Annotated in this window: 55 protein-coding genes and 1 pseudogene; 31 read left to right on the top strand and 25 right to left on the bottom strand. The window is 68.7% G+C overall.

Annotated elements, in window-relative coordinates:
* The 4 genes and pseudogenes from ACWGCN_RS30705 to ACWGCN_RS30720 all read right to left on the bottom strand — a co-directional run.
* Positions 1–158, bottom strand: a pseudogene (locus ACWGCN_RS30705) (NAD-dependent malic enzyme); the annotation flags it as partial.
* Between the two features lie 434 nt (positions 159–592).
* Positions 593–2149, bottom strand: coding sequence for an FAD-binding protein (locus ACWGCN_RS30710; protein ID WP_452459383.1), 1557 nt, complete (start codon positions 2147–2149; stop codon positions 593–595).
* 51 nt (positions 2150–2200) lie between these two features.
* Positions 2201–2467 carry a hypothetical protein gene (locus ACWGCN_RS30715; protein WP_452459384.1) on the bottom strand — a complete coding sequence of 89 codons (267 nt, stop codon included), beginning with the start codon at positions 2465–2467 and terminating at the stop codon, positions 2201–2203.
* On the bottom strand, positions 2464–3318 hold the full coding sequence (locus tag ACWGCN_RS30720; RefSeq protein ID WP_378638284.1) for a PHP domain-containing protein: 855 nt from the start codon (positions 3316–3318) through the stop codon (positions 2464–2466). The genes ACWGCN_RS30715 and ACWGCN_RS30720 overlap by 4 nt, the downstream gene beginning before the upstream one ends.
* A 67-nt stretch (positions 3319–3385) precedes the next feature.
* Between ACWGCN_RS30720 and ACWGCN_RS30725 the strand changes: the two genes are divergently transcribed.
* On the top strand, positions 3386–4474 hold the full coding sequence (locus ACWGCN_RS30725) for a magnesium and cobalt transport protein CorA (protein ID WP_378993566.1): 1089 nt from the start codon (positions 3386–3388) through the stop codon (positions 4472–4474).
* Here ACWGCN_RS30725 and ACWGCN_RS30730 read toward each other — a convergent pair.
* From ACWGCN_RS30730 to ACWGCN_RS30740, 3 genes are all read right to left on the bottom strand, one after another.
* On the bottom strand, positions 4471–5052 hold the full coding sequence (locus ACWGCN_RS30730; protein WP_378993390.1) for a suppressor of fused domain protein: 582 nt from the start codon (positions 5050–5052) through the stop codon (positions 4471–4473). The genes ACWGCN_RS30725 and ACWGCN_RS30730 overlap by 4 nt on opposite strands.
* Before the next feature lie 4 nt (positions 5053–5056).
* Positions 5057–5551: a general stress protein gene (locus ACWGCN_RS30735; protein ID WP_056813349.1), complete on the bottom strand. Its 495-nt coding sequence runs from the start codon at positions 5549–5551 to the stop codon at positions 5057–5059.
* Positions 5552–5617: 66 nt separating this feature from the next.
* The gene (locus tag ACWGCN_RS30740; protein WP_449963718.1) at positions 5618–6547 is read right to left on the bottom strand and encodes an HpcH/HpaI aldolase/citrate lyase family protein; all 930 of its coding nucleotides are present in this window, start codon (positions 6545–6547) and stop codon (positions 5618–5620) included.
* A 52-nt stretch (positions 6548–6599) separates the two neighbouring features.
* Here ACWGCN_RS30740 and ACWGCN_RS30745 point away from each other — a divergent pair, with 52 nt between their 5' ends.
* The 9 genes from ACWGCN_RS30745 to ACWGCN_RS30785 all read left to right on the top strand — a co-directional run bounded on the left by ACWGCN_RS30745 (position 6600) and on the right by ACWGCN_RS30785 (position 14219).
* Entirely contained in the window at positions 6600–7898 is a 1299-nt protein-coding gene (locus ACWGCN_RS30745) for a magnesium transporter MgtE N-terminal domain-containing protein (RefSeq protein WP_378993386.1), read from the top strand.
* On the top strand, positions 7895–8485 hold the full coding sequence (locus ACWGCN_RS30750; protein WP_378993385.1) for a DUF1003 domain-containing protein: 591 nt from the start codon (positions 7895–7897) through the stop codon (positions 8483–8485). The genes ACWGCN_RS30745 and ACWGCN_RS30750 overlap by 4 nt, the downstream gene beginning before the upstream one ends.
* Before the next feature lie 111 nt (positions 8486–8596).
* Positions 8597–9961, top strand: coding sequence for a lytic transglycosylase domain-containing protein (locus tag ACWGCN_RS30755; RefSeq protein WP_452459385.1), 1365 nt, complete (start codon positions 8597–8599; stop codon positions 9959–9961).
* 96 nt (positions 9962–10057) lie between these two features.
* Positions 10058–10921 carry a lytic transglycosylase domain-containing protein gene (locus ACWGCN_RS30760; RefSeq protein WP_378993381.1) on the top strand — a complete coding sequence of 288 codons (864 nt, stop codon included), beginning with the start codon at positions 10058–10060 and terminating at the stop codon, positions 10919–10921.
* A 73-nt stretch (positions 10922–10994) separates the two neighbouring features.
* Positions 10995–12131, top strand: a complete 1137-nt coding sequence (locus ACWGCN_RS30765) for an Mrp/NBP35 family ATP-binding protein (protein WP_378993380.1) — start codon at positions 10995–10997, stop codon at positions 12129–12131.
* A 37-nt stretch (positions 12132–12168) separates the two neighbouring features.
* A complete protein-coding gene (locus tag ACWGCN_RS30770; RefSeq protein ID WP_378638270.1) occupies positions 12169–12489 on the top strand; it encodes a DivIVA domain-containing protein in 321 nt (106 codons plus the stop codon).
* Positions 12486–13118: a DNA-3-methyladenine glycosylase I gene (locus ACWGCN_RS30775; RefSeq protein WP_378993379.1), complete on the top strand. Its 633-nt coding sequence runs from the start codon at positions 12486–12488 to the stop codon at positions 13116–13118. The genes ACWGCN_RS30770 and ACWGCN_RS30775 overlap by 4 nt, the downstream gene beginning before the upstream one ends.
* Before the next feature lie 106 nt (positions 13119–13224).
* Positions 13225–13392, top strand: coding sequence for a DUF3117 domain-containing protein (locus ACWGCN_RS30780; protein WP_011211259.1), 168 nt, complete (start codon positions 13225–13227; stop codon positions 13390–13392).
* Positions 13389–14219, top strand: coding sequence for a putative RNA methyltransferase (locus tag ACWGCN_RS30785; protein ID WP_452459391.1), 831 nt, complete (start codon positions 13389–13391; stop codon positions 14217–14219). Before ACWGCN_RS30780 ends, ACWGCN_RS30785 begins: the two co-directional genes overlap by 4 nt.
* Before the next feature lies 1 nt (position 14220).
* Here ACWGCN_RS30785 and glgA read toward each other — a convergent pair whose 3' ends face one another.
* Positions 14221–15387, bottom strand: coding sequence for a glycogen synthase (gene glgA / locus ACWGCN_RS30790; RefSeq protein ID WP_452459392.1), 1167 nt, complete (start codon positions 15385–15387; stop codon positions 14221–14223).
* 110 nt (positions 15388–15497) lie between these two features.
* Between glgA and glgC the strand changes: the two genes are divergently transcribed.
* Entirely contained in the window at positions 15498–16715 is a 1218-nt protein-coding gene (gene glgC / locus ACWGCN_RS30795) for a glucose-1-phosphate adenylyltransferase (protein WP_378993377.1), read from the top strand.
* Here the strand turns inward: glgC and ACWGCN_RS30800 are convergent.
* Positions 16712–17344: an O-methyltransferase gene (locus tag ACWGCN_RS30800; protein ID WP_378638264.1), complete on the bottom strand. Its 633-nt coding sequence runs from the start codon at positions 17342–17344 to the stop codon at positions 16712–16714. The genes glgC and ACWGCN_RS30800 overlap by 4 nt on opposite strands.
* A gap of 376 nt (positions 17345–17720) precedes the next feature.
* Here ACWGCN_RS30800 and sigE point away from each other — a divergent pair, with 376 nt between their 5' ends.
* From sigE to ACWGCN_RS30845, 9 genes are all read left to right on the top strand, one after another.
* Positions 17721–18383 (top strand): RNA polymerase sigma factor SigE, encoded by a 663-nt coding sequence (gene sigE / locus ACWGCN_RS30805; RefSeq protein ID WP_379312885.1) that lies wholly within the window; start codon positions 17721–17723, stop codon positions 18381–18383.
* Positions 18384–18442: 59 nt separating this feature from the next.
* Positions 18443–18811: a hypothetical protein gene (locus ACWGCN_RS30810; RefSeq protein WP_378993375.1), complete on the top strand. Its 369-nt coding sequence runs from the start codon at positions 18443–18445 to the stop codon at positions 18809–18811.
* 10 nt (positions 18812–18821) lie between these two features.
* A complete protein-coding gene (locus ACWGCN_RS30815; protein WP_452459386.1) occupies positions 18822–20384 on the top strand; it encodes a trypsin-like peptidase domain-containing protein in 1563 nt (520 codons plus the stop codon).
* Between the two features lie 33 nt (positions 20385–20417).
* Positions 20418–20837 carry a Sec-independent protein translocase protein TatB gene (gene tatB / locus ACWGCN_RS30820; protein WP_378993370.1) on the top strand — a complete coding sequence of 140 codons (420 nt, stop codon included), beginning with the start codon at positions 20418–20420 and terminating at the stop codon, positions 20835–20837.
* A gap of 191 nt (positions 20838–21028) precedes the next feature.
* Entirely contained in the window at positions 21029–21886 is an 858-nt protein-coding gene (locus tag ACWGCN_RS30825) for a hypothetical protein (protein ID WP_056813397.1), read from the top strand.
* Between the two features lie 116 nt (positions 21887–22002).
* Positions 22003–22569 (top strand): hypothetical protein, encoded by a 567-nt coding sequence (locus tag ACWGCN_RS30830; protein ID WP_378993368.1) that lies wholly within the window; start codon positions 22003–22005, stop codon positions 22567–22569.
* A gap of 100 nt (positions 22570–22669) precedes the next feature.
* Positions 22670–23749: an XdhC family protein gene (locus ACWGCN_RS30835; protein ID WP_452459387.1), complete on the top strand. Its 1080-nt coding sequence runs from the start codon at positions 22670–22672 to the stop codon at positions 23747–23749.
* Positions 23750–23851: 102 nt separating this feature from the next.
* Positions 23852–24445, top strand: coding sequence for a TetR/AcrR family transcriptional regulator (locus ACWGCN_RS30840; protein WP_452459388.1), 594 nt, complete (start codon positions 23852–23854; stop codon positions 24443–24445).
* Position 24446: 1 nt separating this feature from the next.
* On the top strand, positions 24447–24890 hold the full coding sequence (locus tag ACWGCN_RS30845; protein WP_452452640.1) for a DUF6640 family protein: 444 nt from the start codon (positions 24447–24449) through the stop codon (positions 24888–24890).
* A gap of 56 nt (positions 24891–24946) precedes the next feature.
* Here the strand turns inward: ACWGCN_RS30845 and ACWGCN_RS30850 are convergent, their stop codons facing one another.
* From ACWGCN_RS30850 to ACWGCN_RS30870, 5 genes are read right to left on the bottom strand one after another with little or no spacing between them, the layout of a single operon-like run.
* Entirely contained in the window at positions 24947–25885 is a 939-nt protein-coding gene (locus ACWGCN_RS30850) for a glucosyl-3-phosphoglycerate synthase (protein WP_378993362.1), read from the bottom strand.
* Positions 25882–26859: a dihydropteroate synthase gene (folP, locus tag ACWGCN_RS30855; protein WP_379312882.1), complete on the bottom strand. Its 978-nt coding sequence runs from the start codon at positions 26857–26859 to the stop codon at positions 25882–25884. The genes ACWGCN_RS30850 and folP overlap by 4 nt, the downstream gene beginning before the upstream one ends.
* Positions 26860–26880: 21 nt before the next feature.
* A complete protein-coding gene (locus ACWGCN_RS30860) occupies positions 26881–28647 on the bottom strand; it encodes a long-chain-acyl-CoA synthetase (RefSeq protein WP_452459389.1) in 1767 nt (588 codons plus the stop codon).
* A gap of 11 nt (positions 28648–28658) precedes the next feature.
* Positions 28659–29207, bottom strand: coding sequence for an LOG family protein (locus ACWGCN_RS30865; protein WP_378638240.1), 549 nt, complete (start codon positions 29205–29207; stop codon positions 28659–28661).
* Positions 29201–30001 (bottom strand): LOG family protein, encoded by an 801-nt coding sequence (locus ACWGCN_RS30870; protein WP_387447495.1) that lies wholly within the window; start codon positions 29999–30001, stop codon positions 29201–29203. The genes ACWGCN_RS30865 and ACWGCN_RS30870 overlap by 7 nt, the downstream gene beginning before the upstream one ends.
* A 101-nt stretch (positions 30002–30102) precedes the next feature.
* Between ACWGCN_RS30870 and ACWGCN_RS30875 the strand changes: the two genes are divergently transcribed.
* Positions 30103–30915: a hypothetical protein gene (locus tag ACWGCN_RS30875; protein WP_449963680.1), complete on the top strand. Its 813-nt coding sequence runs from the start codon at positions 30103–30105 to the stop codon at positions 30913–30915.
* A 4-nt stretch (positions 30916–30919) separates the two neighbouring features.
* On the opposite strand, the gene dapE is transcribed toward ACWGCN_RS30875, so the two are convergent.
* The gene (gene dapE / locus ACWGCN_RS30880) at positions 30920–32014 is read right to left on the bottom strand and encodes a succinyl-diaminopimelate desuccinylase (protein WP_378993354.1); all 1095 of its coding nucleotides are present in this window, start codon (positions 32012–32014) and stop codon (positions 30920–30922) included.
* 119 nt (positions 32015–32133) lie between these two features.
* Here dapE and dapD point away from each other — a divergent pair, with 119 nt between their 5' ends.
* The 4 genes from dapD to sigJ all read left to right on the top strand — a co-directional run bounded on the left by dapD (position 32134) and on the right by sigJ (position 35966).
* Entirely contained in the window at positions 32134–33084 is a 951-nt protein-coding gene (gene dapD, locus ACWGCN_RS30885; RefSeq protein ID WP_452459390.1) for a 2,3,4,5-tetrahydropyridine-2,6-dicarboxylate N-succinyltransferase, read from the top strand.
* Between the two features lie 309 nt (positions 33085–33393).
* On the top strand, positions 33394–33873 hold the full coding sequence (locus tag ACWGCN_RS30890) for a hypothetical protein (protein WP_378638229.1): 480 nt from the start codon (positions 33394–33396) through the stop codon (positions 33871–33873).
* A 138-nt stretch (positions 33874–34011) separates the two neighbouring features.
* Entirely contained in the window at positions 34012–35091 is a 1080-nt protein-coding gene (locus ACWGCN_RS30895; protein WP_387447493.1) for an NAD(P)/FAD-dependent oxidoreductase, read from the top strand.
* Positions 35088–35966 carry an RNA polymerase sigma factor SigJ gene (gene sigJ / locus ACWGCN_RS30900; protein ID WP_378993349.1) on the top strand — a complete coding sequence of 293 codons (879 nt, stop codon included), beginning with the start codon at positions 35088–35090 and terminating at the stop codon, positions 35964–35966. The genes ACWGCN_RS30895 and sigJ overlap by 4 nt, the downstream gene beginning before the upstream one ends.
* On the opposite strand, the gene ACWGCN_RS30905 is transcribed toward sigJ, so the two are convergent.
* Positions 35941–36330 carry a PPOX class F420-dependent oxidoreductase gene (locus ACWGCN_RS30905; RefSeq protein ID WP_378993348.1) on the bottom strand — a complete coding sequence of 130 codons (390 nt, stop codon included), beginning with the start codon at positions 36328–36330 and terminating at the stop codon, positions 35941–35943. The two genes, sigJ and ACWGCN_RS30905, sit on opposite strands and share 26 nt — an antisense overlap.
* 153 nt (positions 36331–36483) lie before the next feature.
* Between ACWGCN_RS30905 and ACWGCN_RS30910 the strand changes: the two genes are divergently transcribed.
* On the top strand, positions 36484–37155 hold the full coding sequence (locus tag ACWGCN_RS30910; protein ID WP_452459924.1) for a molybdopterin-dependent oxidoreductase: 672 nt from the start codon (positions 36484–36486) through the stop codon (positions 37153–37155).
* A gap of 19 nt (positions 37156–37174) precedes the next feature.
* Here ACWGCN_RS30910 and ACWGCN_RS30915 read toward each other — a convergent pair whose 3' ends face one another.
* Entirely contained in the window at positions 37175–38602 is a 1428-nt protein-coding gene (locus tag ACWGCN_RS30915) for an acyl-CoA synthetase (RefSeq protein ID WP_452459925.1), read from the bottom strand.
* A 122-nt stretch (positions 38603–38724) separates the two neighbouring features.
* Between ACWGCN_RS30915 and ACWGCN_RS30920 the strand changes: the two genes are divergently transcribed.
* On the top strand, positions 38725–39570 hold the full coding sequence (locus tag ACWGCN_RS30920) for an oxygenase MpaB family protein (protein WP_452459926.1): 846 nt from the start codon (positions 38725–38727) through the stop codon (positions 39568–39570).
* 92 nt (positions 39571–39662) lie between these two features.
* The gene (locus tag ACWGCN_RS30925; RefSeq protein WP_378993342.1) at positions 39663–40373 is read left to right on the top strand and encodes a serine hydrolase; all 711 of its coding nucleotides are present in this window, start codon (positions 39663–39665) and stop codon (positions 40371–40373) included.
* A gap of 32 nt (positions 40374–40405) precedes the next feature.
* Here the strand turns inward: ACWGCN_RS30925 and ACWGCN_RS30930 are convergent, their stop codons facing one another.
* The 4 genes from ACWGCN_RS30930 to ACWGCN_RS30945 form a co-directional block, all read right to left on the bottom strand.
* Positions 40406–42046: a serine/threonine-protein kinase gene (locus ACWGCN_RS30930; protein WP_452459927.1), complete on the bottom strand. Its 1641-nt coding sequence runs from the start codon at positions 42044–42046 to the stop codon at positions 40406–40408.
* Between the two features lie 124 nt (positions 42047–42170).
* Entirely contained in the window at positions 42171–43256 is a 1086-nt protein-coding gene (gene dapC / locus ACWGCN_RS30935; protein WP_378993563.1) for a succinyldiaminopimelate transaminase, read from the bottom strand.
* Between the two features lie 35 nt (positions 43257–43291).
* The gene (gene fdxA / locus ACWGCN_RS30940; RefSeq protein ID WP_056813450.1) at positions 43292–43615 is read right to left on the bottom strand and encodes a ferredoxin; all 324 of its coding nucleotides are present in this window, start codon (positions 43613–43615) and stop codon (positions 43292–43294) included.
* Between the two features lie 108 nt (positions 43616–43723).
* On the bottom strand, positions 43724–46324 hold the full coding sequence (locus ACWGCN_RS30945; RefSeq protein ID WP_378993339.1) for a bifunctional FO biosynthesis protein CofGH: 2601 nt from the start codon (positions 46322–46324) through the stop codon (positions 43724–43726).
* Between the two features lie 151 nt (positions 46325–46475).
* On the opposite strand from ACWGCN_RS30945, the gene ACWGCN_RS30950 reads away from it, so the two are divergent.
* The 3 genes from ACWGCN_RS30950 (at position 46476) to ACWGCN_RS30960 (ending at position 48978) form a co-directional block, all read left to right on the top strand.
* Positions 46476–46976: a PH domain-containing protein gene (locus ACWGCN_RS30950; protein ID WP_379314423.1), complete on the top strand. Its 501-nt coding sequence runs from the start codon at positions 46476–46478 to the stop codon at positions 46974–46976.
* Between the two features lie 35 nt (positions 46977–47011).
* A complete protein-coding gene (locus ACWGCN_RS30955; RefSeq protein ID WP_452459931.1) occupies positions 47012–48523 on the top strand; it encodes a PH domain-containing protein in 1512 nt (503 codons plus the stop codon).
* 101 nt (positions 48524–48624) lie between these two features.
* Positions 48625–48978 carry a DUF1622 domain-containing protein gene (locus ACWGCN_RS30960; RefSeq protein ID WP_378993335.1) on the top strand — a complete coding sequence of 118 codons (354 nt, stop codon included), beginning with the start codon at positions 48625–48627 and terminating at the stop codon, positions 48976–48978.
* Here ACWGCN_RS30960 and ACWGCN_RS30965 read toward each other — a convergent pair.
* The 4 genes from ACWGCN_RS30965 to ACWGCN_RS30980 form a co-directional block, all read right to left on the bottom strand.
* Positions 48968–49387 carry a hypothetical protein gene (locus tag ACWGCN_RS30965; RefSeq protein WP_452459928.1) on the bottom strand — a complete coding sequence of 140 codons (420 nt, stop codon included), beginning with the start codon at positions 49385–49387 and terminating at the stop codon, positions 48968–48970. The genes ACWGCN_RS30960 and ACWGCN_RS30965 overlap by 11 nt on opposite strands.
* Before the next feature lie 10 nt (positions 49388–49397).
* A complete protein-coding gene (locus tag ACWGCN_RS30970; protein WP_452459929.1) occupies positions 49398–50813 on the bottom strand; it encodes an amino acid permease in 1416 nt (471 codons plus the stop codon).
* Positions 50814–50911: 98 nt separating this feature from the next.
* Positions 50912–51793 carry an N-acetyl-1-D-myo-inositol-2-amino-2-deoxy-alpha-D-glucopyranoside deacetylase gene (gene mshB / locus ACWGCN_RS30975; RefSeq protein WP_452459930.1) on the bottom strand — a complete coding sequence of 294 codons (882 nt, stop codon included), beginning with the start codon at positions 51791–51793 and terminating at the stop codon, positions 50912–50914.
* The gene (locus ACWGCN_RS30980) at positions 51790–53523 is read right to left on the bottom strand and encodes an ABC transporter family substrate-binding protein (protein WP_378638427.1); all 1734 of its coding nucleotides are present in this window, start codon (positions 53521–53523) and stop codon (positions 51790–51792) included. Before ACWGCN_RS30980 ends, mshB begins: the two co-directional genes overlap by 4 nt.
* Positions 53524–53693: the final 170 nt, after the last annotated feature.

A 53693-nucleotide genomic window follows, 5' to 3' on the forward strand; every position in this document is an offset into this window, starting at 1 on the left:
GCGATGGACAGGTCGCGCTGGGTCTCGAGGGGGGCGCTGAGCTCGACAGACAGCTTTCCACCGAGGTGACCCGCGAAGATCTCCTCCTGGGTGATCGCAGCGAGGCTCGCTGCGTCATCGGCCTTGGGCGCCGCGGTGGCATTCGGTGCGTCAGTCACAGGTGACACGATTTCACTCCTGCTCGAGTCGGGCTCAACCGGGGGACGGTTACCGCCGGGTATATCGGAACTACGAATTTCTGGGACGCCGGATCGCTACGACGCTGATGCGCTACGACGCTCATCGGGTGCGCGTCCGCACGCGTTTCACGGTGGCAACCGGTACACGTGGCGCGGCACTGATCCGCCGAGCGGAACCGGACGGGTGTGTCCGGGCGAGCAAAACGGGTCGACCAACGCTGCGACGGTGCGTCGCACGGCGGAAGGTCACCGATGTTTCCCCGAACCCGGCGGTGGCAAGGGAAGGGAATCCGCAATATTCTGCCAGCACGATGCGTCGATTGCCAAACCGCGTCATGTGTCGAGCGTAGCCGTGTCGAATTGCCGTGGCGTAAGCGAAAACTCGCAGCGCAGCGGGAACATCCGGTGAACTTTCACACCGTGGCGGGGGTGGCCGCGGTGAGCTCGCCACCGAGTGGCTCCGGCCATTCCTCCCGGCGCACCCACACGTCGTCGAGCCCGCCGCAGCGCAGCCGGACCAGCCAGTCCGAGTGCGCGGCGGGGTGGTCGATGCGGCGGTGGATACCGCGGCTCTCGGTGCGCACGAGCGCGCTGTAGCCCGCCCACCGGGCGACGGCGAGCAGCGCAGCCGCCTGGCGAGCCCGCAGCTGCCCCACCCCGAGGCCACCCAGGTCGAACTGGGCGCCGGGCCACATCGCGTCCAGTTCGGCGATGCTGTCGCCGAGGCTGCCCGCGCTGCGCCGGTAACTGCGGCGCAGCGGCAGCGTGTGCTCCTGCACCAGGCCGATCACCGACCGCGGGTCGATGTGGGCGTGCGGCCCGAGGCCCGCGCCCGGCACCGGACTCGCACTGCTCGCCCTTTCGTTGGCGACCGCGAACGCGGCGGCGCCCTGCCCCGCCCAGGTGCCCGAGGCCAGCGCCCAGGCCCCGTTGAGGCCGCCGCGGGCGCCGGCCGCTCCGGTGACGATCTGCCGGCCGGTCACATCGCCGGCACCGAACAGGCCGCGGATCGTCGTCGAGCAATCGGTATCGGCGAGGGCCAGCCCGCCCGCGCCACGGATCGTTCCCGCCAGTACCGCCCGCACGGGCACCCGGCCCGCGGCGTCGACCGCGCCGTGCCTGCTCAGCCAGTGCCGGACGGTGTCGGGCACCTCGCTCAGCGCCGCGAAGACCCGCCGGCCGTCCGCGATGGCGGTGAGCGCCGCCGGGTACCGGTCGGGCAGTTCGGCGCCCGCTTCGTCGTAGAGGGCAGCGAAATGCACCGACAGCCCGGGCGCGACCGCCGGATGCGGATGGACTCGCGACAGCACCGGCGCCAGCCCGTAGGCACTGGAGAATTCCATCCCGCACAGTTCGGCGCCTGCCTCGGCCGCCATCAGCAGGCCCTCGCCGGTACTCACCTCGGTGCCCGCACCGCCGGACAGGAACGCGCAACCACCGGTGGCGACCACGACCGCGCCTGCCCGGATGACCCACGGCCGAAACTTGTTGTGGCGCTGGACCCCCGCCGCACCGACCACGGTGCCCGCCGGGTCGACCAGCAATTGCAGCGCCGGATGATGATCGAGGATGCGCACGCCCGCCTCCAGCGCGCCGCGCCGGAGCCGGCGCAGGTAGCTCGCGCCGTCGAAGTGCGCGTGGGCCGGGTCGCCGCTCGGATCGGGCACGCGATGGCGGGTGCCCGACCAGGTCTGCAATCGCCGGTGGGTCTCGTCGACCACGCGGTGCAGCCAGGCCCGATCCCCGAGCCCGCCGCCGGAGACGAACATCTCCTCGACCGCCTCCGCGCGGCCCGGACCGGGCGGAATATCCCAGAGCACGGTCGTGCCGTACACGGTGGGACCGCTGGAACCGCAGCGACTCTTGTCGACCAGCACCACCCGCGCGCCCGTCCCCGCGGCCGAGACAGCAGCCCAGAGCCCGGCGGGTCCACCGCCGAGGATCAAGACATCCGTTTCGATGCTGGTCACAAAGAGAAATATTCGGGCACAGTTCACCCGTCCGCAACCATTACGCGGCCGTCAACCCCACCATTGTGTCCAAAGCAATACACCGGCCGTGACCAAGACCGCCGCGGACCCGAACAGCGTGGCCACACCGCGGCGCCGATCGGCGAAGACCTGCGCGACGACCACCACGACCGCGGCCACGAAATGCCACGCCAGCGATTCCGCGCCCGGCCCGGGAAAGTCGCGGCGCGAGCCGATCACCGCCGCGCCGACGACCACGCACAAGAGCACGAGTACCCCACCCGCGACAATGCCGCTGACCGCACGCAACAGCGTCACGGGGCGATCACCGGCGTCCCGCTCGCCTTGTCGATGAGTGCTTCGTACTGATCGGGATCGGTGCCACACGCGCCGATCTCGATGGTCTTGTTGCTGCCGTGATAGTCCGACGAGCCGGTGCGCACCAAGCCCAGTTCTCGCGAAAGCCCGGTCAGCACAAGACGATCGGCTTCGCTGTGATCAGGGTGGTCGATCTCGAGCCCACCGAGGCCGAGGCCGGCCAGCTCCCTGATGTCGTCGAGTGCCAGCAGCCTGCCCCGCTTGCGTGCGCGAGCATGGGCGATCACGCTGACTCCGCCCGCGGCCGCGATCAGCCGCACGGCCCTCGGCAGCGGGGTGTCGGCCTTCTCGGCGTAGTACGGCCCGTGCGGCGCGAGCAGATCGACGAACGCGGCATTCACGCTCTCGACCACGCCCGCCGCGACCAGTGCCTGCGCCAGATGCGGCCTGCCCACCGCCGGACCCGCGGTCGCCATCACATCGACGGGATCGATCGGTAGTCCGTCGGCCGCCATCTTCTCGGCCATCGCCCGCACTCTGGCCACCCGCTCGCCGCGCAGCCGCTCGCGCTCCTCGGCGAAACCGCGGTCGGTGGGGTCGAACAGATACGCCAGCAGGTGCACCGGCACGGGGTAGCCGTCCTCCCCCATGCCCGTGCACGACATCTCCATGCCACGCACCAGGGTGAGTCCCGAGGGGCGGGCAGCCTCGGCCTCGGCCCAGCCACCGGTGGTGTCGTGGTCGGTGATCGCGACGACGTCGAGGCCGGCCGCCGCGGCATGCCGCACCAGTTCGGCGGGGGTGTCGGTGCCGTCGGAGGCGGTGGAATGGGTATGCAGGTCGATGCGCACACCTCAGTCTTACAGTGCGGTGTCGGGTCCCGCGCGTTCCCGGGTGCGCGAGGACGGTGCCCGTAGGATCCACTCGGTGCCCTCATTTCCGCCGATGCCGTCGTTCCACGGGCCCCATCGCGCGACGAAAACTCCGCGACCGCGGGTCCCCGTACCGACGGCACGAGCGATCGTCGACTGCGGGGTCTACGTCGACGGCGAGCGGCAGCCGGGACATTTCACACCGCAACAGGCGCTGACCGCGGCGGAGAAGACCGATGCGGGATTCGTCTGGATCGGCCTGCACGACCCGGACGAGCGGCAGATGAACGACATCGCCTCGATCTTCGACCTGCACCCACTGGCGGTGGAGGACGCGGTGCAGGGCAGGCAACGCCCCAAGCTCGAGCGCTACGGCGACACCCTGTTCCTGGTGATGAGCACGGTCTGTTACGTCGAACACGACATCGACTCGACCAGCGAGATCGTGGAGACCGGCGACATCATGGTCTTCACCGGGCCGCGCTTCGCCGTCACGGTGCGCCACGGCGAGCACACCCACCTGTCCACTGTGCGCCACGAGCTCGAAAAGCAGCCCGAGCAGCTGAAATACGGGCCGACCGCGGTGTTGCACGCCGTCGCCGACCACATCGTCGACACCTACGTCGATGTCACCGAGTCCGTCGGCGTCGACATCGACGAAATGGAGGAGGCGGTGTTCACGCCCGCCTCGAAGATCGGCATCGGCTCGATCTACCAGCTCAAACGCGAAGTGGTGGAATTGCGAAGGGCGGTCGCGCCGCTGGCGGTTCCGCTGGAGCGGCTGGTGAACAACACCGACTTACCGGTGCCGACCGAGATCCGGCGCTATCTGCGCGACGTGGCCGATCACCAGGCCAGCGTCTCCGATCACATCAGCTACTTCGACGAGGCGCTCAGCGGGTTGGTCAATGCCGCGCTGGCCAAGATCAGCGTTCAGCAGAACACCGACATGCGCAAGATCTCGGCCTATGCCGCGATGGCGGCGGTACCCACGATGATCGCGGGCGTTTACGGCATGAACTTCGACCACATGTGGGAGCTGCACCAGGTGTGGGGCTATCCCGTGGTGCTGATCGTGATGGCGGTGCTGTGCGCGGTGCTGTTCCGCAGCTTCCGCCGCAACGGCTGGCTCTAGAGATTCACCGCACCGCGCTCGGGATCACGCACGTCGATCCCGGCTTCGGCCCAGGCGTCGCGCAATGCCTGGGCGCCACGCACGCGCACCCAGGCGGCCTCGGTCGCGGTCACCGGGGTGACGCTGAGGTAGCGCACCGGGTCGGCCGGGTCCGGCAGCGCGATCGCGGGAATATCGCTCTCACCGAGCACGACCGCGGTGAACTTCGCGTTGCGCCACAGCGGTTCTCCGAGATCGAGTAGCGCGTCGGCCTGCAACACAACGCCTTCCACCGCGGGCGAGGCGACCAGCACACCGAGGGATTTGGCCACCCCGACCTGCGGGTCGGCGCTCATCAGCAGCGTCAGGACCAGTTCCGCGCGCGGTCCGCGCACCGGGTCGGCCAGCAGATCGGTCGGATCGCCCATCGGATGACGGGAACCGCCCAGCGTCGCGTAGTGGACCGCGCCGTCGCCGGGAATACGCAGGATCTCGACGGGTTCCAGCCCGAGGAAGGTCAGCGACGCCGAATCGACCTGTGCGCGTTCGACATCGAAGTGGTCCAGCACCGCGGCGCGAACCGTGTTCTCCACATCCATCGCGCTACAGGGCCAATCGGGCGAGCATGTCGCGGGCTTGTTCGGCGGACTTCGGATCGCACAGCACGTCGTAACGGCCCGCGACCAGCTGCATGGTCGAGGCGAAGTCGCGCTGACCCTTGGTAGCCGCGTACGGGATCGACGTGGTGATGACGCCGAAGACGATGCCGCCGAGCAGACCGACGACGAGCGGGCCGAGCGCACCGCCGGTGGTGGTGAACAGGCTCAGCAACAGACCGAGGAACAGGCCGAGCCAGGCACCCGACACCACGCCGCCGCCGATGACCTTGCCCCACGTGAGCCGGTACAGCACCCGCTCCACCTGCATCAGATCGACACCGACGATGGTCACATCCTGCACCGGGAACTGCCCGTCGGCCAGGTAGTCGACCGCACGCTGCGCCTCGGCGTAGGTCGGATACGAGCCGACCGGCCAGCCCGACGGCGGCGTCGGCAACGCCTGCCGCCCGCGATTCGAGTTGCCCAAGGGATTCGTCATAGTCCTATTCTGCTATTCGTCGACCGACTGTGCCGCAGTGAAACGCGCCATTCCACCCCCGCGGGATCAAGCGCCGGTTCTCGCCATCCCCGCGGCGCGCCCCTTGTCGGCGACAACCTGTGCCATCTTGGCGCTCGCTTCGTCGATCATCTCATCCCCCAACATGACAGCGCCACGCGCGCCACCGGCCTCGGAGGTGTGGAAGGCGTAGGTCTCCAAGATCAACTCGGCGCGGTCGTAGTCGGCCTGACGTGGACTGAAGATCTCGTTGGCCGCGTCCACCTGGCCGGGATGCAGTACCCACTTGCCGTCGAAACCCAGCGCGGCCGTGCGAGCAGCGGCCCGGCGGAAGCCGTCGACATCGCGAATCTGCAGGTAGGGACCGTCGATCGCCTGCAGCCCGTGGGCGCGGGCGGCGAGCAGGATCGTCATCAGGATGTGGTGGTAGGCGTCGCCGACGTCGTAGCCTTCCGGCTGCTCGCCCACCACCAACGTGCGCATATTGATACTGGCCATGAAATCGGCGGGCCCGAACACCAGCGTCTGCACGCGCGGGCTCGCGGTGGCGATGGCGTCGATATTGCGCAGTCCGAGCGCGTTCTCGATCTGCGGTTCGATGCCGATCCGGCCGACCTCGAGGCCGCTGGCCTTCTCCACCTGGGTGAGCAGCAGATCGAGCGCCTGCACCTGCCCCGCGTCGGTGACCTTGGGCAACAGGATCGCGTCGAGCCAGCTGCCCGCGCCCTCGACCACGCTGATCACATCGGCGAAGGTCCATTCGGTGGACCAGTCGTTGACCCGCACCACCCGCAACTGCGAACCCCAGCCCGGTTCGTTCAGGGCCGCGACGATATTCGCCCGCGCGGCCGCCTTGGCGCCGGGGGCGACCGCGTCCTCCAGATCGAGGAACACCTCGTCGACCGGCAGCGTCTTCGCCTTCGCGATCATTTTCGGGTTGCTACCCGGCACTGCGAGCACCGAACGACGTGGCTTCATGAGGAGTGCCTCCTGACTGGTGCGGCCGTCCCCGACCGATAGCCTGATGGTCATGGCAACCACCAGGGTGTATGTCGCCCGGCTCGCCGGCCTGACGGTGCTGGGTCCGGACGGGGAGTCTATCGGCCGGGTCCGCGACGTGGTCGTCGCCGTCCGGCACGGACGCCAGCCGCCGCGTGTGCACGGACTCGTCGTCGAATTGCTCACCCGGCGACGCATTTTCGTGCCGATGCTGCGGGTCACCGCGATCGAACCCGGCATGGTCACCCTCAATACCGGGACCGTGAGCCTGCGCCGCTTCGCCCAGCGCCCCGGCGAACGCCTGGCCATGGCCCAGATCCTCGATTCGCCGGTACGCGTGAACGACCCGGATCTGCCGGACCTGGCCGATATCGACGTGCTCGTCGCCGACCTCGGGATCGAGCAGACCAGGACAAGGGATTGGATCGTCAGCCGGGTCGCGGTACGCGGGCATCGGCGGATCGGGCGCAGGCGCTCGGTGCACGTGGTCGAGTGGTCGCAGGTCGACGGGCTCACCCCGGCCGAGGTGGACCGGCCCGGCCAGGACGTGACCACCCTGCTCACCCAGTTCGAGGGGCTGCGCGCGGCCGACGTGGCGCACCGGTTGCGTGAGCTGCCGGAGAAACGTCGCATCGAGGTGGCGATCGCTCTCGACGACGAACGCCTCGCCGACGTGGTCCAGGAACTGCCCGACGACGACCAGGTCGACCTGCTCGGCCATCTCGAGGTGCGCCGCGCCGCCGACGTGCTCGAGGCGATGGACCCTGACGACGCCGCCGACCTGCTCGGCGAACTGCCCGAAAGCGAAGCCGAATCGCTGCTGGCCCTGATGGATCCCGAGGAATCCGAACCGGTGCGCCGGCTGCTCGCGCACTCCCCCGACACGGCGGGCGGTCTGATGACGCCGAAACCGGTCGTCCTCGGGCCCGCGACGACCGTCGCCGAAGCGCTGGCCCGGGTCCGCGACCCCGACCTCACGCCCGCGCTGGCCTCGATGGCCTTCGTCGTGCGACCACCCACGGCCACGCCGACCGGCCGCTACCTGGGCTGTGTGCACATTCAGCAGCTGCTGCGGGAACCGCCCGCGCACCTGGTGGGCGGGATCGTCGACAGTGACCTGGCGCCGCTGTCACCCGACCTGCCGCTCTCGGCGGTGACCCGCTATTTCGCCACCTACAACCTGGTGTGCGGGCCGGTGGTCGACGCGGAGAACCATCTGCTCGGCGCGGTGACCGTCGACGACGTCCTCGATCATCTGCTGCCCGAGGATTGGCGCGAAGAAGAGCCTCCGGCGCTGCAGCAGGTCGAGGCGAGCGGGAGCACGGCATGAGTGAGAAGAATCCGGCGCGGCAACGCTTGGAGACGCCGGTCGGGTCGCGCTTCCGCTTCGACTGGGATTCGGACGCGTTCGCGCAGGCCAGTGAGCGCGTCGCCCGGTTCCTCGGCACCGGACGCTATCTCGCGATCCAGACGGTGATCGTGATCGTGTGGATCCTGCTCAATGTGTTCGCGGTGGCGCTGCGCTGGGATCCGTACCCGTTCATCCTGCTCAACCTGGCCTTCTCCACCCAGGCCGCCTATGCGGCGCCGCTGATCCTGCTGGCGCAGAACCGGCAGGACAACAGGGACAAGGTCTCGCTCGAAGAGGACCGGACCCGGGCCGCGCAGACCAAGGCCGATACCGAGTTCCTCGCCCGCGAACTCGCCTCGCTGCGGCTGGCGGTGGGCGAGGTCGCCACCCGCGACTACCTGCGGCGTGAGCTGGAGGAGATCAAGGACGTGCTCGACCGCATCGATGCGGTCACCACGCCCGACGGCGCGCCGAAGCCGGACAAAAAGCGAAAAGCGGTCCGCAAGAAAACCTCCGGTCAAACGGCCTCTTCCGCCCCGATTTCGCCTGGTGCTCCAGATGTATGACCGGAAATGCTCAACAACTTCCTGACCGGTAGGTAACCTGGATCACGTTGTTCCGGGTGGGCCGGAGGGGGACTCTGCGGCCTGCCGCTTTTCGACGAAAAGGGTGTGGCCGTGCGAATTTCTGCTCCGATAACGATGTCGGCCCTTGTAGTCGCAGGTCTGGTCGCCTCCGGGTCCGGGGTGCACACCAGCGACCCGAGCACCGCGCCGACCGCACCGGAGGCCCTGCTGGCGGCCACGGCGAGCACCGCCGAGGACACACCCGAAACCGATCCGTCCGAGATCGTCGGCCTGCTGCCGGTCGCGCAGGAGGCGCCGCGCCGGTTGCGCGCGCTCAACGCCAACACCGCCGCACCCTTCGCAGGAACCGTTCCGCTGCAAAGTATTTCGCTGCCAACGGGCAGCGGCGCACTCGGCATCCCGGAGATCGTGCTCGCCGCCTACCGCAACGCCGAGCTGGCCATGGAATCCGCGCAGCCGGGCTGCGGGCTCACCTGGAACCTGCTCGCGGGCATCGGCCGGATCGAATCCGGACACGCCAGCAGTGGCCGCACCGACGCCGCCGGTACGACGACGACGCCGATCTTCGGCCCCGCGCTCGACGGCACCCTGCCCGGCAACGAGGTGATCAAGGAAGCCGACGGCGGTTTCGTGCGAGCCCTCGGGCCGATGCAGTTCCTGCCGAGCACCTGGGCGCACTACGCCGCCGACGGCAACGGCGACGGCGCCTCGGACCCGCACAATGTCTTCGACGCGGCGCTGGCCGCGGGCAAGTACCTCTGCTCGGGCGGCATGAACCTGCGCGAGGCGGCCCAGGAGTTGCGGGCGGTGCTGCGCTACAACAACTCGATGTCCTACGCGGCCAACGTGCTGAGCTGGTCGGCGGCATACCGGACCGGCGGCGCGCCGAGTCAGGTGGCCATCTCGCCGGAGATCATCCCGCCGGGCAGCGGTCCGCTGGTGGCGCCCAATGTGCTGGCGGCCTCGACCAACACGCCCACGCCCACCACCACGCCCACCCCGACAACGCCCAAGGTCACCACGCCCACACAGGTGATGATCACGCTCCCCGGTCTGCCACCGATCCCCTGCGGGATCTTCTGCCCGGCGCCGGTCGCACCGCCCGAGACGTGCGTGAGCGAACCGCTGCCCGCGCAGATGCCGAACCCGCTCGCACCCGAGCCGCAGCCCGCCGACAAGCCCGCCGAGCAGACCTACGGCGCTGCGGCGCCGAAGGATCCGGCCGCACCCGAGCAGCCGGTGGTCGAGCCCGCCGCGTGTACCCCGACGACGGTCGCACCCACGGAGACCCCGGCACCCACCACACCGGAGAAGACACCGGAACCGGGTGTCGGCCCGGCCGAGGAGCCCGCACCCGCCGAGCCCGCGCCGGTGGCGCCCACCCAGCAGCCCGGCATCACGCTGCCGTTCGGCATCGTCATCCCGCTGCCGCCCGCCCCCGCACCAGCCCCGTAGAAATCAAACCGAAATACAGATCACGGAGGGGTAACAAAAAGGTCTCGGGTGCGGTAATCTCTTCTCATCCAACACGGTTGAGGAGGGCACCACACAGTGGGTCGTCATCGGAAACAGCCTGCTACGACAGTTCGCCGTAGCTCGCTCATCGCACTGACCGGATTGGTCCCCGCCGGACTGGTAGCCGTGACCGCGGCCGCCACCGAGGCGACCACGGCAACCAACGCAGCTGTCGAGCACGACCTGCTGCCCGGCGCCGAGCCGGAGGCTACGGCCGATCTGGTCTCGTCGCCCCAGGCCGACATCGCCGAGATCGTCCACGCGGAAGCGCGCCAGTCCCCCTCGGCCGCGCCGGTCGTGAAAACCGTTGCACTGCCGGATGATCGCGCGTCCGCCGATCTGCCCGCGGGTCCGCTCGGCATTCCGGGCATCGCCGTTGCCGCCTACCAGACCGCCGAACAGCAACTGGCCGTGGAGAACCCGCACTGCGGGATGTCCTGGTCGCTGCTGGCCGGCATCGGCCGCGTCGAATCCACCCACGCCTACGGCAAGGCCGACGCGCAGGGTAACCCGATCAAGGCGGTCTACGGGCCCGTCCTCGACGGCAGCCTCTCCGGCAACAATGTCATCCACGACACCGACGGCGGCGACCTCGACGGCCTCGGCGGCTACGACCGCGCCATCGGCCCGATGCAGTTCCTGCCCGAGACCTGGCACCGCTACGCCGCCGACGGCAACGCCGACGGCATCGCCGACCCCCAGAACCTCTTCGACGCGGCCCTCACCGCGGGTCGCTACCTGTGCGACGGCGGCCTGAACATGCGCGACCTCTCCCAGCAGTCGAAGGCGATCCTGCGCTACAACAACTCGATGGCCTACGTCGCCAACGTGATGGCCTGGTCGGGTTCCTACTCCAGCGGCCTCGCCCCCAAGCCCCAGGACCTCCCCCGAATCCACTAGGAAGCGGGCCTACCGGCCAGCGACTGTCGTCCCCGGATCGTCGACCGATCCGGGGACGCATAACATCGGGGGTATGTCAGTGATTACGGAAGCGGATGTGCGGGCGGCGCTCGCGAAGGTCGACGACCCGGAGATCCGCAAACCGATCACCGAGTTGGGGATGGTCAAGTCCATCGCCATCGCCGACAGCGGTGACGTGCACATCGAGATCTACCTGACCACCTCCGGGTGCCCGTTGCGGACCGAGATCGTTCAGCGGGTCACCAAGGCCGTCGCGGATGTCAACGGCGCGGGGGCGGTGACCGTCGATCTCGATGTGATGAGCGATGAGCAGCGCACCGAGCTGCGCAAGTCCCTGCGTGGCGATTCGGCCGAGCCGATCATCCCGTTCGCCCAGCCCGGCTCGCTGACCCGCGTCTACGCGGTGGCTTCCGGTAAGGGCGGCGTCGGCAAGTCCAGCGTCACCGCCAACCTCGCCGTGGCGCTGGCCCAGCGCGGACTGTCGGTCGGTGTGCTCGACGCCGATATCTACGGCCACTCCATCCCGCGCATGCTCGGCTCCGACGCCAAGCCCACCCAGGTCGAGCGGATGATCATGCCGCCGGTGGCGCACGACGTGAAGATGATCTCGATCGCGCAGTTCACCCAGGGCAATACCCCCGTGGTGTGGCGTGGTCCGATGCTGCACCGCGCGCTGCAGCAGTTCCTCGCCGACGTGTTCTGGGGCGACCTGGACGTGCTGCTGCTCGACCTGCCGCCCGGCACCGGCGACGTCGCGATCTCCCTCGCCCAGCTCATCCCGAGCGCCGAGATCCTGGTCGTCACCACCCCGCAGATCGCCGCCGCCGAGGTGGCCGAGCGTGCCGGTGCGATCGCCCTGCAGACCCGCCAGCGCATCGCCGGGGTCGTGGAGAACATGTCCTGGCTCGACCTGCCGGATGGTTCACGCATGGAGCTGTACGGCTCCGGCGGCGGCCAGGTCGTCGCCGACCGCCTCACCCGCGCCGTCGGCTCGAATGTGCCCCTGCTCGGCCAGGTCCCGATCGAGCAGGCCCTGCGCGAAGGCGGCGACGACGGCAACCCGATCGTGCTCTCCGACCCGGCGAACCCCGCCGCCGTCGCCCTGCTCGGTATCGCCGACAAACTCGCCGTCCGCAAGCGCGGCCTGGCAGGCATGTCACTGGGAATCGATACCACCCGTCATCTCTGATTCGGGACTTGTCAGTGGCGTTGCCTAGGCTGGCTTCATGCTGACGCTGCTTCTATACGTGCTCATCGTCGGGTTGGTCGCGGCGATGCTGTTCCTCGTCGCCAGTGCGGTATTCGGGCGGTCCGAGGAGCTCGGGCCCTTACCCGAGGGGACCACCGCTACCGTGCTGCCCGCCGACGGCGTCACGGGGGCCGATGTGCGGGCGTTGCGATTCCAGCAGGTGGTGCGCGGGTACAAGGCCGGCGAGGTCGACTGGGCGCTGGGCAGGCTGGCCGAGCGGATCGACGAACTCGAGTTCGAGCTGGCGCAGGCTCGGCAGTGGCAGGCGCAGGTGGCGGCGGGCCAGGATCGCGGGTGAGCGAGCTCGCCGACGACGGCCTCGTGCGCTGCGACTGGTCGACCGGCTCGCAGCTGTACCGCGATTACCACGACACCGAATGGGGCCAGCCCCTGCACGGTGACGACGCCATGTTCGAACGGCTCTGCCTCGAGGCCTTCCAGTCCGGGCTGGCCTGGATCACCGTCCTGCGTAAGCGGCCCGCCTTCCGCAGCGCGTTCGCCGGTTTCGAGATCGCGAAGGTCGCCGAGTTCGGCGATCACGACCGCGCGCGGCTGCTGGCCGACGCGGGCATCGTGCGAAACCGCGCCAAGATCGACGCGGTGATCAACAACGCCCGGGTTGCTCGCGACCTGCCGGTGAGCCTGGACGAGCTGCTGTGGTCGTTCGCACCCGCGCCACGCCCACGGCCGGCCTCGATCGAGAATGTGCCCGCCACCACACCCGAATCCATTGCTCTGGCAAAGGAATTGAAGCGCCGAGGGTTCGCTTTCGTCGGTCCGACGACGGCGTATGCCCTCATGCAGGCAACCGGCATGGTGGACGATCACCTGGATGTTTGCTGGGTGACAGCGGTACCGAACGGAACCGACTCCGCAGTCACATTTCGCACTCAGGTGTCCGCCCGCGACGGCAATAGGGAAGAATAGGACCGGTGTGGCCCGCCGAACACCCGGCGAGCCCGCTGGTTGGCGACAACCGGCAGACGAGAAAACAGTGCGCAGAACCACCGCGCAGATCTGGAGGGAGCAGAGGATGGCGGCCATGAAGCCCCGTACCGGGGACGGTCCCCTCGAAGCAACCAAGGAAGGTCGTGGAATCGTCATGCGGGTTCCACTCGAGGGTGGCGGGCGTCTGGTCGTCGAACTCACACCGGACGAGGCTGCGGCGCTCGGTGACGAACTGAAGAGCGTCACCAGCTGAATGCGCTGACCGAGGTCGCCGCACTTCTGGCCTGCCCGGAGTGCGGCGACGAGCTGCAACCGCACGATCGTGCGCTGCGATGCGGTACCGGTCACAGCTTCGACATCGCTCGCCAGGGCTACGTGGGACTGCTGACCGGCGCATCGACGAAAATGACCGGCGACACCGCCGACATGCTCGACGCCCGCGCCGCTTTCCAGGGTGCGGGCCATTTCGCCCCGATCGCCGCGGCGATCGCTCGTGCCTTCGACACCGCCGCGACGGTGCTCGAAATCGGGGCGGGCACGGGCTACTACCTCGCCGACGTGCTCGACGCGCATCCCGATGCCCTCGGCATCGCCTTGGACGTGGCCAAGCCCGCCGCCCGCCGCGCCGCGCGGGCGCACCCGCGCGCGGCCTCCGTGCTGGCCGACGCCTGGCGTGGCCTGCCACTGCGCGAGGACGCCGTCACCGGCGTGCTCTCGGTGTTCGCCCCGCGCAACCCCGCCGAGGTCGCCCGCGTCCTCGCGGCCGACGGACGCTTCGTCGTCGTCACTCCCACGACGCGTCATCTGGGCGAGCTGATCGGCCCCCTCGGCATGGTGGGCGTCGATCCGGACAAGGACCGGCGCCTGGCCGACTCACTCGCCGGCGCGTTCGCCCGTGCCGAGCACACCCTCGTCGAGTTCCCGATGAAGCTGTCGCGCACCGATGTCACCCGTGTCGTCGCGATGGGCCCGTCGGCCTTCCACCGCACCCCCGCCGACGATCCACGCATCGCGGCACTCTCGGACACCACCGAAGTGACGGCGTCGGTCACCGTGTCGACCTATCTGCCGAACCGCTGACCTAGCGCAACACACTCCGATACACGTCGAGCGTGTGCTCGGCGATCCGCGCCCAGTCGAACTCCGCGATCGCCCTCGCCCGCCCGGCCTCGCCATAGCGCACCGCCAAGGCCGGATCCCCCGCGACCTCGTTCACCGCGGCGGCGAGCCCGCGCTCGTACTCCCCGGTCGCCTCGGGGTCGTAGTGCACCAGACGCCCGGTGACCCCGTCGTCGACCACCTCCGGAATCCCGCCGACATCCGAGGCCACGACGGCGGTCGCGCACGCCATCGCCTCCAGATTCACGATGCCCAGCGGTTCGTACACCGACGGGCACACGAAGACCGACGAGGCGGACAGGATCTGGCGGACCTGCTCGGCCGGAAGCATCTCCTTCACCCAGAAGACGTTGCCGCGCTGCCGCTGCAATCCGTCGACGGCGGCGGCGACCTCCACCTCGAGTTCCTTGGTATCGGCCGCACCCGCGCACAACACCACCTGGATGCCGGGGGCGAACGAGGCGGCCGCGGCGAGCAGGTGCCCGACGCCCTTCTGCCGGGTGATCCGCCCGACGAAGGACACGATCGGCAGGTCGGCGCGCACGCCGAGCCGCTCGAGCACCGGCGCCTCGTCGACGGCGGGCGGGCCGGGGTGCCACACGCTCGCGTCGATACCGTTGTGCACCACATGAACTCGATCGGGGTCGATCGCGGGATAGGCGTCGAGCACATCGTGGCGCATGCCTTCGCTGACCGCGATCACCGCGTCGGCGTTCTCCATCGCATTGCGTTCCGACCACGACGACAGCCGATACCCGCCACCGAGCTGCTCGGCCTTCCACGGCCTGCGCGGTTCCAGCGAATGCGCGGTGAGCACATGGGGGATCCCGTACAGCATGGCGGCGAGATGGCCGGCCAGGCCCGCATACCAGGTGTGCGAATGCACCACGTCCACGCCGCCGGCCGCGTCGGCCATCCGCAGCTGCGCCGACATCATCTGCAACGCGGCGTTGGCGGCGTACAGCTCGGGGTCGGGGCGATGCACCACAGCACCGGCGCGCGGCGCGCCCATGCAGTGCACGGTGACGTCACAGAGCTTACGCAATCGGGAAGTGAGTTCGGTGACATGTACTCCCGCACCGCCGTACACCTCGGGGGGATACTCCCGGGTCAGCATCGCCACCCGCAGCGCTTGCGCTGGAGTCTGCTCGCTGTCGGTGCCATCACTCACCGGTCCAAATTAGACCCTCGGGTCGACATGGGCCACCGTAACCTCGCTGGCACTGTACTTTGAGCAGGGTGAGGAGCCAGCCGCACGTACTCGGGATCGTGCTCGCCGGTGGCGAGGGCAAACGACTGTTTCCACTCACGGCCGACCGCGCCAAGCCGGCGGTTCCGTTCGGTGGCGCCTACCGGCTCATCGACTTCGTGTTGAGCAACCTCGTGAACGCGGGATACCTGCGCCTGTGCGTGCTCACCCAGTACAAGTCGCACTCACTCGATCGCCACATCTCCCAGACCTGGCGGCTGTCCGGCTTCACCGGTGAGTACATCACCCCGGTGCCTGCCCAGCAGCGTCTCGGGCCGCGCTGGTACACCGGCAGCGCCGACGCGATCATGCAGTCGCTCAACCTGATCTACGACGAGGATCCCGACTACATCGTGGTGTTCGGCGCCGACCACGTGTACCGGATGGATCCGGAGCAGATGGTGGCCAGCCACATCGCCTCGGGCGCCGGCGTCACCGTCGCGGGGATCCGGGTGCCGAGGGCCGAGGCCAGCGCGTTCGGCTGCATCGACTCCGACGAGTCCGGCAAGATCACCCAGTTCCTGGAGAAGCCCGCGCACCCGCCGGGTACCCCCGACGACCCGAACGTGACGTTCGCGTCGATGGGCAACTACGTGTTCACCACCCGCGTGCTGGTCGACGCCATCCGCGCCGACGCCGAGAACTCCGATTCCGACCACGACATGGGCGGCGACATCATCCCGAAGCTGGTCGCCGACGGCAAGGCCGCCGTCTACGACTTCGCCGACAACGACGTCCCCGGCGCCACCGAACGCGACCGCGGCTACTGGCGCGACGTCGGCACCATCGACGCCTTCTACGAGGCGCACATGGACCTGGTCTCGGTGCACCCCGTCTTCAACCTCTACAACAAGCACTGGCCGATTCGCGGCGCGGCGGAGAACCTGCCGCCGGCGAAGTTCGCGCAGGGCGGGCTCGCCCAGGAATCGATCGTCGGGGCAGGCTCGATCCTGTCGGCGGCCACGGTCCGCAATTCGGTGCTGAGCTCGAACGTGGTGATCGAGGACGGCGCGACGGTCGAGGGCAGTGTGTTGATGCCCGGTGTGCGGATCGGGCGTGGCGCGGTGGTGCGCCACGCGATCCTGGACAAGAACGTGGTGGTCGGCGAGGGCGAGATCATCGGCCTCGATCTCGACCGTGACCGCGAGCGTTTCGCCGTCAGCAACGGCGGTGTGGTCACCGTCGGCAAGGGGATCTGGGTCGGTTAGCCCCGCGAGGCGCAGAGCAGACCGTCACCGATCGGGATCAGCACGCTGGTGAGCTCGGGGTTCTCGGCGATCGCCCTGGTCGCCGCGCGCACGGCCTGCGTCGCCGGGTCACGCTGTTCCTGGTCGGGCACCCGCCCGCCGAGTAGCGCGTTGTTGAGGATGAACGCGCCACCCGCACGCAGCAGCCGCACGCCCTGTTCGACGTAGTGGGGGTGTTCCATCGGCGCCGCGTCGATGAAGACCAGGTCGTAGGAGCCATCGGCCAGCCGGGGCAGCACGTCCAGCGCGCGCCCGTTGATCAGGCGCGTGCGCGACGGGGTGATCTCGGCGGTCCGGAACGCCTCCTTGGCCGCGCGCTGATGCTCGGGCTCGGAGTCGATCGTCGTCAGGGTTCCGTCCTCCCGCATCCCGTCGAGCAGCCACAGCCCGCTGACGCCCGCTCCGGTACCGACCTCTACCACCGAGCGCGCGCCCAGCATCTGCGCGTACATGCTCAGCAGCGCGCCGACCGCCGCGGGCACCGGCGCGGCACCCAATTCGGTGGCCCGCTCACGCGCTTCGAGAAGGACCTCGTCCTCGACGACGGACTCCTCCACATAGGCCAGGTTCCGCTCCACGTTCGATGCCACAGCTATGAGGCTAAGCCACCGGAGGGGTATGTGTATTCAGCAAAGGGACGGATCCGGCACTGTGTCGCACAGATCCCGAACAATTGCCGAAGGTTTGCGGATCGGTCACAACAGTCCCCGAACTGCTGGTTCTCCGTTGCCGGCGGGACTAGGCTCGAGTCCGACCAGAATTCTCAGGTCACACTCAGGATCTCCACACCTGACCCATATCAGCGCAGGAAATAGTTGCCCTACGCAAGGCCAGCCGATCGCGGCGGGCACGAGGCTCGGGAACAACCACACACAGTTGCTGGTTGATTGTCGGTAAGCAAGGTTCGCTGACCCGGACCAGCAAGGTTTCGTGCCAGCGGTCCCGAGTAGGAGGTGTCCCATCCCGATGGTAGACACGGCGCGTCAAGACGCCACCGACCAGACTCTGCCCGCTGATCTCATCGCGGCAGAAGCCGAAGAACTCGACGCCGAACTCACCGGCACCGCCGCTTTCGATGCGACCGGCGATCGCGCCGCCATGCCGTCCTGGGACGAACTCGTCCGCGAACACGCCGACCGGGTCTATCGCCTGGCCTACCGCCTCTCCGGCGATGCCCAGGACGCCGAGGACCTCACGCAGGACACCTTCATCCGGGTGTTCCGCTCGCTGCAGAACTACCAGCCCGGCACCTTCGAGGGCTGGCTGCACCGCATCACCACCAACCTGTTCCTCGACATGGTCCGCCGCCGCAACCGCATCCGGATGGAAGCGCTGCCCGAGGACTACGACCGGGTGCCCGCCGAAGGGCCGACCCCCGAGGACGCCTACCACGACTCCCGTCTCGACCCGGACCTGCAGAAAGCACTGGATTCGCTGGCGCCGGAATTCCGTGCCGCCGTGGTTCTGTGTGACATCGAGGGTCTGTCCTATGAGGAGATCGGCGCCACGCTCGGTGTGAAACTGGGGACCGTGCGCAGCCGGATCCATCGCGGGCGTCAGGCACTGCGCGAGTACCTTGCGCATAATGGAAGTGAGCAGCGGTACTCCGCTGAAGCCCCATCGGCGTGACGGGTGTTCCGACGTCACCCGGTGGCTCAGGTGATGTCGGTCGGAAGGAAGAAATCCGCATGAGTGTGGACCCCAGTGCCGCAGGTCGCCCGCCGCGCTTTCAGCCCACCGAGCACTTGGCCAGTGAGGCAGTCGCGGCCTTCGTCGACGGCGAACTGCGGATGAACGCGTATCTGCGCGCCGCCCAGCATCTTTCGGTCTGCCCCGAGTGCGCGGCCGAGGTCGATGCCCAGCAGCAGGCGCGGATCGCGCTGCGCCGCGCCGCCGAGGTGGCGATTCCGCGCAGCCTGCACGACAGTCTCTCCCGCATTCCGCTGGCCGACCTCCCCGGCAACGCACCCCAACCGCAACGCCGTAACGAGGCATTTCTCGGATTCATCACAGATTCCTTCACCGCGACCCGGTGGACAACGTGGCGGCGCAAGTAGAGTCTGCGACGTGACAGGCGAATCGACGAATTCCGGATCGGCCGACCACTCGGATTCGGGGGCTGAATCACCCAGGGCGGATGCACGCACGGACGCGCGGGGCACCCTGCGCCCTTCCGACGCGCCGAACCTCGGCCCGCGCCCGGTCTACCGGCCGCACATCGACAGCCACACCGCGCGCGCGTTCCGCCGCCCGAACGGCCAAGCCGGTTCGTTCGCACCGCACGACCCCCAGCGCGCGGCCGGTAAGGGCGCCGACGACGGAATCGTCCAGCGCCCGCCGGACGGCGTGCTCGCCGAGGCGTTCGCCCGGCCCGAGGGCTCCTCGGAGCTGCTGCAGCGCGAGCCCGGCGCCGACGAGCCGAAGACCGTCGTCGCGGGTCCGGTGGATCCGTGGCGTGACCCCGACGCGGCGGCCAGGCTCGGTTCGCCCGCCGTCGACACTCCCCCGCCCGCCCGGCTGCCTGTCGCGGACAAGCTGAGCGCGCGCGAGGTGCTGTTCGGTTCGCGGGTGGCGCCCAAGGCGCTCGCGATCTTGGCCGCGCTGGCGCTCGGCATCGCCGTGATCGGCGGCCTCGTCGGCCGCGTCACCGCGGAGACCGCGTCCACGCTCACCTCCCGCAAGGTGACCCTCGATCAGAGCGCGGGTGTCGAGACTCCGCACAGTCAGATCGCCGCCGTCGCCAATGCCGTGCTGCCCTCGGTGGTGTCGATCCGGGTCACCGTCGGCGACAACGGCGCGACCGGTTCCGGCGTGGTGATCGACGGCGGCGGGTATGTCGTCACGAACAATCACGTGATCTCGATGGCCGCGACCGACAAGTCCAACCGGGCCGCCATCCAGGTGCAGTTCTCCGACGGCACCCGGGTGCCCGCGCAGATCGTCGGCCGTGATCCCAAGACCGACCTCGCGGTGCTCAAGGTCGAGGCGAAGAACCTGACCGTGGCCAATCTCGGCAAGTCCGCCGACGTCCAGGTCGGCGACGACGTGCTGGCGGTCGGTTCGCCGCTGGGCCTGAGCAAGACCGTCACGTCCGGCATCGTCAGCGCCCTGCACCGTCCCGTGAAGCTCGCGGGCGAGGGCAGCGACACCAACGCGGTGATCGACGCCGTCCAGACCGACGCCGCGATCAACCCGGGTAACTCCGGTGGCGCGCTGGTCGACATGCAGGGCCGCGTGGTGGGCATCAACACCGCCATCCGCAGCGAGACCGGCGGTTCGGTGGGCCTCGGCTTCGCCATCCCGGTCGACGTGATGACCACCGTCACCCAGACGCTGATCCGCGACGGCCAGATGCACCACCCGGTGATCGGCCTGAGCGCGCGCACCAAGACCGTCGCCAACGAGGTGATGAGCGGTGCCGCCGTCGCCGATGTGACGCCGGGCAGCCCCGCCGACAAGGCGGGCATCGTCGAGGGCGACGTGGTGGTGCGGATCGGCGACCGCGAGGTCACCGGGCCCGACGAGCTGGTGGTCGCCGTGCAGCAGCACAAGATCGGCGACAGGGTGAACGTGCAGTTGATCCGTGATGGCAGGCAGGTGGACGTGCCGGTCACCCTCGAATCCGACTGAGCTCCGACGCCGCGCGACGGGTAGCCTGGATCCGTGTTCAGCAACATCGGGTGGAGCGAGATGATGATTCTGCTCGTCGCCGCCCTAGTGATCCTCGGCCCGGAGCGACTGCCCGGTGCCGTCCGCTGGACCACGGGGGCGCTGCGCCAGGCGCGCGACTACGCCAGCGGCGCCACGTCCCAGCTGAAGCAGGAACTCGGGCCGGAGTTCGACGACCTGCGCAAACCGCTCGCGGAGCTGAACGAGTTGCGCGGGATGAGTCCGCGGGCCGTGGTCACCAAGCACCTGCTGGGCGGTGACGACTCGGTGCTGCGCGATCTGGAGAGCGCGGTGCCCGACAAGCAGCAACTGTTCGGCACCAGTAGCGGCATGCCCGGCACCCCGGCCAAGCCCGAGCCGCAGAAGTCGCTGGAGCGCAACGAGCGCCCCCCGGTCGACTACGACGCGACCTAGCACGCCCCGGACCAGGGAACACACCGCACGGTCGGCATTTGCTACGAGGTCGCGCCGGCCGAACACTGCGGCGGCGACCTCGCCCGTCTGTGATTTGCCGACAATCCGCGTCCGAGACCGTTGTCTCGCAAGACAGTTCGATGTCAACCGATATAGACACACAACGCTGTCGAGCTGTCTAGACTTCGCACATGTCGGCCGATGACGTGGCACGAGTTTTCGCGATCGAAGACAAGGTCGAGAGACTCAAAGCAGCCACCGACGGGGTGGCGGCTGCCCAGCAGACCATCAACGAACTAACGAGGATCCGGCGAGCCGTGATCCGGGAACTCCATGCCGACGGCTGGACGTTCGCGCGGATCGGCGCCGCCGCCGGATTGTCGCGTGCGCGCATCCACCAGGTGAGCACCCAGGGCCCCGTGCCCGAGGGACTGTTCTTCGGGCACGGCACGCTGACCGTACTCGCCCCCGAGGTCCGCTCCGGCAGGCTGCTCGGCGCACCCGACCCACAAGCCGCCCAACGCCTGGCCGAGCTCCTGCGACAGCTCGGCTTCGCCGCGAACGTCGAGACGTTCATGCCGGGCAGGCCGATCGACCTCAATCGCGACGGGCTGGTGATTCTCGGCGGGCCCGAGCTCTCGCCGAGCCTGCGTCAGCTGGTGGTGGCCGATCCCCGCCTGCGCCGCACCGTCACCCGTGCGGGCGATACCCGGCGTGGCATCGAAGACAGGGCCGCGCGCCGCGTGTACCGGCCGGGCGGCACCGAACCCCACGACATCGCCTACCTCGCCCGGCTGCCCCGGCCCGACCGCCGCGGCAGCATCATGCTGATCGATGGGCTGCACCCGCCCGGCTCGCTGGGTGCGATCCGATTGCTGGCGACCCGGTTGGCGACCCTGCACGAGCGCGCGAGCAGTCATCTGTTCTCGGTTCTCATCGCGGTCCGATACGACCGCGCAACCGGCGAACCAGTTGATGCGGATCTACTCACCCCGGTATACCGGCATGAAACAGACCCCAAGTTGGCTACGACCCGGGTTCGTCCATAGTCTGAATTAAACTTGCCATACTTGGTGATCTGCATCACTGTACTGTTATGGATCACAAGTCGCCCGCGATGGTTAGATTGCTAGCGAGTAACCGAGTGTGAGTAGGTGAGCATCAGATGTTCTCGTCTCCTGAGGCCGGCGCATGCCGGGTTCTGCCCGTGCACGCGAGTGGTCACCCAAGGCCCGTTCCGCCCTTCGACGCGGGGCCGGCCAGCGGCGACGTCATCGTCACCACCCATCGCATCACCTACAGCGACCGGCTGAAGGTCTTCATCGGCCCGCACGAGGACGTGGACAGCTTCTTGCGCCCCCTGCGCCGGATGGACGGTCATCAGCGTTACGCGCTCGATCTGACCGTGCTGCCCGAACCGGTGCCCGCCACCGAGGTCACCACCTCGGTGAGTTCGGCGCGTGGCGATCTCGCGCTCGGTTGCGCGGGCTCGGCGGACGCGATGACGCTGCAGCTGCGCAGGACGGTCGATCACGTCACCCGGCGCTTCACCCTCGGCCTACCCGGCGGACGGCTCGGCCTGCCGACCGTTTACCTCCCGCACGGCGACGAGGACACCTACGTCTACCCGGAAGAGGTGTTCACCGCCGACAACGCGGTGGAGATCTTCCGCGACTTCTTCCACACCGGCGCCGTGCCGCCCGGCCTCCAGCAGCGCGAGATCCTCGACTGACGACTCCCGGCCGCTCGCCGCGCGAGCATGCCCGGAGATAGCTAGGCTGGTCAGCACGGTCACAACGCCCGGACGGTGATCGTGGAGAGGCCGGTGCGCGATGCGTGATCTGCTCGGGCAGGTGCTCGAAGTGCTCCCCGATCAGGCCCTCGCGCTGGCCAGGATCGTCGACCGGACCGGTGCCGGGCCGCGCGAAACCGGGGCCGCGATGGCGGTCACCGAAGACGGACGGGTCCTCGGCTCGCTGTCCGGCGGCTGCGTCGAATCGGCGGTACTCGCCGCCGCCCACCAGGTTCTCCTCGACGGCCACGCCACCCTCGAGCGTTTCGCCGCCGCCGATGAACTCACCGTCGGCCTGCCGTGCGGTGGCGAGATCGAAGTCTTCGTCGAACGCCTCGATCGCACCGACCTGCCCACACTGCGCGCACTCCACGCCGCGCTCGACGCGCGCCGCCCGGTCGCCTACGCCACGACCCTCGAGTCGGCCCCCGACCGAAAACTTCTGTACCCCGGCACTTCCTCGCCATGGCGCGGCCTCGATCACGACGCCGCCGCCCTCCTCACCGCAGGCCACAACGGCCTCGTCGGCGCCCAGGACTGCACCCCGGCCCAAGCCGACCGCCCCCGGACCTTCGTGCAGGTCTTCCGCGCGCCCGCCCGGATGATCCTGGCCGGCGCCAACGACTACACCCGAGCACTGACCGTCGCCGCGATGAACCTCGGTTACCACGTCACCGTCGTCGATGCCCGCGAGACGTTCACCACCCCGGCCCGTTTCCCGGCAGCCGACGAGGTGGTCGTCGACTGGCCGCATCGCTACCTCGACGCGGAACAGGAGGCCGGCCGCGTCGACGATCGCACGGTCGTCTGCGTTCTCACCCATGACCCGAAATTCGATGTCCCCCTGCTGGCTTCGGCCCTGCGCCTGCCCGACGTCGGATTCATCGGCGCACTCGGCTCCCGCCGGGCGCACGCCGAACGCACTGTCCGCCTGCGCGATGCCGGCCTCACCGCCGCCGAAACTGCCCGCATCCGCAGCCCGCTCGGCCTCGACCTGGCCGCCGACACGCCCGAAGAAACCGCCGTCTCCATCCTCGCCCAAATCCTGGCCGACCGAGGAAACACCACGGCACAACCCCTGGCGAACCTCGACGGCCCCATCCACCGTCGGCCTAACTAGCGGCGCCTCGAAAATACGAACGACCCGGCACCTGTTCATCCGCGAACAGTTTCGATACAGTTTGTTTCAAAGTTCTGAAACAGATTGTCCGGAAGGAGTTCGGTGCGACCACCCGATCCACGAACAGTGCGCAGTCGTGACACCGCGCTCACCGCGGCTCGCGAACTATTGATCGAGCAGGGATTGGCCGGGCTCACGCACGGCGCCGTCGCGGCACGCAGCGGCATCAGCCGGGCCACCCTGTACCGGCTCTGGCCGGAGCCGACCGATCTGGTTCGCGCCACCCTGACCCAGCACATCACCCTCGCGCAGCCGGAGCCGACCGGGGATCTGCGCGCCGATCTACTGACCGAACTGACGGCCACTCACGCGATGCTGCACGAACCGGCCACCGAGCAGGGCATGCGGGTGATGATCGAAAGGGCGGCTGTCGACCCGAGATTCGCGGAGGTCAAGGAGGCGCTGTACCGGTCGGGAACCCGGGCCGCGCGCACGACCTTGACCGACGCCGTCGCCCGCGGGGATCTGCCTGCCGAACTCGATGTCGACCTCGCGCTCGATCAGCTGCACGGTCCGCTGTTCTTCCGTCGTCTGGTCGCCAACCGGACTTTCGACCTCGACTATGTGCGTGATGTCCTCGACGACTTCCTCCGCACCCACTCCCCGAAACACCTACGTCAGCAAGGAACTTCGTGACATGACGACCGTCGTCTCCAGAAACCTCTCCGCCCCGCGTGTTCTCGTCGCGCTCGTCGCGGTCATCACCGTATTCGGCGCTCTGCTGGCGGATTTCATCATTCCGGCGGGAGCGGCACAGCATCTGCGCAACGACGCGTGGCCGCCGCACGCGAAATTCCACGACGCCCAGTACATCGCCATGTCGATCCTGCTCGGCGGGCTCGCGTTGACGCTGCTGCTCCGGCGCGATGCCACCCGGACGCGCTTGTGGACAGCCTGCGCGATCCTGGCCACGCCGTGGCTCGGCCTGCTGGCGGCAATGCTGTTTCCCGGCACCGCCGTTCACGATCCGGAGTTCGCCGCCACCACGATCATCGGCCTGCATCCGCAGGTGTTGCTGGCGGTGATCCTGTTGGCGCTGCTGACCGTCGCCGTCACGCTCAGCGCGCGTCATCGGGACTGACACACCGCGGGCGCCGCACCCGGTCCACCGACCGAGGCGACGCCCGAGATGGACGACTACGCCGCGACTTGTTCGGGGCGAAGGGTTTTCATCGGAGGGCGGTCTTCGAGGGAGACCGTGGTGGTGTGGGCGATGAATTCACCCTCGATCAACGGGAACTGGGTGAGGGGGGCGCCGGAGTCGGGGACGCCGCTGCGGCGCAGGGCGGTGCCGAGGATCTGGCGGCTCATGACGCCCAGATCGGCGAGGGGGCGGTTGCGGTGGGTGCGGACGCCGAGGTTCACCTGGGTGATGGCGTCGAGGCCCATCGTGTCGTAGGTATCGAGGAGCAGACCGATTTCGACGCCGTACCCGGGGGCGAAGGGAACCGAGGTGAGGAGCTCCCGGGTGCCCGCGTATTCGCCGCCCAGCGGCTGGAGGACCTGCGCCAGTTCGGGACGAAGAGCGGCCAGCAGTGGTCGGGCGACGAGTTCGGTGACGCGGCCACCGCCGTTGGCGTCGACCGACTCACCCTGACGTAACGGGCGGCGGTAGTACGCCTTGGACAGGTGGGTGCCCTGCATCATCAGCAGCGGGCCGAGGAGCTTGGGCACGAAGGCTGGGTCGGGATCGATCAGGTCGGAGTCGACGAAGGCGATCAGGTCGCCGGTGGTGGCCGCCAGCGACCGCCACAGCACCTCCCCCTTACCGGGGACCGGGTCGAGTTCGGGAACGGCCTCCTCGCGTGAGATCACCTCGGCGCCCGCCGCGCGTGCGCGTTCGGCGGTCGCGTCGGTGGACCCGGAGTCCAGCACGATCAGTTCGTCGACCAGCGTGCCGAGCAGCGGCCGGATGCTGGCCACGACATCGGCGACGGTGTCCTGTTCGTTCAGCGCGGGCAGCACCACCGAAACGGTGCGGCCCTCCTTGGCGGCGACGAGTTCGCCGACCGTCCAATCAGGGGTGTCCCATGTGTGGGTAGTGGCCCAGGCGGGCTCGCGGTGTTGGATTTTCATGCCAGACCTCGCAGAGTTCGTGCGGGGGGCCGGATGCCCTGGATCGCGGCGATCATGTCCACGACCCGCCGGGTTTCGGCGACTTCGTGAACCCGGAAGATCCGAGCGCCCGCGGCGGCCGACCATGCGGTTGCCGCCAGTGTGCCCTCGACCCTTTCGGTAAGACCTACCCCTAGAGTCTCCCCGATAAAATCCTTGTTGCTCAGTGCCATCAGGACTGGCCATCCGGTTTTTACAAGACCGTCGATTCCGCGCAACAACTCGAGCCCGTGATAGGTGTTTTTCCCGAAATCATGAGTGGGATCGATCACGATGCCATCGGCTCGCACCCCCGCGGCCGCGGCGTTCTCGGCCGCGGCGACCACCGTCGCGGTCACCTCGGCCACCACATCGGCATACCGGACACGGTGCGGCCGGGTGCGCGGCACGGCGCCACCGGTGTGACTACAGACGATGCCCGCGCCGGTCTCGGCGGCGACGTGCACGAGATCGGGGTCGGCGCCGGCCCAGGTGTCGTTGATCAGGTCGGCGCCCACGGCGACGGCCGCCCGCGCGACGTCACCACGCCAGGTATCCACACTGATCAACAGGTCCGGATACTTCGCCCGGATCGCCGCGACGAACGGCACCACTCGCTGCGTTTCCTCCGTCGCGTCGACGGTGACACCCGGCCCGGCCTTCACCCCGCCGATGTCGACCAGATCGGCACCCTCGTCGACCGCGCGCGAGACCCGTTCCATCGCGGCCTCGTCACTGAACGTGGCCCCACGGTCGTAGAACGAGTCCGGCGTGCGATTCACGATCGCCATCACCAACGCGCGATCCGTCGCCACCTCGCGCCCGCAAAAAGTCTGCTCGGTCCGCCTCCCCGGGACTTCTGCCGACAACTCGGGACCGCGACTGCTGGTGCTCCGGGCAGGCGGTTCGTTCTCTGGTCGGGGTCCGGGCGTACCCGACGAGTTACCGATGTTCATGCGAAATCAGACGTTACCTTGCTACCTCGGGGCTTTGCCGACGGCAACGTCAGCCGCGTATTCGTCGTAAGCCGGGATGTAGCCGTCCGCCGGGCCGGACAGCACGTACAGCTGACTGTGCGGGTCGGGTGCGTAACCCTGCTTGCGCAGTTCCACCTTCCGGCTCTTGAACGTCGAGGTCTGTTCCAGCTCCTGCACCACTCGCACGTACAGCGGGACCGCGTACAGCGGCAGGCGCCCGTAGGCGGTGGCGGCCAGTGCCTTCCCGTCGAACGCGGCGTCGGTGGCGAGGGTGATCGCGGCCATGCCCGCTTTGCCGTCGGTGCCGGGGATGTCGACACCGTAGACGACGGCCTGTTCGATGCTCTCGTGGTGCCCGAGCGCGCCCTCCACCTCCGTGGTCGCCACGTTCTCACCCTTCCAGCGGAAGGTGTCGCCGAGCCGGTCGACGAACGCGATGTGCCAGAAGTGCTGATCGCGGACGAGATCGCCGGTGTCGAACCAGCAGTCGCCCTTCTTGAAGCCGTCGCGCACCAGCTTGGACTCCGACGCCTTCTTGTCGGTGTACCCGTCGAACGGCTGACGATTGTTCACCTTCGCGAGCAACAGCCCCACCCCGCCGGACCGCACCCGGCGCAGCTTCCCGTCCTTACCCCGCCGGGCGTGGCCGGTCTCGTCGTCGTACTCCACCACCGCGTACGGCAGCGGGCACAGCCCGGCGGTCCGGTCGACGCCGAACGCGTTGACGAACGCCAGCGGCGCCTCGCTGGACCCGTAGAACTCGACCACCCGGCTGATCCCGAACCGGCGACGGAACTCGTCCCACAGTTCGGGCCGCAGCCCGTTGCCGACGGCCAGCCGGACCCGGTTGCCCCGCTCGGCGGGCCGCACCGGCTGGTTGATCAGGTACCGGCACAGCTCACCGATGTAGATGAACGCGGTGGCCCGTTCGCGCGCGATCTCGTCCCAGAACCCCGACGCCGAGAACTTGCGGCTGAGCACATAGGTCGATTCGCCCGCGAGCACCGCCGACAGCGCGACCGTGAGCGCGTTGTTGTGATAGAGCGGCAGGCAGCAGTACAGCCCGTCGTCGGCACGCAACCGGACACCGAGCCCGCCGAGCCCGGACATGCTCTTGGTCCAGCGCTGATGGGTCATCACGCTGGCCTTCGGCAGGCCGGTGGTGCCGGAGGTGAAGATCAGGAACGCCCGCTCCCCCGCCCGCACCCGCGCACACACGGCAGGATCGGAATCGGCCGCGGTGCGGGCGGATTCGGCCAGTTCCTCGGCGGGGAGCACGTTCGCCGCGGGCTCGGGCAGCGATTCCAGCGCCTCGGCGCACTCCTCGCCGACGATGTTGAGCACGCTGCCGAGCAGTCCGATGCTGTGGGCGAGGACCTGATCGCGCTGGTTGTAGTTGAGCAGACCGACCGTGGCGCCGAGTTTGAGCACCGCCAGTACCGTGAACAAGGTCTCGGGCCGGTTGGTCATCAGCACACCGACCACATCGCCGCGGGAAACCGCGCGCGCGGACAGCACCGCGGCGTAACGGTTCACCTCACCGTTGGCGGCGCGATAGGTGTAGGAGCGGCCCTCGAAACGCAGGAACACCCGATCGGGTCTGCGGTGCGCGACCCGCTGGAAGTACAGGCCGATGGAGGCTTTGTCCTTGGGCCCCACCAGCATTCCGCGCGCGTTGCGCAGCATGCCGGGGGCGTCGAGTGCCATTGCGGGCAGGGCTTTGGCCAAGTCGAACACGCTTACCGTGTCGCGGGCGTCTGTGCTCACGTCGATCTCTCCTACTGGGCTGCCGGTTCGAGCGCGGCGAACGCGGTGGGCAGGTCGGTGGCCACGACGAGGCGCTCACGCGCCTGCCTGGGCACAATTGTGCGTTCGGACAGTTCATCGATCCAGCGGAACAGGCCGTCGTAGAAGCCGTTCGCGTTCAGCAGGACCACGGGTTTGGCGTGCTCGCCGAGGTAGCCGCCGGTCCAGGTCTCGAACAGCTCCTCGAGTGTCCCGATGCCGCCCGGCAGGGTGAGGAACGCGTCGGCGCGCGCTTCCATCAGCTGTTTGCGCTGGCGCATGGTGTCGGTGACGAGCAGTTCGTCGGCGTCGACATCGGCGACTTCCTTGTGCACCAGGTGTTTCGGAATCACGCCGATGGTGTGCGCGCCACCGGCCCTCGCCGCGGTCGCGACCGCGCCCATCATCGACACATGACCACCGCCGGAGACCAATTGCCACCCGCGCCGGGCGATTTCGGTGCCGACTCGCGCGGCGAGGCTGATCAGATCGGGATCAGTGGTGCTGGCGGAGCAGTAGACACAGACGGAATAGCTCACCATTGATCCTCGGTGCCGAGACGTTCGATGTTCGCGTGGTCGCCGGTCTCGCCCTGGATGATCCGCACGACCTCGTCGACGCTGTCGGTGAGCTGGATCAGATCGAGATCCTCGGGCGAGATCTTGCCCGAGCCCGCCAGCGAACTACGCAACCAGTCGACCAGGCCCGACCAGTAGTCGACCCCGAACAGGATGATCGGGAACCGGGTGATCTTGCGGGTCTGCACCAGCGTGAGCGCCTCGAACAATTCGTCGAGGGTGCCGAAGCCACCGGGCAGGCAGACGAAGGCCTGGGAGTACTTCACGAACATCGTCTTGCGGACGAAGAAGTACCGGAAGTTGATCCCCAGATCCACCCAGTTGTTGAGCCCCTGCTCGAACGGCAGCTCGATGCCGAGTCCGATCGAGTAGCCGCCCGCCTCCGAGCAGCCACGGTTGGCCGCTTCCATCGCGCCGGGCCCGCCACCGGTGATCACCGCGAAACCGGCTTCGCTGAGCGCGGTGCCGATCGCCTTGCCCGCCACGTACTCGGGATGATCGGAACCCGTACGCGCCGAGCCGAACACCGTCACCGCGCGCGGAATCTCCGCGAGCGCACCGAAACCCTCGACGAACTCGGCCTGGATCCGCAGCACCCGCCACGGGTCGGTGTGCACCCACTCGCTGTCCTGCCGCGTGTCGAGCAGGTTCCGGTCGGCGGTCCGCACGCCGGGCTTGCGCTCCCGGCGGAACATCACCGGCCCACGGAACTTCGGCTTGGCCTTCCCAACCTGTTCATCAGCGGAATCGGTAGACATGAACCCAACCTACTGTGTTGGATTCCGGGCACGGGCGCGCAGTTGGCGGATCGGCCGGGCCACGGCCACCCCGCGCACTCGATCGAGCCGAAGGATTCTCTGTGTCGCTTGCAGTTCCGGCGCGTTCCGGTCGCGTTCTCGCGGTGCTGGTCGCCCTGGCCGGTGCGTTGATCGCCGCGTTCGTCGTCGCGCCGCGCCTGCTGGCGAACGGTACGGGCGCCGGCTTCGGTGACGAGAGCGATCTGCGGCGAGCATTGCGCACGGCCTTCGCCGAGTACTGGCAGGCCGGAACCCGGGACTTCCCCGCCGAGCTCACGACGGTGGTCGACTACTGGTTCCGCTATCACCTCGCCAAAGCCGTGCTCGCGGCGATGCTGCTGGCCGTGCTCGTCGCGCTGGCGGTGCTGCTCTGGCGGGCGTTCCTCGCGGCGGGTGCGGCCGGACGCGGTCAGCGGGTGACGCTCGCGGCATCGGGTGGCGCCGCCGCGGTGCTGGCGCTGTGCTCGCTGGTGCTGGTGCTCGCGAACGCGCAGGGCGCGCTGACGCCCTTCGCCTCGCTGTTTCCCTTACTGCCGGGCGACGAGCCCGCCACGGTCCTCGCCCAGGTCGACCAGCGGTTGGCCGACGGCACCCGAACACCCCCGCTGGATGTGATGATCGAGGAGTTCGCTCGCTATCACGTCGCGATGGCCGCGCTCGCCGCCGTCACCGCCGTTTCGCTCGTCGGGGTGTGCGCCTTCCTGTGGCGTGCCGCCGTCTGGTCCGCCGACCGGCGCTCTCGCCGCGTCCTCGCCGTGTTCGGCACCTTCTCGGCCGTGCTCGCGCTGAGCATGGTCGTCGTCGCCGTCGCGAACACCACCAACGCGTCGGACCCGGTCCCCGGTCTGGCGGCCCTGTTCACCGGCGGTTGGTGAGCGGCTAGGGCTTCGACAGGTAGGTCCGCAGCATCGCGGTGACGGCGGTGATCTGGCTGAGCGGGACGTGCTCGTCACGTTTGTGGGCCAGGTTGGGATCGCCGGGGCCGAAGTTGACGGCGGGGATACCGCGGGCGGCGAAGCGGGACACGTCGGTCCAGCCGTACTTGGCGCGCACGCCGCCCCCGCCGTGCGCGTTGACGGAGTCGATGAGGGTGCGAGCGGCCGGTGCGGTCAGGCCGGGGAGGGCGCCGGGCGAGGAATCGGTGACCTCGAAGGCGACATCGAGTCCGTCGAAGACCTCGCGGACATGCGCGACGGCCTGCTCGACGCTGCGATCGGGGGCGAAACGGAAGTTCACATCCACCTCGGCGACATCGGGCACCACATTGCCCGCGACCCCACCCGAGACCCGCACGGCCGACAGCCCCTCGCGGTACACGCAACCGTCGATATCGACTTCGCGCGCCTCGTAGGCCGACAACCGCGCCAGCACGGGCGCGAGACCATGAATCGCGTTCTCCCCCAGCCACGCTCGCGCCGAATGCGCGCGCACACCCGCGGTGGTCAAGCGCACCCGCAACGTGCCCTGGCAGCCTGCCTCGATCCAACCCGCCGAGGGCTCACCGAGAATCGCCAGATCGCCTTCGAGCCATTCCGGCAATTCCCGCTCGATGTGCCCGAGGCCGTTGAACTCCGCGGCGATCTCCTCGCCGTCGTAGAAGATCAGCGTCAAATCATGGGCCGGATCGGCGATCGTGGCGGCCAGGTGCAGGAATACCGCATCGCCGGACTTCATATCGACTGTGCCACAACCGAACAGCACCGCTTCACCGTCGACTTCGTCGGGTCGGCTCGGCACATTGTCCGCGATCGGCACGGTATCCAGATGACCCGCCAGGATCACCCGCGTCGGCAGCCCGCGCCGCGTGCGCGCCAGCACCACGTTTCCGTGCCGCAGAATCTCGAACCCGGCGGTCTGCTCCCGTAACGCCTGCTCGACCAGATCCGCGATCTTGGCCTCGTCACGCGACACACTCGGCACGTCGACGAGGGCGGCGGTCAACTTGATCGGGTCGGCACGCAAATCGAGAGTCACATCTTCGACAGTAGTACGGGTGCGCCCCGATCCCGGAGATCCGGGCGAAGCAGACCGCGTGGTCGAACGCACAGGGCCCGCGGCACACCGCACCGGCCGCAACGGGCAAAATGGCGTCCGTGAGTATTCAGGGAGCAACTGCAGTCGGTATCGCCAATGTGACCTCGGACGGAACCGTCCTCGATACCTGGTACCCCAGCCCCGCGCTGGGCGAGTTCACCGAGACCGGCTCCCAGCGCCTCGACGCCGCCGACGTGCCCGAGTTCGCCGAACTCCTCGGCGTGGACGCGGCGCGTGGGGTCGAGGTGATCGCGGTGCGCACCACGATCGCGGACCTGTCGGCCGCCCCGGTCGACGCGCACGACGTCTACCTGCGTCTGCACCTGCTCTCGCACCGCCTCGTGCGACCGCACGGCCTGAACCTCGACGGCCAGTTCGGCCTGCTCAGCAATGTCGTGTGGACCAACCACGGCCCGTGCGCGGTCGACGGCTTCGAGCAGACCCGCCTGAAGCTGCGCGCCCGCGGCCCGGTAACGGTGCTCAGCGTCGACAAGTTCCCCCGCCTGGTCGACTACGTGGTCCCCGCCGGTGTACGCATCGGCGACGCCGACCGGGTTCGGCTCGGCGCACACCTGGCCGCGGGCACCACCGTCATGCACGAGGGCTTCGTCAACTTCAACGCGGGCACCCTCGGCAACTCGATGGTCGAGGGCCGTATCTCGGCGGGCGTCGTGGTCGGCGACGGCTCCGATGTGGGCGGCGGCGCCTCCATCATGGGCACCCTGTCCGGCGGCGGCACCCAGGTCATCTCGGTCGGCGAGCGTTCGCTGCTCGGCGCCAACGCGGGTGTCGGCATCTCCCTCGGCAACGATTGCGTGATCGAGGCCGGCCTCTACGTCACCGCGGGCACCAAGGTCACCGGACCCGACGGCACCGTCGTCAAGGCCGCGAGCCTGTCGGGTCAGGACAATCTGCTGTTCCGTCGCAATTCCACCACCGGCGCCGTCGAGGTCGTGCCGCGTAAGGGCACCGGCGTCGAACTGAACGCCGCATTGCACGCCAACGATTGATCTCCTCGAATTGCCGGGCCGAGCGGCCCGGCAATTCGCGGCACCAGAAACAATTCAGCAAATATTGCGGTTTCATGACGATGAACCCGAATGTGCGACAAGCAATTTCGCACGCTAACCTTCGTTTCGCTGGTCCGATCAGGACGGCGAAAAAGCGGAGGGATTACAAGAATGAAGTTCGGAAAGATCACTACTGCTGTTTTCATGGCAGTCGCTGCGGTGGGGATTACCGCGGCCACTGCTCACGGTGCGCCCGCGGTGGCCACCGAGCAGCCCGCTGTAGTGGCTTCGGGGGGCGTGACTTCTGGCGTGACGCACGGAATCAACTACCAGACCACGGTCTCGCCCGCTGACAAGACCGTCACCTGGGCGGTCGACAGCGGCAAGTTCGAGCTCGCCGCCGACGGCGCCTCGGTGCTGCTGAAGGCCACCGACGGCGCGATCGTCGACCAGGCGCCGCTGCGCTCCGAGGTCGCGGGCCTGCCGATCGCCGTGAACCAGCAGATCAGCGAGGACGGCCGCACCGTCAAGCTGACCTCGACCATGGCGCCCGAGGATTCCGCGAAACTGAGCAACATCGCGGAACTGAAGGACATCAGCTCCTACGACCGGCTCATGGAGCAGGTCAACAAGAACCTGCCCGGCGTCGTCATCGGCGGCGTCATCGGCGCGTTCTTCCCGTTCCTGTGGCTGTTCACCATCCCGGCGGGCATGGTCATCGGCGGCTACGTGATGGGTGGCCAGGAATTCCTGGATGCCGTGATCGCGTTCGCGACCGGTCAGCCCTGATCTGACCTCGCGATAGGGAAAGGCCTCGTACTTCTGCGGAGTACGGGGCCTTTTCGCCGTGATGCGGATCACTGTCACAAACGAGGGCCTCGCCGCATCCCATGGTTGAGCACACAGTTCCCATGGCAGGAGGCACAGATGAACATCGTGGTTATCGGCGCAGGATACGCGGGTACTGTCGCGGCGAACCGCCTGCAGCGCAAGGCCCCCGATGCCCGCATCACCGTGATCAATCCGCGCGGCGTCTTCATCGAGCGGGTGCGATTGCACGAACAGCTCGCGGGCAGCGGGACCGCGGCCCGGCCGCTCACCGAGATGCTCAGGGACCCGATCGCGATCGAGACCGCGAGCGTGGACAAGATCGGCGACGGTGTCGTCACCCTCGACGACAGCCGGAGCCTGGACTTCGATCACGCCGTCCTCGCGGCGGGCAGCATCGCGAACCCGCTACCCGGCGCGATCCCGGTCGGCACATGGGAAGGCGCCGAGCAGGCACGAATCGCGCTCGAGGCGCTGCCGTCCGGCGGGATCGTCACGGTGATCGGGGGTGGGCTGACCGGGATCGAGACCACGGCCGAGGTCGCCGAAGCCCGGCCCGACCTGCGCGTCCGATTGGTGAGCGGGACCGTCGCCGCCGCGCTGTCGGCCGGCGCGCAGCGGCACATCCGCACCACACTGGCCCGGTTGAACGTGGAGATCGTGGCCGACCAGATCGCCGAGATCGACGGGACGACCCTGCGACTCGACTCGGGCACCGAACTGCGTTCCGACCTCACCCTCTGGGCGATCATCTCCGCGGTGCCCGAACTGGCCGCCCGCAGCGGACTCGCGGTGGACGTCGACGGCCGAGCCCTGGTCGACGCTTCCTTGCGCAGCGTCACCGACCCGCGCGTCTTCGTCGTCGGCGACTGCGCCGCCGTCCCCGGTATGCGCATGGCCTGCGCCACCGCGGCTCCCCAGGGCGCACACGCGGCCGATACGCTGGCCAGGATGATCAAAGGACGGGAACCGCAGCCATTTTCGATGGGCTACGGCGGGCAGGGCATGAGCCTGGGCAGGCGCGACGGAGTGCTGCAGACGACCGACCGCCGAGACACCGCCCAGCGGCTCTACGTCAGCGGACCCGTCGCGGCGTTCACCAAGGAACGCATCAGCCGCTATGCCGCCTACGCCTCCCGCACCGGCAACAGCGTGTGGATCAACGGCCCGAAACGGTGATCCGGGCACACGTCGACACCTTCACCGAGAACCGGCGGCTGCTGTTCTCGATCGCCTACGAGATCCTGGGCTCGGTGGTCGACACCGAGGACGTCCTGCACGACAGCTACCTGCGCTGGTGCGAGGTCGACCGCACCCTGGTCGACAATCCGCGCGCCTACCTCGCACAGATCGTCACCCGGCAGGCGCTGGGTGTGCTGCGCTCCACCGCCCGCAGACGCGAGGAGTACATCGGGCCGTGGCTGCCCGAACCCCTGGCCACCGAGGCGGACGGCGGGGTCGAGCACGTGCTGACCGGCGAGGCTGTGACCACCGCGATGCTGCTCGTGCTGGAAACGCTCACGCCGGTGCAGCGGGCGGTGTTCGTGCTGCGCGAGGTGTTCGCGTTCGATTATCCGGAGATCGCGGCGGCGGTGGACAAATCCGAAGCCGCTGTGCGGCAGCTGAATCAGCGCGCCCGCAACCGGGTGCACGCCGCACGCCACACCGCCGTCGCCACTCCCGCGCAGGCCCAGTCGGTGGTCGAGAAGTTCTCGATCGCGGCCGCCACCGGCAATGTGCAAGCACTGATGGACGTACTCGCCCCCGAGGTGGTGTTCCTCGGCGACGGCGGTGGTGTGGTGAACGCGGTGCGCAGGCCGGTACACGGCCAGGACAAGGTGGCCAGGCTGGTCATCGGCTTGCTCGCCAAGGGGCAGCGGCTCGGTGTCCTGGGCGCGCACCTCGGCATCTACAACGCGATGCCCACGATCCTGGCGACCGTCGACGGCGTGCTCGACCAGGTGACTTCCATCGAGGTCACCAACGGCCGGGTCACCGCGATCTACTCCATGCGCAACCCCGAAAAGCTCAGTGCTGTGCGGGTTCCGGACTGAGGCCGAAGGCGATCACCCGGTCGGGGTGGATCCGGATGAGCGCGTCGGACTGATCACCGAGGTAGGACTCGACCCCGGTCAGCGCCTCGGCGGTGCCGCGGATCTCGAGGCAGCGCACCCGCCACGGGCGCACCGAGGCGATGTCGTCGACGACGAAGGCCACCTGTGCGTTGTCGGCGAGATTGCGGAACTTCTTGGAGGCGGCCAGGTTCCAGCCCGCGATGTCGATGGTGCCGAGTTCGGCGTTGTAGCGGAAGCCGACCGGATTGTTCTGCGGGGTGCCGTCGCGGCGGACCGTCGCCAGACGCCCGAGCTGCTGGGTCGACAGGTAAGCGAGGTGTTCCGATGTCAGCGTTGTGCTCATGCACCGACGCTAAAACCTCGAGTGCGGTCGAGGTCAAGGGTCGCCGGGGGGAGGGGGCGAGCACACAGCCGCGAGCGGGCCTCACCCCTCGACCTCACAGCGTCCGCGCGCTAGGCTGTCAAATATACGGCACCGTATAACTGGAGGTTCGACATGACACTTCCCCCTGGTCAACGCGCGATCGCCGGCTTCCCCCGTTTCGGCACACATCTCCATCACCCACCGCCGCCGATTCCCGCGAACCCGGTGATCGAGATCGGCGGGGCGCTGACGGAACCGCTCACGCTCACCCTGGCGGACCTCGCCGAGCTACCGCGCGTGCAGGTGCGGGCCGACTTCCACTGCGTGGCCGGCTGGTCCGCCACCGACCTGCGGTGGGCGGGCGTCCCGTTCGCCACGCTCTATCGCACGCGCGTCGAACCGCTGCTCGCGCCGGGTAGCTCGATCAGCCATGTCGTCTTCGAAGGACTCGACGGGTATCGATCGGTCGCGCTACTCGCCGACGCCATGGCCGATGACGTGCTCATCGCCGACCGACTCGACGGACAGCCACTCACCAGCGACCACGGCGCGCCGATCCGGCTGGTGAGTCCTGGCCAATACGGGTTCGTCAACACGAAACACCTGTGCCGCATCGAATTCCACACCGCGCAGCCCGTCGACCCGGACAAGTGGTCACCGCTCGCGGGGCACCGCAGGGCGCGCGTCTGGGCGGAAGAGCGCCATCGATACCTGCCGGGCAGGGTGGTCCGGCCGATCTATCACGCGTTGATCGGGCCGATCCGCCGGATGAGCGCTCGCGGAAGTACCGAACGAACTGCGTGAATCCCGGTGCCGGACAGCCTCAGTCGAGCAGCTTCTTCTGCACCTTGCCCATCGCGTTGCGCGGGAGCGCGTCGACGAAGCGAACCTCCCGTGGCCGCTTGTGGGCCGAAAGCTGTTCGCCCACATAGGCGGTGAGCTCGACGCCGAGCGCGTCGGAACTCCCGTCGCGCGCGACGACGAAGGCCACGATCCGCTGCCCGAGGTCGTCGTCGGGCAGCCCGACCACGGCAACCTCGACGACCGCCGGATGCCCGAGCAGCGCGGTCTCGATCTCCCCCGCGCCGATGCGGTAACCACCGGATTTGATGAGGTCGATCGACTCGCGCCCGACGATGCGATGGAACCCGTCGCCATCGATGACGGCCACATCGCCGGTGCGGAACCACCCGTCCTCGGTCCAGTCCCGCGCGGTGGCCTCCGGCCGGTTCAGATACCCGCCGAACAGCATCGGTCCGCGCACCTGCAGGCCGCCGATGCTCGCGCCGTCGTGCGGAACGGGCTCGCCCGCTTCGTCGCGCAGCCTGGTCTGCACCCCGCGCACCGGCGTGCCGACCCAGCCGGGCCTGCGCTCGCCGTCGGCCCGGGTGGACAGCGTGATCATGGTTTCGCTCATTCCGTACCGCTCCACCGGCGCCTGCCCGGTGAGCTCGGCCAGCTTCTCGAACACCGGCACCGGCAGCGGCGCGCTGCCCGAGACGAGCAGCCGCGCCCCACTCAGCTCCTTGGCCAGTTCGGGCCGCTCGACCACGCGTGACCACACCGTCGGCACCCCGAAGTACAGACTGCCGCCCGCGGCCGCGTAGGCCTCCGGCGTCGGCTTGCCGGTGTGGATCACCGGACTGCCGACCCGCAGCGGCCCGAGCAGCCCGAGGATCAGCCCGTGCACGTGGAACAGCGGAAGCCCGTGCACCAGTGTGTCTTTCCACGTCCACGCCCACGCCTCGGCCAGCGCGTCGAGCCCGGCTGCGATCGCGCCGCGGCTGAGCATCACGCCCTTGGGCGCCCCGGTGGTTCCCGAGGTGTAGAGGATGAAGGCGATCGCGGCCGGATCCGGTTCGGGATAGGTGTGCCAGGACCGTGCGTGCAGCCGCACCGGTACCACCGGCAGGTCCGTACCCTCCGGCGCCGGGCCGAGCCAGGCCTGCGCGCCCGAATCGCGCAGGATGTGCTCGCGTTCGGCGGCGCCCGAGTCCGGCGGCACCGGAACCACGGTCACCCCCGCGATCAGGCAGCCGACCACGGCGATCACGGTTCGCAGAGTGGGTTCGGCCAGCACCGCGACCCGGTCGGCGCGAGCGATGCGTTCCGCCACCGATGTTGCCGAACCCAGCAGATCGCTGCGCGAGACGGTGGCATCATCGATGGTGACGGCGTCGGGAATGTCATCCCCGGCGGCGACGGCGGCCGGATTCAGCGAGGCGAGCAGCAGCGGCGGACCATAGGGCATCCGTCAACGCTAACGTGACGCGATTCGGTGGGTGCCGCCGCCGTCGTTGACACTCCGACACCGTGGTGAGACATTAAATGTATAAGTCTCTCACGCTCTCTTCGACGAAAACGGGGTCAACGATGACCATCCTGTCGCGCTCGCGTTCGCAGCGGTCCGAACCGGCGCCCTTCGACATCCGCGACTACGTCAACGGTTCCGCGGCCTTCTACGGCGCGACCGCCAATGTGATCATGCAGCTCAGCCTGGCCCCCGTCGGCTACGGCGTCGCCGAATCGACGGTGCACAGCGGCAGCATCATGAAGCACCCGGTGAAGCGCACCCGAACCACCTACCTGTCGGTGGCGCTGATGGGCACCGACGCGGACCGCGAGGCCTTCCGCACCGCCATCAACGGCGCGCACCGCCACGTCCACTCCACCGCCGACAGCCCCGTGAAGTACAACGCCTTCGACAAGAACTTGCAGCTGTGGGTGGCCGCGTGCCTGTACTGGGGCTCGGTCGACGTGATGCGTCGCCTCTACGGCCCCGTCGACGACGCCGTCGCCGACACCTTCTACGACTACGCCCACTACCTCGGCACCACCCTCCAGGTGCCCCGCGAGATGTGGCCCGCCGATCGCGCCGCGTTCGATGCCTACTGGTCCGAGCATCTGAAGCTCACCAGCATCGACACCACGATCAAGGCCTACTTCGACGACCTGCTCGACCTGAAGATGGTGAGCCCGCCCCTGCGCCTGCCCTTCGCCCGCTTCCACCGCTGGTTCACCACCGGCCTACTCCCCCAACACCTCCGAGACGAACTCGGCCTGTCGTGGAGCCCCGCCGACGAGCGCAAACTCAACCGCCTGATGCGCACCACCGGCACGGTGACGGGCCGCCTGCCACGTCCCCTGCGCAACTTCCCCTTCAACGTCGCCCTCGTCGACATGCGCCGCCGCAACCGGCGCGGCAAGCCGCTGATCTGATCGGCATTGCCGCGCGCCTCCCACGCCGACCTGCGGCGTTCGGGTTTCATTCCCCACGATCGCAACGCGTCGCGCGGAATCGGAGGACGTTCGTGAGCATTCGGACAGTGACATGGTGTGCGGCGGCGGTCGCCGTCGGCCTCATGGCGGCCGCGCCCGCCGCCCACGCCGACGAGGACCCGGCGACGGTGCCGCCGCGAACCGCCATGTCGCTGCGGATGCCGGGCGGATTCGCCTGGGGCACCGCCAACGAGCACGAATCGCGGGCGGCGCTGTCGATGTCGAAGCTCTACATCGCCGATTACGCGCTGCGCCACGGCGACGGTTCGCCGCAGGACCGCGCGCTGTCGGAACGGATGATCCGTGACTCCGACGACGGCGCCGCCACCCAACTCGCCGGCAAATATCCGCAAGCGATCGAAGCGACCGCGGGCGAATACGGATTGCGCGGGACGCACGGCACCGCCGACTGGGGGCGGTCGAGCACCAGCACCGCCGACATCACCGACTTCCTGGCCGCCAAGCAGCGCACCGACCCGGGTTCGCCGATCTTCGAGTGGATGGCGGGCGCGAGCAACACCGCCGCCGACGGCACTCCCCAGAACTGGGGCACCGCCCAGCTGCCCGGGGTACACGGCAGCAAGTGGGGATGGTCGGATGTGGGTGCCCCCGAGGTGGCTTCCGCATCCTTCGGGCCCAGCTTCTCGGTCGCCGCGCACACCTACGGCACCCCGGCCGACCAGTCCGCCGATGTGCTCGACGCCCTGCCCGCGCTGATCCTTCGGCTGGCCGGGGCGTACTGACAGCAGTTCATGGTGCGACAGCACCGCCCGCATCAGAACGGGGCTTGCTGCCACCAGTCGTCGCGGGTCTCCTCGAAGGTGTGGCCCGGCCACGACACCTCCACCACCGAGTTCGCGCTGAAGACGTTGCCGCGCTCCCTCGCCGCGAGAGTGAACGGTGCGGCGGGGTCGCGTGGCCGGTAGGCGGCGAGGCTGGTGTGGTGCAGTTCGCGCGTGAGGTCCTCGGTGGTGTGCCGCAGCAGGTAGACATCGGCGTCGGCGGCGGAGGGGTACTCGGTGTACCACGCGATGAGACCGTCGGCGTCCGTGCAGGTGATCTGCTGGAGCGGCGCCGGGTCGCCCGGCAGCACGACCAGCGACGGAGTCGCCGAACAGTTCGCCTCCCGCCAGCCGCGCCCGGCGGGTCCCGACGGGATCAAGTCGGTGAATCCCGAGGCCACCGACGCGTGCGCACCCCAGGTGGGCGGCGGCGGAACTCGATTCGGGCGCACGAACTTCCAATAGATCGCACCGACGCCGATCACCCCGACCCCGGCGACCACCGCCAGCACGAGCAGACTCACCGCGAGTACCCGCCACCGCGAGGAAACCGCCCGCTGTGGCCGCGCACGGTCGACCTGCGCCCCGCCGCGATCTACGGCCTGCCGCGGCACGGAGGCAGACGGTGAACTCACCAGAGTCGGGTTCAGCGAATTCGCCGCAGGATCCGCAGACCACACTTCCCGATCGGAAGGGCGAGGCGCTTGCGACCCAGAAGCGGAACCGCTTGCCGCGCTGCCGACTTCCCGAACACGCGGTGGCCCGAAACTGCCGACACCCGGCGACACGAGATCGGTGCGGAGCAGCGCCGCCGTCGCCGCCTGCGCGAATTCCACACAGCTGTCGAATCTTTCGGCAGGTTCCTTCGCCATGACCCGCGCGATGACCGCGTCGATTCCGGGTGGCAGGTCGTCGATCATCGCGGACGCGCGCGGCACCGGCTTGGTGAGGTGGGCGGCGACCACCGCCCCGGGATTGTCCGCGGGAAAGGGGCTTTGGCCGGTGAGCAGCGTGAACAGAGTGCAGCCGAGCGAGTACTGGTCGCAGCGGTGGTCGACCGGGGCGCCCGAGAGTTGTTCGGGCGACGCGTAGGCGAGGGTGGCGAGAAAGGCTCCGGTGCGGGTGAGCTGGCGGGCGTCGCCGCGCAGCCGCGCGATACCGAAATCGGTGAGCAGGACACGGTCGCCGGAGCGGCTGGGGGCCAGCAAGATGTTGGCGGGCTTCACATCTCGGTGCAGCACACCGCGATCATGGGCGTAGTCCAGTGCCTCGGCGGTCTGCGCGATGATCCCGATCGCCCGCGCCGGATCAAGCGGCTCGCCACGGAACACCGAGGCGTCGCGGCCGTCGACGTACTGCATGGAGATCCACATCAGGCCGTCTTCGACGCCACGGTCGAGCACCGAGACGATGCCGGGATGATCGAGATGGGCGGACACGTCCGCCTCCCGCTCGAACCGCCCACGGACCTCGTCGTCGGAATACAGTTCGCGATCGAGCAGTTTCAGTGCCACCTGCCGAGGCAGGCGCGGATGCGCCGCGAGGTACACGGTGCCCATTCCGCCCCGGCCCAGCAGCCGGTCGATCCGGTACCCCGCAAAGACCGTGCCCGCACTGAACTCCACCCCGCGCATTCCGCTGTGCCTCTCGATCTTGTGCAGGACAGCTACCGCCCCTGTGCTCCACACGATATCGGCCGCCGGGGACAGCGCGAACCGCTGGGCGCGATCTACCCAGCGGTTCGTGCGGAGACGGTGTTCAGGACAGGCGTGCGGCCGCTTCGGCGATGCGTTCGTCGGTGGCGGTGAGGGCGATACGCACGTGCTCGGGCGAACGGGGGCCGTAGAAATCGCCGGGAGCGGCGAGGATTCCGCGTTCGGCGAGCCAGTCCAGGGTGACGCGGCAGGGCTCGCCGCGGGTAACCCACAGGTACAGACCGGCTTCGGAGAAGTCGATGCGGAAACCCGCCTGCGTCAAAGCTTTTCGCAGGATCTCGCGACGGGCGCGGTAACGCTCACGCTGCTCGGCCTCGTGCACGTCGTCGCTGAGCGCGGCGGTCATCGCGGCCTGGATCGGGAACGGCATGATCATGCCGGAGTGCTTGCGCACCTCGAGCAGTTCGGCCACCAGTTCCGGGTCGCCGGCGAGGAAACCGGCACGGTAGCTGGCCAGATTCGAGGTCTTCGACAGGGAATGGATGGCCAGCAGACCGGTGTGGTCACCATCGCAGACGCGCGGGTCGAGGATCGAGACGGCCTCGCCCTCCCAGGTCAGGCCCAGGTAGCACTCGTCGGACGCGACGATCGCGCCGCGCTCGCGCGCGAACGCCACCACCTTGCGCAGGTGCTCGACGGGCAGCACCTTGCCGGTGGGGTTCGAGGGCGAGTTCACGAAGATCAGCGCCGGATTCTGCGGGCCGACCTGAGTGAGACCGTCTGCGCGCCAAGGCTTCGCGCCCGCCAGCAGCGCGCCGACCTCATAGGTCGGATAGGCGATCTCGGGGATCACCACCAGATCGTCGGCGCCGATACCGAGCAGTCGCGGCAGCCCGGCGATGAGCTCTTTCGTGCCGAGCACCGGCAGCACCGCCGCCGGGTCGACGCCGGTGACACCGAACCGGCGCGCCAACGCGGCGACAGCGGCGGAGCGCAGCTCAGGGGTGCCGTGCGTGGTCGGATAGCCGGGAACGGCCGCCACCGAGCCCAGGGCCGCGCGGATCAGCGGATCGACCGGGTCCACCGGTGTACCCACGGACAGATCGACGAGGCCACCGGGGTGGGTGGCCGCCTTCTGTTTGACCGCCGCGATGGTGTCCCAGGGAAAATCGGGCAGCAGGCCGCTCACCCGGCCCTTCCGGCTCTGGGTGGGCACCCCTGCGCTCACTCTTCGGCCATCGGGGGCAGCGCCTTGATGAAGGCGGGGTCGAAATCGACCACACCGACCTTGGTCGCGCCACCGGGGGATCCCAGCTCGTTGAAGAAGTCGACGTTGGCGTTGATGTAACCGCTCCACTGATCCGGAGTGTCGTCCTCGTAGAAGATCGCCTCCACGGGGCAGACCGGCTCACACGCACCACAGTCCACGCACTCGTCGGGTTGGATGTAGAGCATGCGACCACCCTCGTAGATGCAATCCACGGGGCATTCCTCGATGCACGCCTTGTCCTTCACGTCAACGCACGGTTCAGCGATGATGTACGGCACTGCCGTTCTCCTAGTCTGTCCTCACCTGCGGGGTTACTCCGCCCACGAAACACTATCCCGACCGCCCACATTACTCCCAGGTCAGCCTGCCCTAACTCACACTGACAATCATCCGATAGCCAATGGCAACGGTGCCGGTTTGGCCTCGACCACTCCGTAGGTGGTGGTGCGTTCGCGGACCGGACGGTCGATGCCCGCCGCGATCTCGGTGAGCTCGGCGACGGTTTTCGCCGAACCGTGCTGGGAACCGGCCATCCGGGAGATGGTCTCCTCCATCAGCGTGCCACCCAGATCGTTGGCGCCACCGGTGAGCATGGCCTGGGTACCGAGGGTACCCAGTTTCACCCAGCTGGTCTGGATGTTGTGGATGCGGCCGTGCAGCATGATCCGGGCCAGCGCGTGGACCGCGCGGTTGTCGCGGTTGGTGGGGCCGGGCCGGGCCGCGCCTGCGAGGTAGAGCGGTGCGCTCTGGTGGACGAACGGGAGGGGGACGAACTCGGTGAAGCCGCCCGTCTCGTCCTGGATGCCGCGCAGCACCCGCAGGTGGCCCACCCAGTGCTTCGGGTTGTCCACATGTCCGTACATCATCGTCGAACTCGACGGGATGCCCAGCTTGTGCGCGGTGGTGATGACCTCGATCCAGGCCGAGGTGGGGAGTTTGCCCTTGGTGAGCACCCAGCGGACCTCGTCGTCGAGGATTTCGGCGGCCGTTCCGGGGATCGAGCCCAATCCGGCTTCCTTCAGCGCCGACAGCCAGTCGTGGATGCTCTGGCCCCCGCGCGAGGCGCCGTTGACGATCTCCATCGGGCTGAACGCGTGGACGTGCATCGACGGCACCCGCGCCTTGATGGCGCGGACCAGGTCGGCGTAGCCGGTGACGGGGAGTTCGGGGTCGATACCGCCCTGCATGCAGATCTCGGTGGCGCCGTCGACATGGGCTTCCCACGCGCGGTCGGCGACCTCGTCGGTGCTGAGGGTGAAGGCGTCCGCGTCGCCCTTGCGCTGGGCGAAGGCGCAGAAGCGGCAGCCGGTGTAGCAGATATTGGTGAAGTTGATATTGCGGTTCACCACGTAGGTGACCTCGTTGCCGGAGACCTCGCGTCGCAACGAGTCGGCCAGTGCGGCAACAGCTTCCATGTTCGCGCCGTCGGCGGTGGCCAGGGCCAGGTACTGATCGTCGGTGAGACCCGCCGGGTCCTTCTCGGCGGCGCGCAGGGCGTCGAGCACCTCGGAATCGAGCCGCTCCGGCGCGACGACGGCCAGGTCGCGGGCGTGTTCGCGAATCGTCTCCCAGTCGCCGAACGCGCCGACGACTTCCTGACCGAGCCCGGAATCGCTGCGGCTGTCGGTATTTCGTCCCTCGGTGTCGATGGCGGTGTTCAGGTCGACGCGGCCGACCGAATCCCATGACTCGTCGGGTTCCTGCCACGGCAGGCCGACCGGCACGGCCTCGGGCCTGGCCAGGCCCGTCGCGGGGTCGGTGAGCGCGTCGACGTGCGCGCCGATCCGGGGATCGATCCACGGATGGCCCGCGCGAACGTATTTCGGGTGCGCGGAGGTGCGCTCGACGAGGGTGAACCCGGCCGCCTCGGTGATCTCGCGCAGGGTGTCCAGATTCGGCCACGGGCGTTCGGGGTTGACGTGGTCGACCGTCACCGGCGACACCCCACCCCAATCGTCGATGCCGGCGTCGATCAGCGCCCGGCAATCACTGTGCGACACCAGATTCGGCGGGGCTTGCACCGGGACATCGGGGCCCAGCAGCAATCTCGTCACCGCGACGGTCGCCAGGAACTCCGCCACGCCCGCATCGGGAACATCGCGCATGGCGGTGTCGTCCTTGGCGCGGAAGTTCTGCACGATCACTTCCTGGATGTGCCCGAACTCCCGGTGCTGCTTGCGAATCGCCATGATCGACTCGGCGCGCTCGGTGAGATTCTCGCCGATGCCCACCAGGATGCCGGTGGTGTAGGGCACCGAGAGCCTGCCCGCGTCGGTGATCGAGCGCAGCCGGACCGCCGGATCCTTGTCGGGGCTGCCGTAGTGGCATTCGCCCTTGTCGGTGAACAGCCTGGTGGCGGTGGTTTCGAGCATCATGCCCATCGACTGGGCGACAGGCTTGAGGCGGGAGATCTCGTTCCAGCTCATCACGCCGGGGTTCAGGTGCGGCAGCAGGCCGGTCTCCTCCAGCACGAGGATGGAGACGGCGCGCAGATAGTCGAGGGTGGAGTCGTAGCCGCGCTCGTCGAGCCACTGCGCGGCCTCCGGCCAGCGGTCCTCCGGCCGGTCGCCCAGGGTGAACAGCGCTTCCTTGCACCCCAGGGCAGCACCCTGACGGGCGATCTCGAGCACCTCGTCGGGTTCGAGGAACATGCCCTTGCCCTCGGCGCGCAGCTTGCCGGGCACGGTGACGAACGTGCAGTAATGGCACTTGTCCCGGCACAGCTTGGTGAGCGGGATGAACACATTGCGCGAATAGCTGATCGTGCGTGGGCGGCCCGCCGATTCCAGGCCCGCGTCGCGGACTCTGGCGGCGCTGGCGCACAGGTCGGCGAGGTCGTCGCCGGTGGCATGCAGCAGGACGGTGGCCTCGTCGACGTTCAACGTGACGCCGTCGCGGGCTCGGCGCAGGGCCCGTCGCATCGCGGCGGGACTCGGCGGCGACATCGGAACGCTCGGCTTCGGAAGATCGGTCACCCCGTCGATCATGCGCTACTTCTTCCCCGGACGTGTGGTCGGTGAGGTCACGGGCCCACGGCGGGCGCGGCGTGGTCGTCCTTGTCCGACGACAACCTCCACCGTGACCACGCGTATTCCCGACGGGGTGAAACCGTCGCACGCGCATGGAACCATGGGCAGCATGTCACTGCCGCGTTCCACCATCCTGGCCGAACCGGCCTGGCGTCCGAGTGCCAAGGCCAAGCTGCTGTGGGCATTGGAGAACACGATCGGCGTGGTGGTGTTGTTCATCGCGCTCGGGGTGTGGGCGGTGCTCGACGGGGACCGTCGCGGCTGGCAGGTGCTCGCCGGGCTGATGCTCGTGGTGCTCGCGGTGCTCGCCGTCGTGGTGATCCCGGTGTGGCGCTACGCGGTGCATCGATGGGAGGTGACCGATGAGGCCGTGTACACGCGGGTGGGGTGGCTGGATCAGGAGTCACGGGTCGCGCCGATCTCGCGGGTACAGACCGTGGACACCGAGCGTGGGCCGCTGGAACGGATCCTGGGGCTGGCGACGGTCACCGTGACCACCGCGTCGTCGGCCGGAGCGGTGAAGATCAGTGCGCTCGACCTGCCGGTGGCCGAGGAGACGGTGCTGCGGCTGACCGCGATCGCCGCGCAGCACCGCGGGGACGCGACGTGATCCAGCCCGTCGAATGGCAGCGCCTCGACCCGCGCATGCTGCTGGTGTATCCGGTCAACGAGATCATGAAATACATTCCGGTGCTGCTCGGTTCGATCATCGTCGGCACGACCAGCGGCAATCCGCTGTGGAGTCTCATCCCGGTGGTGCTGGTCGCGACGTTCGGCATCGCGCGCTGGTTCACCACGTCGTATCGGATCGACGCCGATCACGTGCAGCTGCGCAGTGGAATCGTGGCGCGCCGGACCTTGTCGGTGCCGAGGCCGCGCATCCGGTCGGTGGATGTGGAAGCCGATCTGCTGCACCGGGTGCTGGGGCTGGCGGTGCTGGCGATCGGCACCGGGAAGCAGACCGACAAGGGTGAGGAGTTCAAGCTCGACGCGCTCGATACGAGTCAGATCCCGGCGCTGCGGGCCGAATTGCTCTCGCACACCGGGCAACACGCGCCCGCCCACGTGGATGTGGCCGGGGCGCCGCATGTTTCGCGCCCTGACGCGCTCGCCGAGTCGGGGGTGGAGATCGGGCACTGGCGGGCGGCGTGGGTGCGCTACGCGCCGCTGTCGCTGACCGGACTGGCTGTCGTCGCGCCGATCGCGGGGCTCGGCGCGCAGTACGGGGTGATCGACGTGCTGTCGGAAAGCGCTGTCGTGCAGCACCTCGACGACGACACCGCGGCGATTGTCACGATCACCATCGCGGGGTTGACCGTGCTGACGTTGGCGCTGGTGAGCCTCGCCGCGTGCGGCCAGTACCTCGCCACCTGGTTCGGCCTGCGCGTGCTCGACAACGGCACCACCCTGCACCTGCGCCACGGACTGTTCACCACCCGCCAGATCACCCTCGACCTCGCCCGCTTCCGTGGCGCCACCCTCAACGAACCGCTCCTGCTGCGCGCCGCCCGCGCCGCCCAGCTGGAAATGATCATGACCGGCGAGAACCCTCGCCAGAAGATCCTTCCCCAGGCGCCCCGCGTCGCCGTCGAACGCACCCTCGACGAACTACTCCGCAGCCGTCGCGGCCCGCAGGCGAAAGTATCGGCCGATTCGGCCGCGCCACAACCGATCACCGGTTCCGCCCTGGGCACCGTCGACCTGCGCAGACACGGACCCGCCGCCCGACGTCGCCGCTACACCCGCGCCGCGTGGCCCGTCGGGATCGTTGTCGTCGCCATGCTCGCCGTCGTGCTCACGGGTGGCCATCTGGCACCGTGGGCCTGGACCTTCCCGGTGGTCTTCGCCGTCGTCATGGCCCTGCTCGCCGAGGACCGCTATCGCGGCCTCGGCCACCGCGTGCTCCCCGGCACCACCGGCCCGACCTGGCTGATCACCCGCCGCGGCAGCCTCGATCGCAATCGGGACTGCCTCGAAGCTCCCGGCATCATCGGGTGGACTGTGCGGCAGACCTTCTGGCAGCGCCGCGCCGGACTCGCCACCGTCGTCGCGGCCACCGCCGCGGGCAAGAAGGCCTATCTGGTGGTCGACATCCCGATCGCTGCGGCCGCGGCGCTGATCGAAGAAGTGACCCCGGGCGGACTCGGCACACGCTGAAAGGTCCGGCAAGACCCGCCGAGCCCGATAGCGACGCGGGCGACAGCGACGCGGCGTAGCGTTCGATTCGATCGCCGTGCCGCTGACGCTAGGGGTGATTCGTGCATTTCACCGAGGTTATCGAGAACGCGGGCAAAGTGCTGGACGCCGCGGGCGTCGCGGCTATCGTCATCGGCGCGCTCGTCGGCACGGTCCGCTTCCTGCGACAGCTGGCCGGGCACGAGGAGTTCGAGCTCGCCTACGGCACCTATCGGCGCGGGCTGGGCCGGGCGATCCTGCTCGGCCTGGAATTCCTGGTGGCGGCCGACATCATCCGCACGGTGGCCATCGCGCCGACGTTCACCAGTGTGGGCGTGCTGGCCTTGATCGTGCTGGTGCGGACGTTCCTGAGCTACTCGCTCGAACTCGAGCTGACCGGCCGGTGGCCGTGGCAGAAGACGAAAGCTACCGGCTGACGTTCGACCGGTAGTACAGGTACCCCGCGGGCGCGAGCACACCGCAGGCGAACAGCAACAGGGTGCGGCCGTCGCTGCCGAGCATGATGTCACCGCCGGGGCCACGCGAGGCGCAGACCAGGAACCCGAACACCCACACCACGATCGGGGCGAAGGTGAAGCCGATTCGGTCGGTCACCGATTCCATGCCGTAGACCAGCGCGATGTTGATGGGTGCGGCGAACAGCGCCACCACCGGAAACGCCAGCGAGCCGATGTACAGCGGCAGGAACAGCACTTCGACGGCCAGGGTGATCAGCGCGTCGACCAGCAGCAGCACGACGATGAGCCCCGAGATCAGCGGATCCGCCACGCTGGAGATGCGTGCGGACCGCAGCACGGCGGTGGGCTGATCGCGATCGGTCACCATGCGCGTGAGTCTATTCGGCCGAAGCGGTCTGCTGTGCCGCCCGCGCCCGGGAGAACCGCCAGCCGATCAGCAGCGCGGGCCCGATCACCAGCAGGCTCGCCACCGTCCAGGTCCCGACCGGGCGGTCGATCGCCATCAGGACCAGCACCGTGCACAGGAAGGCCAGCGTGGCCCAGCCGGTGTACGGCGCGCCCATCATCCGGAACGCGGGCCGCTCGAGCTGCCCCCGCTTCCACAGGTGCCACATCCGCAGCTGACAGAGCACGATGGTGGCCCACGACGCCAGGATGCCCAGCGAGGCCACATTCAAGACGATCTCGAAGGCCTGATCCGGGACGAACCCGTTGAGCACCACCCCGAGCAGCGCGATGCCGAAGGTGAGCAGGATCCCGCCGTAGGGCACACCGTGACTGCTCATCACCGAGGTGAACCGAGGGGCGCTACCGCGCATCGACATCGAACGCAGAATGCGCCCGGTCGAATACAGGCCGGCGTTGAGACTGGAGAACGCCGCGGTGAGCACGACGATATTCATCAGCGAGCCGATGCCGGGCACGCCGAGCGCGGCGAAGAACGTGACGAACGGGCTCTCCCCCGCGTGATAGGACGTGTACGGCAGCAGGAGTCCGAGCAACAGCAGCGATCCGACGTAGAACACCGCGATCCGCAGGATCACCGAGTTGATCGCCCGCGGCATCAGCTTCTCGGGATCCTTGGTCTCCCCCGCCGCCGTACCGACCAATTCGACGGCGGCATAGGCGAAGATCACGCCCGAGGTGACCAGCACCAGCGGCAGGATGCCGGTCGGGAACATGCCACCGTGCTCGGAGATCATCGACGGGCCGGTCTGTTCGCCACGAATGGTTAAGCGCCCCAGCAGGAACACCGTGCCGATCACCAGGAAGGCACACAGCGCGGTCACCTTCACCAGCGCGGCCCAGAACTCCAGCTCACCGAATGCCTTGACGCTCACCAGGTTCACGATCAGCACGATCACCAAGGCGATCAGCGCCAGCACCCACTGCGGTACCGAGGTCATCGGCTGCCAGTAGTGGAAGTACAGCGCGATGGCCGTGGAGTCGGCGATGCCGGTCATCGACCAGTTCAGGAAGTACATCCAGCCCGCGACGAAAGCGGCTTTCTCCCCGAGGAATTCGCGTGCGTAGGAGACGAACGAACCGGAGGTGGGGCGGTGCAGCACCAGCTCGCCCAGCGCGCGCAGGATGAAGAACACGAACACGCCGCAGACCGCGTAGACGACCCACAGCATGGGCCCCGCACTGGCCAGCCTGCCACCGGAACTCAGGAACAGGCCGGTGCCGATCGCGCCACCGATCGCGATCATCATCAGCTGACGTCTGCCGAGGGACTTGTGATACCCGGCGTCCTCGGCGTCGAGATCCGGTCGATCACCCACAGCGGTCATGACACCCCACCCATCGTGTGAGAACACCCGAGAACGCGGACACCGGAACGCTACCGGCCCGCGCGCCGAGGCACGATGGCAACCCTGTGGCTAGCTACTCAATCGAGACCGGCGAACAGGTCGTGCTCGAACCCATCGGCGCTGAGCTGGCCGCGAGTACCGCGCACCAGCCTGAAATGTTCCTCCGGCAGCACCGGCAGCGCGATGTTGTTCGACAGAGCGAATTCCCGGCCACTCGGCGCGACGGTGACCTGGGTGGCGTGCGCGCGCATGGCGGCACGCTTGGCCGAGACCGAGTCGGAGACGTCGACCACGGTGGTCACCCCGCTCGTCGACATGGCGGCCAGTTCCGCCTCGACCGGCAGACGCCAGCCCGGGGGCAGTGCGCCGGGCAGTTCGTCGACGGTGCGGCGAGCCAGCGCGGCGGTGTGCTGGCGCAGCAGGTCGCCGTCGGTGACGGTCCAGTAGAACTTCGGGACGTCCCAGCCCTGTTCGGCAGCGGCCACGACCGCCGCGGTGGTGATCTCGTGCGCGCGAATGTGGTCGGGATGGCCGTAGCCGCCGCGCGGGTCGTAGGTGACGACGACCCGGGGTCGCAGTTCGAGAATCACCGCGACGAGCGCGTCGACGGCGGCGTCACCGGAATTCACGAAGGCCCGCGGGTTCGCCGCCGACGGCGTGCCCGCCATGCCGGAATCGCGCCACCGGCCGGGGCCGCCGAGGAACCACGGCTCGCCCGCGTCGAGGGCCGACAGCGCGGCGGTGAGTTCGCCGATGCGGTAGCCGCCGAGCTGGTCGGCTTCGGCGGCGATCAGGCGCGACCACCGTTCGCCGATGACCTCACCCTCCTCGCCGAGCGTGCAGGTGACCACCGTCACCGGGACACCACGGCGGCGGTAGTGCGCGATAGTGCCGCCCGTGGTGAGGGTTTCGTCATCGGGGTGGGCGTGGACCAGGAGCAGGCCGCCGGTCTCGGTCATGGGATCCTCCGCCACTGTGCTGTATCACCGAAGATGCCGACCTGGATGGCGCCCGACAGCGACACACCGTCGACGCGCGGACCGGCCGCCGCGACGACGTTGTCCTGCACGATCGGCAACACGGTCGCCAGTTCCCACAATCGTGGCTCGGATTCGGCCAGGATCCGCGGCACCTCGAACCCCCGCAGCGCTTCGTCGATCGAGGGTTGCAGAGTCGGATCGCACACACCGCCGATATTGCTGGGCGCCTTGCGGTACGCCTCGGCCGCGGCCAAGGCGGGACCTTCGGCGCCGGCCGGTTCGACGGGCGGACAGCCGTAGCGGGAGGCGAGCGCGGTGGCGGGGTCGCCGCCCGCGAGCTCCCAGCCGACGATGGCGTCGATCGAGGATTCGGTGAGGTCCTTGCCGTACAGCTCATCGGCGGCCAGGCCGCGAACGGTGGCATCGATACCGGCACTGCGCAATTGGTCGGCGGCGGTATTGGCGACGGCCAGCGCCGACGCGTCCTCGGTGACGGCGCCGATCCGCACCGACAGCCCCTTACCGTTGCGCGCCACCGAGCGCGGGCGCGGCGCGGGCGAGGTGGGCGAACCGGTCTGCTGCGCCTCCGGTGCGCGACCGAAGCCCGCCTCGGCCAGCAGGGCGAACGCTTCATCGGCGGTCATCCGCGGCGGCGCGGTAGGCACATAGCCGGGACTCGACGGCGAAAGCACTTGTGCGCGTGCGGGTTCTACCCAACCACCGGTCTGCGCACCGACGGTCGCCAGCAGGGCGGGGTCGAGCAGCGCGAGCACGGCCTTGCGGACCCGGACATCGGCGAGATCGCCGGAACGGCCGTTGAGCGCGAGTTGCAGTTCGCGGGCCTGCGGCATGATCGTGGTCCGCACCGAGGGGATCGCGGCCAGTTGCGCCTGGGTCGCCACACCGCCGTGCACGAGCGCCATCTGCGCGTCGCCGGTGCGCAGCGATTCGGCCAGTTGCGAGGGTGTACCGCCGCGACGGAACTGGATCTGATCCGGGGAGGCCGGGGTGCCCCAGAAGCGGTCGTTGCGTTCGAGCAGGATCTCGTCGCGGCCGCGATCGACCGATTTGATGGTGAAATTGCCGCCAGAGACCGGGATCTTGTCGACCAGCCCGCTGGTGAACCCACCCGGCGAGTCCTTCACCAGGTGCGAGGGCAGCAGATTCGAGAACAGTTCACGCCAGGCCGGGTAGGGCTGGGTCATGGTGACCGTCACCGTCTTGCCGCCACCCGAGGACGCCACATCGGAGATGAGCCGGTAGCCGGCCGGGTCCACCACACCGGGCTGGCTGATCATCTGCTGCCAGAGGAACCGGAAGTCCTCGGCGGCGATCGGGGCGCCATCGGACCAATTGGCCTGATTACGCAGGGTGTAGGTGATGGTGAACGGCTCCTGGGCCGTCACATCGGCCGACACGATCAGCGAGGTATCGGGCACCCAGTCGACCAGACCGGGATGCACGGGACTCGGCGCGGCGCGGAACGGGCTGGGCAGCACCATCGAACTCACCGCGCTGGTCACCGGCGACTGATCCGAGCGCAGGTGCGGGTTGAACCCGATCCCGATGTCGTCGATCGCGACGACGACGGTGTTCTTGCCCGGCTTGGCCTGGGTGGTCTTGGGAGAGTCGGAGGACTCGATCGGCGGTGGCGGATTCGCCGTGCAACCGGCCACGACCGCCGTCGAGGCAATCATCGCCAGCACCATCGCGCGCCACCTTGCGCGCCGCCCCAGACTCACTCTGCGCACTCTACCCAACCCCGCTATCCACTGCCGGTCGCCCATTACAGGCCCACAAAACGGCGTGGGGCGGGGGGGGTGGGGGGTGCCCGGGCCCGCCCGGGGGAACCAGAGCGGACGAGTTGTCGGGGGGCGTG

It is taken from the genome of Nocardia sp. NPDC055050, from assembly GCF_053608345.1.

Excerpts from the sequence above, each read along its gene's own strand:
- ACWGCN_RS30955 (WP_452459931.1), top strand. The coding sequence starts at position 47,012 with ATGCTGCTGGTGTATCCGGTCAACGAGATCATGAAATACATTCCGGTG.
- ACWGCN_RS30905 (WP_378993348.1), bottom strand. The coding sequence starts at position 36,330 with ATGAGCACAACGCTGACATCGGAACACCTCGCTTACCTGTCGACCCAG.
- ACWGCN_RS30970 (WP_452459929.1), bottom strand. The coding sequence starts at position 50,813 with ATGACCGCTGTGGGTGATCGACCGGATCTCGACGCCGAGGACGCCGGG.
- ACWGCN_RS30740 (WP_449963718.1), bottom strand. The coding sequence starts at position 6,547 with ATGAAGCCACGTCGTTCGGTGCTCGCAGTGCCGGGTAGCAACCCGAAA.
- ACWGCN_RS30865 (WP_378638240.1), bottom strand. The coding sequence starts at position 29,207 with ATGGTGAGCTATTCCGTCTGTGTCTACTGCTCCGCCAGCACCACTGAT.
- ACWGCN_RS30730 (WP_378993390.1), bottom strand. The coding sequence starts at position 5,052 with ATGGATGTGGAGAACACGGTTCGCGCCGCGGTGCTGGACCACTTCGAT.
- sigE (WP_379312885.1), top strand. The coding sequence starts at position 17,721 with ATGGTAGACACGGCGCGTCAAGACGCCACCGACCAGACTCTGCCCGCT.
- ACWGCN_RS30845 (WP_452452640.1), top strand. The coding sequence starts at position 24,447 with ATGACGACCGTCGTCTCCAGAAACCTCTCCGCCCCGCGTGTTCTCGTC.
- ACWGCN_RS30915 (WP_452459925.1), bottom strand. The coding sequence starts at position 38,602 with ATGCCCTATGGTCCGCCGCTGCTGCTCGCCTCGCTGAATCCGGCCGCC.
- ACWGCN_RS30830 (WP_378993368.1), top strand. The coding sequence starts at position 22,003 with ATGTTCTCGTCTCCTGAGGCCGGCGCATGCCGGGTTCTGCCCGTGCAC.
- ACWGCN_RS30835 (WP_452459387.1), top strand. The coding sequence starts at position 22,670 with ATGCGTGATCTGCTCGGGCAGGTGCTCGAAGTGCTCCCCGATCAGGCC.
- ACWGCN_RS30735 (WP_056813349.1), bottom strand. The coding sequence starts at position 5,551 with ATGACGAATCCCTTGGGCAACTCGAATCGCGGGCGGCAGGCGTTGCCG.
- ACWGCN_RS30945 (WP_378993339.1), bottom strand. The coding sequence starts at position 46,324 with ATGATCGACGGGGTGACCGATCTTCCGAAGCCGAGCGTTCCGATGTCG.
- ACWGCN_RS30895 (WP_387447493.1), top strand. The coding sequence starts at position 34,012 with ATGAACATCGTGGTTATCGGCGCAGGATACGCGGGTACTGTCGCGGCG.
- ACWGCN_RS30810 (WP_378993375.1), top strand. The coding sequence starts at position 18,443 with ATGAGTGTGGACCCCAGTGCCGCAGGTCGCCCGCCGCGCTTTCAGCCC.
- ACWGCN_RS30870 (WP_387447495.1), bottom strand. The coding sequence starts at position 30,001 with ATGTCTACCGATTCCGCTGATGAACAGGTTGGGAAGGCCAAGCCGAAG.
- ACWGCN_RS30920 (WP_452459926.1), top strand. The coding sequence starts at position 38,725 with ATGACCATCCTGTCGCGCTCGCGTTCGCAGCGGTCCGAACCGGCGCCC.
- ACWGCN_RS30930 (WP_452459927.1), bottom strand. The coding sequence starts at position 42,046 with ATGCGCGGGGTGGAGTTCAGTGCGGGCACGGTCTTTGCGGGGTACCGG.
- ACWGCN_RS30980 (WP_378638427.1), bottom strand. The coding sequence starts at position 53,523 with ATGGTGCTGGCGATGATTGCCTCGACGGCGGTCGTGGCCGGTTGCACG.
- ACWGCN_RS30965 (WP_452459928.1), bottom strand. The coding sequence starts at position 49,387 with ATGGTGACCGATCGCGATCAGCCCACCGCCGTGCTGCGGTCCGCACGC.
- ACWGCN_RS30910 (WP_452459924.1), top strand. The coding sequence starts at position 36,484 with ATGACACTTCCCCCTGGTCAACGCGCGATCGCCGGCTTCCCCCGTTTC.
- mshB (WP_452459930.1), bottom strand. The coding sequence starts at position 51,793 with ATGACCGAGACCGGCGGCCTGCTCCTGGTCCACGCCCACCCCGATGAC.
- ACWGCN_RS30765 (WP_378993380.1), top strand. The coding sequence starts at position 10,995 with ATGTCAGTGATTACGGAAGCGGATGTGCGGGCGGCGCTCGCGAAGGTC.
- ACWGCN_RS30780 (WP_011211259.1), top strand. The coding sequence starts at position 13,225 with ATGGCGGCCATGAAGCCCCGTACCGGGGACGGTCCCCTCGAAGCAACC.
- folP (WP_379312882.1), bottom strand. The coding sequence starts at position 26,859 with ATGAACATCGGTAACTCGTCGGGTACGCCCGGACCCCGACCAGAGAAC.
- ACWGCN_RS30825 (WP_056813397.1), top strand. The coding sequence starts at position 21,029 with ATGTCGGCCGATGACGTGGCACGAGTTTTCGCGATCGAAGACAAGGTC.
- ACWGCN_RS30750 (WP_378993385.1), top strand. The coding sequence starts at position 7,895 with ATGAGTGAGAAGAATCCGGCGCGGCAACGCTTGGAGACGCCGGTCGGG.
- ACWGCN_RS30770 (WP_378638270.1), top strand. The coding sequence starts at position 12,169 with ATGCTGACGCTGCTTCTATACGTGCTCATCGTCGGGTTGGTCGCGGCG.
- ACWGCN_RS30745 (WP_378993386.1), top strand. The coding sequence starts at position 6,600 with ATGGCAACCACCAGGGTGTATGTCGCCCGGCTCGCCGGCCTGACGGTG.
- ACWGCN_RS30950 (WP_379314423.1), top strand. The coding sequence starts at position 46,476 with ATGTCACTGCCGCGTTCCACCATCCTGGCCGAACCGGCCTGGCGTCCG.
- ACWGCN_RS30850 (WP_378993362.1), bottom strand. The coding sequence starts at position 25,885 with ATGAAAATCCAACACCGCGAGCCCGCCTGGGCCACTACCCACACATGG.